Origin of the sequence: Arthrobacter sp. ISL-28 (assembly GCF_018613875.1) — a bacterium.
GTDB lineage: Bacteria > Actinomycetota > Actinomycetes > Actinomycetales > Micrococcaceae > Arthrobacter.
The window spans coordinates 1-44,672 of record NZ_JAGGPJ010000043.1 but is presented as its reverse complement, the minus strand read 5'-3'; the positions used below and the strand labels follow the sequence as shown (position 1 = coordinate 44,672).

General features: G+C 64.5%; 42 protein-coding genes, 1 tRNA gene and 1 pseudogene. 30 read left to right on the top strand and 14 right to left on the bottom strand.

All coding sequences use genetic code 11. The annotated features are described in order from the left end of the window. Positions 1-184: pseudogene (locus J7E80_RS22075) on the top strand (D-alanyl-D-alanine carboxypeptidase); the annotation flags it as partial. Between the two features lie 57 nt (positions 185-241). Here the strand turns inward: J7E80_RS22075 and J7E80_RS22070 are convergent. From J7E80_RS22070 to J7E80_RS22050, 5 genes are read right to left on the bottom strand one after another with little or no spacing between them, the layout of a single operon-like run. Continuing rightward, positions 242-1,285: an ABC transporter ATP-binding protein gene (locus J7E80_RS22070; protein WP_215054354.1), complete on the bottom strand. Its 1,044-nt coding sequence runs from the start codon at positions 1,283-1,285 to the stop codon at positions 242-244. Then, the gene (locus tag J7E80_RS22065) at positions 1,278-2,405 is read right to left on the bottom strand and encodes an ABC transporter ATP-binding protein (RefSeq protein WP_215054353.1); all 1,128 of its coding nucleotides are present in this window, start codon (positions 2,403-2,405) and stop codon (positions 1,278-1,280) included. Before J7E80_RS22065 ends, J7E80_RS22070 begins: the two co-directional genes overlap by 8 nt. After that, positions 2,402-3,394 (bottom strand): ABC transporter permease, encoded by a 993-nt coding sequence (locus J7E80_RS22060; RefSeq protein WP_215054352.1) that lies wholly within the window; start codon positions 3,392-3,394, stop codon positions 2,402-2,404. The genes J7E80_RS22065 and J7E80_RS22060 overlap by 4 nt, the downstream gene beginning before the upstream one ends. An 8-nt stretch (positions 3,395-3,402) precedes the next feature. Continuing rightward, positions 3,403-4,332: an ABC transporter permease gene (locus J7E80_RS22055; RefSeq protein ID WP_215054351.1), complete on the bottom strand. Its 930-nt coding sequence runs from the start codon at positions 4,330-4,332 to the stop codon at positions 3,403-3,405. A gap of 30 nt (positions 4,333-4,362) precedes the next feature. Continuing rightward, positions 4,363-5,922: an ABC transporter substrate-binding protein gene (locus tag J7E80_RS22050; protein ID WP_215054350.1), complete on the bottom strand. Its 1,560-nt coding sequence runs from the start codon at positions 5,920-5,922 to the stop codon at positions 4,363-4,365. 297 nt (positions 5,923-6,219) lie between these two features. Between J7E80_RS22050 and J7E80_RS22045 the strand changes: the two genes are divergently transcribed. After that, complete coding sequence (locus J7E80_RS22045) at positions 6,220-7,170, top strand: 2-hydroxyacid dehydrogenase (protein WP_215054349.1); 951 nt, start codon at positions 6,220-6,222, stop codon at positions 7,168-7,170. 112 nt (positions 7,171-7,282) lie between these two features. Here J7E80_RS22045 and J7E80_RS22040 read toward each other — a convergent pair. Then, a tRNA-Leu gene (locus tag J7E80_RS22040) sits at positions 7,283-7,365 on the bottom strand. Positions 7,366-7,763: 398 nt separating this feature from the next. Here J7E80_RS22040 and J7E80_RS22035 point away from each other — a divergent pair. The 7 genes from J7E80_RS22035 to pknB all read left to right on the top strand — a co-directional run bounded on the left by J7E80_RS22035 (position 7,764) and on the right by pknB (position 17,493). Continuing rightward, positions 7,764-8,507 carry a DUF3662 and FHA domain-containing protein gene (locus tag J7E80_RS22035; protein WP_215054348.1) on the top strand — a complete coding sequence of 248 codons (744 nt, stop codon included), beginning with the start codon at positions 7,764-7,766 and terminating at the stop codon, positions 8,505-8,507. Then, positions 8,504-8,986 (top strand): FHA domain-containing protein, encoded by a 483-nt coding sequence (locus J7E80_RS22030; protein WP_215054347.1) that lies wholly within the window; start codon positions 8,504-8,506, stop codon positions 8,984-8,986. The genes J7E80_RS22035 and J7E80_RS22030 overlap by 4 nt, the downstream gene beginning before the upstream one ends. A gap of 2 nt (positions 8,987-8,988) precedes the next feature. Beyond that, a complete protein-coding gene (locus J7E80_RS22025) occupies positions 8,989-10,791 on the top strand; it encodes a PP2C family serine/threonine-protein phosphatase (RefSeq protein WP_215054346.1) in 1,803 nt (600 codons plus the stop codon). Next, positions 10,788-12,245 carry an FtsW/RodA/SpoVE family cell cycle protein gene (locus tag J7E80_RS22020; RefSeq protein WP_215054345.1) on the top strand — a complete coding sequence of 486 codons (1,458 nt, stop codon included), beginning with the start codon at positions 10,788-10,790 and terminating at the stop codon, positions 12,243-12,245. The genes J7E80_RS22025 and J7E80_RS22020 overlap by 4 nt, the downstream gene beginning before the upstream one ends. After that, positions 12,242-13,699: a penicillin-binding protein 2 gene (locus tag J7E80_RS22015; RefSeq protein ID WP_215054344.1), complete on the top strand. Its 1,458-nt coding sequence runs from the start codon at positions 12,242-12,244 to the stop codon at positions 13,697-13,699. Before J7E80_RS22020 ends, J7E80_RS22015 begins: the two co-directional genes overlap by 4 nt. Next, positions 13,696-15,534 carry a protein kinase domain-containing protein gene (locus J7E80_RS22010; RefSeq protein ID WP_215054343.1) on the top strand — a complete coding sequence of 613 codons (1,839 nt, stop codon included), beginning with the start codon at positions 13,696-13,698 and terminating at the stop codon, positions 15,532-15,534. Before J7E80_RS22015 ends, J7E80_RS22010 begins: the two co-directional genes overlap by 4 nt. Before the next feature lie 66 nt (positions 15,535-15,600). Next, complete coding sequence (gene pknB, locus J7E80_RS22005) at positions 15,601-17,493, top strand: Stk1 family PASTA domain-containing Ser/Thr kinase (protein WP_215054357.1); 1,893 nt, start codon at positions 15,601-15,603, stop codon at positions 17,491-17,493. Positions 17,494-17,558: 65 nt separating this feature from the next. On the opposite strand, the gene J7E80_RS22000 is transcribed toward pknB, so the two are convergent. After that, positions 17,559-18,200 carry an aminodeoxychorismate/anthranilate synthase component II gene (locus J7E80_RS22000; protein WP_215054342.1) on the bottom strand — a complete coding sequence of 214 codons (642 nt, stop codon included), beginning with the start codon at positions 18,198-18,200 and terminating at the stop codon, positions 17,559-17,561. A gap of 170 nt (positions 18,201-18,370) precedes the next feature. Beyond that, positions 18,371-19,168 (bottom strand): class E sortase, encoded by a 798-nt coding sequence (locus J7E80_RS21995; protein WP_215054341.1) that lies wholly within the window; start codon positions 19,166-19,168, stop codon positions 18,371-18,373. Positions 19,169-19,343: 175 nt separating this feature from the next. Here J7E80_RS21995 and J7E80_RS21990 point away from each other — a divergent pair, with 175 nt between their 5' ends. Genes J7E80_RS21990 through J7E80_RS21980 form a run of 3 tightly spaced genes read left to right on the top strand, consistent with a single transcriptional unit; the run spans position 19,344 to position 20,717 of the window. Continuing rightward, positions 19,344-19,598 carry a cell division protein CrgA gene (locus J7E80_RS21990; protein WP_215054340.1) on the top strand — a complete coding sequence of 85 codons (255 nt, stop codon included), beginning with the start codon at positions 19,344-19,346 and terminating at the stop codon, positions 19,596-19,598. Positions 19,599-19,628: 30 nt separating this feature from the next. After that, a complete protein-coding gene (locus tag J7E80_RS21985) occupies positions 19,629-20,225 on the top strand; it encodes a DNA-3-methyladenine glycosylase I (protein WP_215054339.1) in 597 nt (198 codons plus the stop codon). Positions 20,226-20,240: 15 nt separating this feature from the next. Continuing rightward, positions 20,241-20,717, top strand: a complete 477-nt coding sequence (locus tag J7E80_RS21980) for an NUDIX domain-containing protein (protein ID WP_215054338.1) — start codon at positions 20,241-20,243, stop codon at positions 20,715-20,717. Positions 20,718-20,732: 15 nt separating this feature from the next. Here J7E80_RS21980 and J7E80_RS21975 read toward each other — a convergent pair whose 3' ends face one another. The 4 genes from J7E80_RS21975 to J7E80_RS21960 form a co-directional block, all read right to left on the bottom strand. After that, a complete protein-coding gene (locus J7E80_RS21975; protein WP_215054337.1) occupies positions 20,733-21,128 on the bottom strand; it encodes a hypothetical protein in 396 nt (131 codons plus the stop codon). 79 nt (positions 21,129-21,207) lie between these two features. Further along, positions 21,208-22,545, bottom strand: coding sequence for an LLM class flavin-dependent oxidoreductase (locus J7E80_RS21970; protein ID WP_215054336.1), 1,338 nt, complete (start codon positions 22,543-22,545; stop codon positions 21,208-21,210). 66 nt (positions 22,546-22,611) lie between these two features. Further along, positions 22,612-23,523 (bottom strand): ABC transporter permease, encoded by a 912-nt coding sequence (locus J7E80_RS21965; protein WP_396020832.1) that lies wholly within the window; start codon positions 23,521-23,523, stop codon positions 22,612-22,614. Next, entirely contained in the window at positions 23,523-24,410 is an 888-nt protein-coding gene (locus tag J7E80_RS21960; RefSeq protein WP_215054335.1) for an ABC transporter ATP-binding protein, read from the bottom strand. The genes J7E80_RS21965 and J7E80_RS21960 overlap by 1 nt, the downstream gene beginning before the upstream one ends. Before the next feature lie 682 nt (positions 24,411-25,092). Between J7E80_RS21960 and J7E80_RS21955 the strand changes: the two genes are divergently transcribed. Further along, complete coding sequence (locus J7E80_RS21955; protein ID WP_251037230.1) at positions 25,093-25,719, top strand: GntR family transcriptional regulator; 627 nt, start codon at positions 25,093-25,095, stop codon at positions 25,717-25,719. Beyond that, the gene (locus J7E80_RS21950; protein ID WP_215054333.1) at positions 25,716-26,309 is read left to right on the top strand and encodes a short chain dehydrogenase; all 594 of its coding nucleotides are present in this window, start codon (positions 25,716-25,718) and stop codon (positions 26,307-26,309) included. The genes J7E80_RS21955 and J7E80_RS21950 overlap by 4 nt, the downstream gene beginning before the upstream one ends. Before the next feature lie 132 nt (positions 26,310-26,441). Here J7E80_RS21950 and J7E80_RS21945 read toward each other — a convergent pair whose 3' ends face one another. Further along, entirely contained in the window at positions 26,442-27,770 is a 1,329-nt protein-coding gene (locus J7E80_RS21945) for an aspartate aminotransferase family protein (protein ID WP_215054332.1), read from the bottom strand. A gap of 127 nt (positions 27,771-27,897) precedes the next feature. On the opposite strand from J7E80_RS21945, the gene J7E80_RS21940 reads away from it, so the two are divergent. Beyond that, positions 27,898-29,463: a PucR family transcriptional regulator gene (locus tag J7E80_RS21940; protein ID WP_215054331.1), complete on the top strand. Its 1,566-nt coding sequence runs from the start codon at positions 27,898-27,900 to the stop codon at positions 29,461-29,463. 31 nt (positions 29,464-29,494) lie between these two features. On the opposite strand, the gene J7E80_RS21935 is transcribed toward J7E80_RS21940, so the two are convergent. After that, the gene (locus J7E80_RS21935) at positions 29,495-31,039 is read right to left on the bottom strand and encodes a CoA-acylating methylmalonate-semialdehyde dehydrogenase (protein WP_285291901.1); all 1,545 of its coding nucleotides are present in this window, start codon (positions 31,037-31,039) and stop codon (positions 29,495-29,497) included. Between the two features lie 153 nt (positions 31,040-31,192). Between J7E80_RS21935 and J7E80_RS21930 the strand changes: the two genes are divergently transcribed. The 15 genes from J7E80_RS21930 (at position 31,193) to dctA (ending at position 44,386) form a co-directional block, all read left to right on the top strand. Further along, on the top strand, positions 31,193-31,444 hold the full coding sequence (locus tag J7E80_RS21930; protein ID WP_215054330.1) for a hypothetical protein: 252 nt from the start codon (positions 31,193-31,195) through the stop codon (positions 31,442-31,444). Positions 31,445-31,704: 260 nt separating this feature from the next. Next, positions 31,705-32,553 carry an ABC transporter substrate-binding protein gene (locus J7E80_RS21925; protein ID WP_215054329.1) on the top strand — a complete coding sequence of 283 codons (849 nt, stop codon included), beginning with the start codon at positions 31,705-31,707 and terminating at the stop codon, positions 32,551-32,553. An 18-nt stretch (positions 32,554-32,571) separates the two neighbouring features. Beyond that, positions 32,572-33,324 (top strand): amino acid ABC transporter permease, encoded by a 753-nt coding sequence (locus J7E80_RS21920; protein ID WP_215054328.1) that lies wholly within the window; start codon positions 32,572-32,574, stop codon positions 33,322-33,324. Next, a complete protein-coding gene (locus J7E80_RS21915; RefSeq protein WP_215054327.1) occupies positions 33,321-34,169 on the top strand; it encodes an amino acid ABC transporter ATP-binding protein in 849 nt (282 codons plus the stop codon). The genes J7E80_RS21920 and J7E80_RS21915 overlap by 4 nt, the downstream gene beginning before the upstream one ends. A 43-nt stretch (positions 34,170-34,212) precedes the next feature. Then, positions 34,213-35,478, top strand: a complete 1,266-nt coding sequence (locus J7E80_RS21910) for an FAD-dependent oxidoreductase (RefSeq protein WP_215054326.1) — start codon at positions 34,213-34,215, stop codon at positions 35,476-35,478. 38 nt (positions 35,479-35,516) lie between these two features. Further along, the gene (locus J7E80_RS21905; RefSeq protein WP_215054325.1) at positions 35,517-36,431 is read left to right on the top strand and encodes a dihydrodipicolinate synthase family protein; all 915 of its coding nucleotides are present in this window, start codon (positions 35,517-35,519) and stop codon (positions 36,429-36,431) included. After that, complete coding sequence (locus J7E80_RS21900; protein WP_215054324.1) at positions 36,428-37,492, top strand: proline racemase family protein; 1,065 nt, start codon at positions 36,428-36,430, stop codon at positions 37,490-37,492. Before J7E80_RS21905 ends, J7E80_RS21900 begins: the two co-directional genes overlap by 4 nt. A gap of 30 nt (positions 37,493-37,522) precedes the next feature. Continuing rightward, positions 37,523-38,998 (top strand): gamma-aminobutyraldehyde dehydrogenase, encoded by a 1,476-nt coding sequence (locus tag J7E80_RS21895; protein WP_215054323.1) that lies wholly within the window; start codon positions 37,523-37,525, stop codon positions 38,996-38,998. Next, positions 38,998-39,372: an SDR family NAD(P)-dependent oxidoreductase gene (locus J7E80_RS21890; RefSeq protein ID WP_215054322.1), complete on the top strand. Its 375-nt coding sequence runs from the start codon at positions 38,998-39,000 to the stop codon at positions 39,370-39,372. Before J7E80_RS21895 ends, J7E80_RS21890 begins: the two co-directional genes overlap by 1 nt. Beyond that, complete coding sequence (locus J7E80_RS21885; RefSeq protein WP_215054321.1) at positions 39,323-39,700, top strand: SDR family NAD(P)-dependent oxidoreductase; 378 nt, start codon at positions 39,323-39,325, stop codon at positions 39,698-39,700. The genes J7E80_RS21890 and J7E80_RS21885 overlap by 50 nt, the downstream gene beginning before the upstream one ends. 69 nt (positions 39,701-39,769) lie before the next feature. Continuing rightward, positions 39,770-40,030 (top strand): hypothetical protein, encoded by a 261-nt coding sequence (locus tag J7E80_RS21880; RefSeq protein WP_215054320.1) that lies wholly within the window; start codon positions 39,770-39,772, stop codon positions 40,028-40,030. A 285-nt stretch (positions 40,031-40,315) separates the two neighbouring features. Continuing rightward, positions 40,316-40,564, top strand: coding sequence for a hypothetical protein (locus tag J7E80_RS21875; RefSeq protein WP_215054319.1), 249 nt, complete (start codon positions 40,316-40,318; stop codon positions 40,562-40,564). A 132-nt stretch (positions 40,565-40,696) separates the two neighbouring features. After that, the gene (locus J7E80_RS21870; protein WP_215054318.1) at positions 40,697-41,584 is read left to right on the top strand and encodes a LysR family transcriptional regulator; all 888 of its coding nucleotides are present in this window, start codon (positions 40,697-40,699) and stop codon (positions 41,582-41,584) included. Positions 41,585-41,684: 100 nt separating this feature from the next. Then, complete coding sequence (locus J7E80_RS21865) at positions 41,685-42,782, top strand: tartrate dehydrogenase (protein WP_215054317.1); 1,098 nt, start codon at positions 41,685-41,687, stop codon at positions 42,780-42,782. 170 nt (positions 42,783-42,952) lie between these two features. After that, complete coding sequence (dctA, locus tag J7E80_RS21860; RefSeq protein WP_215054316.1) at positions 42,953-44,386, top strand: C4-dicarboxylate transporter DctA; 1,434 nt, start codon at positions 42,953-42,955, stop codon at positions 44,384-44,386. Positions 44,387-44,672 lie beyond the last annotated feature (286 nt).

Sequence of the window (44,672 nt, the reverse complement as noted above, 5' to 3'; positions counted from 1 at the left end):
GGTGGGCACCGGCTGGACCATCGTCAACAGCATCACCAGCGTGGCCGGATTCACGGCAGGAAGCTCCGGGCTCATGAGCCGGCTCAGCGACGGCCGGCTGGCCCACTACCCCTTCAGCAAGGGCATTTGGGGTACCCGGACCATCGTCGGCACAGGCTGGAGCCCCTACAACATCTTCCGCTAGAACCGGCCAGGGCGGGGACAAACCACACGCCGGCGGTGACCGCACACTCCGGACCCGTCACCCGGCTGTGGCTGTTGCGGCTGTGGTCGCAGCGGCGCCGGCAAGGCCCCTAATGGTTTCAAGCGGAAAGTGGCATTCCGCCAAGTGCAGCGCCCCATCGGCGGCAGCGGTCACCCGCCGATGGGGCGCTGCCTCGGCGCAGATGTCCTTTGCTTTCCAGCACCTGGTACGGAAACGGCAGCCCGACGGCGGATCCAGCGGAGAGGGCAGCTCACCTTTCAGGACAATGCGGTCCCGCTTCGCCCCCGTGACATCGAGCTTCGGCGAGGCCGACATCAGTGCCGCCGTGTACGGGTGCCGTGGATGGTCGAAAACCTCCTCGGTGTCCCCCGTTTCGATGATTCTGCCCAGGTACATCACGGCCACGCGGTCGGCGACATGCCGCACCACGGTCAGGTCATGGGAAATGAAGATATAGGAAACGCCGAGCTCCTGCTGGAGGTCATTCAGCAGGTTGAGGACCTGCGCCTGGACGGAAAGATCCAGCGCCGAGACCGGTTCATCCAGGATGATGACATCCGGGTTGAGGGCCAGCGCACGGGCAATGCCGATGCGCTGCCTCTGGCCGCCCGAAAACTCCTGCGGCGACTTACGGGCGTCCGACGGGCGCAGCCCCACCATCTGAAGCAGTTCGCCCATGCGGGCCTGGCGCTCTCGCGACGAGGGGTAGAGGCTCCTGTGGGTGGCCCAGGGTTCGGAGATGATGTCGCCGGCACTCATGCGGGCATTCAGGGAGGCGAACGGGTCCTGGAACACCATCTGGACCCTCCGCCGCCAGCTCATCAGCTCCTTGCCGCGGAGACCGAAAGGGTTCGTTCCCTCAAAGGTCACGGTCCCCTCATCGGGCGTCTCGAGCATCATGAGGGTCCGGGCCAGCGTGGATTTTCCGCAGCCCGACTCGCCTACGAGGCCAAGGGTTTCCCCGCGGCCGACCGTCAGGCTAATCCCATCCAAGGCTTTGAGGCGGGTGTTGCCGCTGGCGCTCTTGGCCACGTGGAACGTCTTGCACAAACCATCGATCTGCAGAAGCGGCTCAGACATTGTTTAACTCCTTGCTGAAGTGGCAGGCTGCGACCCGGCCCGGCAGCGGCGGCCGGGCGTCGGAGTCGTTGTTGGCGCTGAGGGCGCTGCCAGCGTCGTCGTCGACGCTCGTCCGCGCATCGGCGGCGTGTTCATTCACTGGCAGCAGCCGGGGGCGCTCGGCCCTGCAGATTTCCTGCACGAGCGGGCAGCGGGACTGGTAGACGCAGCCGGTGGGGATGTCATGGAGATCCGGGGGGCTCCCGGCAATGGACTTCAGGTGGGCGCCGCGTTCCAGATGAACCGGCACGGACTCGAGCAGCCCCTTGGTATAGGGATGCCGCGGGTCGCTGAACACTTGGGAAACCGGTCCGCTCTCCACCACATTTCCCGCGTACATCACCGCCACTGAATCCGCTTCCTCGGCAACAACCGCAAGGTCGTGGGTGATCAGCACTACGGCCATCTGCCCCTCTTCCCGGAGCTTCCGCAGGAGCTGCATGATCTGCGCCTGGACTGTCACGTCTAACGCTGTGGTCGGTTCGTCGGCTATCAGCAGGCGCGGGTTCAGAGCCACGGCCATCGCGATCAGGATGCGCTGGCGCATGCCGCCGGAGAACTGGTGGGGATACGAATTGACCCGGGATTCGGGTTCGGGAATTCCCACCCGTTTCATCAAATCGATTGCCTGCATCTTGGCGTCCTTGGCGCTGAGCCCCTCATGGATCCTGAAAGCCTCGGCGAGCTGTGTTCCGACGGTATAGACGGGGTTGAGGGCCGCCAGCGCGTCCTGGAAGACGATCCCAAGCTCCGGGCCGGCAAACTTGAGCCGTTCCTTGGGTGTCAGGGCTGCCAGGTCTGTTCCATTGAGGATGATTTCCCCGCCGGCCAGGTCACAGACCGGGTCCATGATTCCGGCGAGGGCTTTTGCCGTCATGGATTTTCCGCAACCGGATTCTCCAAGCAGCGCCAGGGTCTCCCCTGCGCGGGCCTCAAAGCCCACGCCGTTGACGGCCCGGACAGTTCCCCGGTAGGTCCGGATGTCCACGGCCAGGTCCCTGACACTTAGAACGACATCTTGCACCCGGGACTTTTCGACCCGGGACTTTTCCGGGAGCACGGTTTGGGCAGCGGTTTTCACGGCTTTGCCTCCTTGACTGGAATGCGGGCAATCAGGCGCCTGCGGGGAAGAGCGAGCCGCCAGCGCTGGGCCGGGTCAGTGGCGATGCGCAACCAGGCAGCGAGGACGTTGGCGGCGATGGTGGTGAGCACAATTGCTACACCGGGAAAGATCGACAGCCACCATGCTGTCTGCAGGTACTGCCTGCCCTGCGAAACCATGAGGCCCCAGCTGACGTCCGGCGGCTGGATGCCGATGCCGAGGAAGCTCAGGGACGACTCGGCCAGCATGACGTAGCAGAATTCGAGCGTGGCCAGCGTGAGGAGGGTCGGCAAGACCACGGGGATGACATGGCGGCCGATAATGGCGTTCGGTTTGGCGCCGAACGTCCGGGCAGCGTCCACAAAAGTCCTGCTTTGAAGCTCCGCCGATTCGGCCCGCGCCGTGCGCAGGTAGATGGGGATTCGGGTGAGCGCCAGGATCAGCACTATGTTTCCGGCGCTGGGGCTGAAGACATACAGCACGACGACGGCGAGCAGCAGGGACGGGAAGCTCATGATGACGTCGGCGATGCGCATCGAGACGTTTTCACGCCAGCCGCGGTGGTAGCCCGCCCAGACACCCCACAGGGAACCGATGACGAGGGCCACGGCCACGGCGGGCAGCGCCACGGAGAACGTGGTGCGGCTGGCAACGACGAGGCGTGCGAGCATGCTTCGCCCCAAGGAATCGCTGCCCAGGAAGTACTCCCAGCCATAGGCCAGAGAGAAGGGCGCCTTATTGGCGAAAAGGAGGTTCTGCTTCGTTGCCAGGTCGCCTACCAGGGCAGGGCCGATGAGGGCGGTCAGCCCGATGATGACCAGGAGCAGCCCGGACACGGTGGCAAAGCGGTCCTTCAGCAGGAGGCGAAGGAGGCTGAGGTTCCCGTCCTTCCTATCCTTTAGGGGTTGCAGTTGCCCGACAGCCGGCAGCTGGTCCCCCGCCGCCGCCTCACTCAATGAAGTCTTCATGGCTACTCCTAAGCCTTTACCGTGACAGGGCGGACACGTGCATCAAGCAGCGCGTAGCCCATGTCAATCAGGATGTTCAACGCAAAGATCGCCACTGCCGTAAGCAGGACTGCGGAATGCAGCACGGCGAAGTCCCGCTGCAGGATGGAATCGATCATGAGCTTCCCGATCCCGGGCCAGCCGAAGATCGTTTCCACCACCACGGCACCGTTCACCAGGCCCACTGTCAGGTCGCCCGCCACGGTAAGAGCGGGAGCCGCGGCGTTGCGCAGGGCGTGATGGGTGACCACCCGCAGTTCGCCCGCGCCACGGCTGCGGGCCAGTTTGATGTAGGGCTCCGACAGCGCGGAGACCATGGATCCCCGGACGATCTGGACCAGGACACCGAAGGGCCTGAGCAGCAGGGTTGCGATCGGCAGAACCCAGGCACCGGCCCCCGACACTCCGGAGGTCGGGAGCCAGCCCAGGGTTATGGCGAAGACCCAGATGCCCACGATCGCGAGCCAGAAATCAGGAATCGAAGCTGCAGCCATGGACACGAAACTTGAAATGCGGTCGGCAACGCCATTCGGCTTCAGCGCCGCCCAACAGCCCACCATCAGTGCCAGCAACACGGCCAGCACCATGGTGGTGGCCGCCAGCTGCAAGGTTGCCGGGAATGCACGCAGCGCCATGTCGGCGGCGTCCTGCCCTGTCCGGAGGGACTGGCCGAAGTCGAGCCTCAGCACCCCGCCGAAGTAGTCCGCCATCTGCACCAGCAGAGGCTTGTCCAGGCCGTTGCGTGCGGTGAAATCATCGCGCATCTGCTGGGTCGCGTTCAGAGGCAGATACAGGCTGGCCGGATTTCCGGTCATCCGTGCGAGCGCGAAAACTCCGACAATAACCACCACCAGCGGCAGTGCGCTGGAGATTATCCGCTTTCTCAAGTAGATCAGCATGGCTGTCCTTCTTTTTCCTGGCGACCCGGGCTAGCTTGCCGGGGTCATTTCCGAGACGCGGAGCTCGTCGCCGCTGGAAGAGTTCGGCGTGTAGTTCACGGACTTGGACTTGCCGATGATGCCCGTCTGGTGGGAGATGTGGGCAAACTGAACAACCTTGTCGTTCTGGTAGGCGAAGATGTCCTCGAAGGCCTTCTTGCGGTCGTCGCCCGACGCCGCATCCGCCTTCTTGATCATGGCGTCAAACGCCGGGGTGCCGAAGTAGCTCTGCGCTCCGGTCGACAGCATGTACTGGTCAACGGTGAAGGCAGCGTCTCCGGCCTGGTTGCCGTGCTGCGTCATCAGGGCTACTGCGCCTTCGTCGTCAGGGAACGGGCGGACCTGGTACGTCAGGTGCTGGCTGGTTTCCAGCATCTTCAGCTTCACGTTCAGCCCGGCCTGGCTCAACTGCTCCTGAAGTACCTGCGCCAGTTCGGTGATCTTGGGGAACTGGGCGCTGCGGACCACCAGGGAGATTTGCGCGGAGGTGTCCACGCCGTCGGCCTTTGCCTCGGCAACGAGGGACTTGGCCTTGTCCAGATCGAAGGCCCACCCCTTCAGCTCCGGGTTGTGCCCTACGATGCCCTCAGGCACCAGCTGGGCGGCCACTTTGTGCTTGCCCTGGTAGAGGGAGTTGACGATTCCCTCCTTGTCGATGGCGTAGTTAATGGCCTGGCGGACGCGGATGTCATTCAGCGGTGCCTTGGTGGCCTCGAGCCGGAGGGCGACCGTCTCGTTGTTGGGGTAGTCGATGCCAAGCTCGCCCATGTTGTCGTCAGGGCTCAGGCCCAGGGCCACATCGGCTTCGCCGCTGGTGATCATGGCCGCCCGCACGGAACTCTCGGACCGCCACTGGTACTCGGCCTTGGCATAGGCGGGCTTATCGCCCCAGTAGCCATCCCAGCTGCTCAGCGTAATTTTCTGGCCGGCGTCCCATGCCTCGATTTTGTAGGGGCCGGTGCCGACCGGTTCGCGGACCTTGGCGGTGGTGCTCGTCGACGTCGGCACCACCTCAAGGAAGGACAGCCGCAGCGGGAGGATGGGGTCTGGCTCCGGGGTGGTGACCGTGAGGGTTGTGTCGTCCACGGCCTTTACCTTGAGATCAGCGTCTCCGAACACGTAGCCTTCCACGTTGCAGCCGAGCTTGGAGTTGACGGCCCTATCAATGGTGAACGCCGCAGCTTCCGCATTGAACGGCGTGCCGTCCTGGAACTTCACGCCTTCGCGCAGCTTGAAAGTCCATTCCGTGTCTGATGTGGCCTTCCATTCAGTGGCGAGCAGCGGTTCAAGTTCGCCGGTCTGGGGATTCCGTTCGACCAGCGGCTCGGTCACGTTTGAGCGCACCACCACACCGGTGGACGTGAGATTCGATTCGCAGGCTTCCAGGGTCGGTGGCTCCTGGCCCAGGACCACGCGAAGTGTGCTTCCAGACGCGGGCGCAGCGTCGGAGTTGGCCACAGAGCAGCCGCTCAGTGCAAGCAGCGCTCCGGCTGCGAGGGCCGGCCATTTGACCGCCGATACGGCGAATAGGGGTGTTGAAGAAGACGTCATTGGATCCTCCGGATGAGTGAAGCGCGGCAGGCTGCAGCTTTGTGAAGGTGGAGATAAGGGAGCTGGGGCCGCGCTGGACTCAAGCTAGTGGAGCTTCCAAAAGCCCCACAAGGGGAGGGCCACCCCCAGGGCCGTGCGTCGGGTCCACAGTGACCCGGCCGCGTGCTGTGACGGGCGCCACGCGGCCCCGTCCGCCGCGGAATTCCGCGAAAGTAGCCCTACCGATACACATCGGGAATCGATCAATGCTAATTGCATGTTGGACGCACATGGATGCCCGAACCTACTGTGCAGCGTATGAACAACAACGTCGCTGTCCTGCAGGTAGGACCACTTATGCAAACTGTCCAGGACACGGTGGCCGAGGTGTACGGCGGTGTCCGGCTGCCCGATTCCGCAGCGGGCCAGGCCAAGTTCCTTGCACGTCACGGCCACACTTTTGACGTCGCTGTCACGTCAGGGCGCTTCGGTGTGAAAACTGAATTGATGCGTGCCCTCCCTAATCTCCGGGCGGTCGTGAACTTCGGCGTTGGCTACGACACCACGGACACGAGGCAGGCGGCAGAACGCGGAATCGCCGTCAGCAATACGCCGGATGTCCTCAATGACTGCGTGGCGGATACTGCCATCGCCCTTTACGTGGACGTGTTGCGCCGCACCAGCGCCGCAGACCGCTATGTTCGCCGGGGTGACTGGGTCCGAAAGGGAAACTTTCCCCTGGCCACCAAGGCGAGCGGCAAGCGGGTGGGGATCCTGGGCCTTGGCCGGATCGGAAAAGTGATTGCCCGCAGGCTCGAGGGCTTCGACTGCACCATCAGCTACCACAACCGCAACAAGGCGGCCGGGGTGACGTATGACTACGCGTCCTCGCCGCTGGAGCTGGCCAGGAAGTCGGATGTACTGATCGTGGCAGCGGCAGGCGGCCCCGAGTCTGTGCACGTGGTTGACCGTGAGGTCATCGAGGCACTCGGTCCGGGCGGTTACCTCGTCAACATCGCCAGGGGCTCGGTTGTCGACGAGCAGGCTCTCGTGGCGGCGCTGCTGGCCGGACATCTGGGTGGAGCCGGCCTTGATGTCTTCGCCGATGAGCCGAAGGTCCCGCAGGATCTGCTGTCCCTGGACAACGTGGTCCTGCTGCCGCACCTTGGCAGCGGAACAAGCGAGACCCGCGCCGCGATGGCAGAGCTCACCCTCGCGAACCTTGCACAGTTCGCAGCTGACCGAACCCTGGTGACGCCGGTCCCCTGACACACCCGGGATTTACACACGTTTTGTCCTATAACCCCATAACGCCGTCTACACCCCCACATCAGGGCAAAGAAAAACACCCCGGTCCGAAGACCGGGGTGTTTTTGATGCGTGCGCGAGGGGGGATTTGAACCCCCACGCCCTTTCGGACACTGGCACCTGAAGCCAGCGCGTCTGCCGTTCCGCCACTCGCGCGCAACTTCTTCCACTCAGTTCCAGCCCCGGACTCCGGAGTTGCAACCTCGTAAAAGCAGCGAGATCAAGCATAACGGACAATTACGGCAAAACGCCAATCGGCCGATTTGGGGGTCCGTCAAACCGATTGGCCGGCGAATGCAGGGGCCGACCCGGGATCCCCTGCGCTCGTCGGCCAAGGCCCTGCAGCCCATGTGATCACCGTTACACGGGGAAGCCCGGAATGAACGAATCGAGACTCCGGCACGTTGTGGATTAAGGTCATTCACCGGGGTGGCAAGTAGTATCGGATGTATAGGCGCCCGTTGCCGGCGGGCTCGCGCTCTGTCGCGACGTGCGTTGCGGGTTATGTTCCACGAGGGGCACTGCACTGCAGCTGCAAAGAAAGGAGAAGGACCATGGGTTTGCTGGACAAAGTCGAGCGCGGCATTGAGAAGGCCGTCCGCGGCGTCTTCTCCACCGGTTCCAAGGCTCAGGTTGAACCCGTGGAAATCGCCAGCCGACTGCGCCGCGAAGTGGACCATAAGGCCATCACCATCGCTGCCGGACGGACCTTGGCACCCAACGTCTTTGACGTGCTGCTCAGCGACGACGACTTCCAGCGGGCCCAGGAATGGGGAACCCCTCTGGCCGAGGAACTCTGCGATGTGGTGATCAACCACGTCCGCAGCCAGGGCTACACGCTGCAGGGACCGGTCCGCATTTCGTTCCGGCGGGACGAGGCCCACCGTCCCGGTGACTTCGAAATCACCTCCAAGACGGAAAAGGCTTCCGGCCCGGCCGCAGCGCCGGCGCCGCGTGCCAACGTTCCCGCAGCGCCAAGCCGGCAGCCCACCCGCCTGCAGCCCGTCCTGGACATTGACGGCCAGCGGTATTCACTCAATGCCCCTTCAATAGTTCTGGGCCGTTCATCGGAAGCTGACATTCTCGTGGATGACACGGGAGTTTCGCGCCGCCATCTGGAAATCCAGACTGCCGGTGGCACCACAACGGCCGTGGACCTGGGGTCCACGAACGGCAGCTACGTCAACGGACACAAAGTTGCCGGCAGCATGGAGCTTACGGACGGCTCCACCATCACGATGGGACGGACCAAAATCATCTTCCGCCTCCTGCCCGCCAACACTGGCGGCCGCCCATGAGCGAATTGACCATCACCGCCCTGCGCTTTGGATTCCTCCTGCTTCTCTGGGTCCTGATCTTCAGCATTGTCTCCGCCATGCGCCGCGACCTCATGATTGGCCGAAAAGCGGCCACGGGCGTCCCCACAGCGCGGCAGGTGCGCAAAAACCCCGAACTGGCCGAGCAGGCTCCACCGCCGGTCAAGCAGCAGGCCCGCCAGCTGGTGGTGACCGAGGGCCCGCTCAAGGGCCGGACTATTCCGCTGGCTGCCAGCCCCATCCTCCTCGGCAGGGCCCAGGAGGCCACCCTGGTACTGGAGGACGACTATGCCTCCGGCAGGCACGCAAGACTCTTCCCGCAGGGGAGCCGCTGGTTCATTGAAGACCTCGGCTCCACCAACGGCACCTACCTGGCCGATCAGCAGCTCACCCGGGCCCTCCCTGTGGACCTCGGCGTACCCGTGAGAATCGGCAAGACGGTCATTGAATTGAGGCCATAGCCATGGCCGATCCGGACATTCCCGCGGAGCAGGCGCCAGCCTCTCCGCGTCCCCTGATTATGCGCTATGCCGCCCGCTCCGACGTCGGCCGCATCCGCGCCAAAAACGATGACTCGGCCTATGTCGGACGGCACCTCGCCGTCGTGGCTGACGGCATGGGCGGGCATGCAGGCGGTGACGTAGCCTCCGCCGCCACGGTTCTGGACATGATCCACCTGGACACGGACGAGTACGACGGCGACGCCGAGACCGTCCTCGCTGACGAAATCCAGACGGCCAACTCCCTGCTGTCCGAACTCGTCCACATCAACCCCAAACTTGCCGGGATGGGCACCACGGTAACGGCCCTGCTCCTGGTAGAGGGCAAGCTGCACTTCGCCCACATCGGCGATTCACGTGCCTACCGGCTCCGCAATGACGAGTTCGAACAGATCAGCGTGGACCACACCTTCGTCCAGCGCCTGATTGATGAAGGCCGCCTCCGGCCGGAGGAAGCCGAAACCCACCCGCACAAGAACGTCCTCATGCGCGTCCTCGGGGATGTCGACGCCAGCCCCGAACTGGACCTGGCAACGCTGGACGTGCAGCCCGGGGAACGCTGGCTGCTGTGCTCCGACGGCCTGAACTACGTCGCCGGGCACGTCGTCGAGCGGACCGTCCGCGAAACCAAGGACATCCGCGAATGCGTGGAAACGCTCGTGGACCTCACGCTGGAAGCCGGCGCCCCGGACAACGTCACCGTTGTCATGGTGGAAATTGCCGAAGAGACGGTCGACGACGTCAGGACGGCCGCCGTCGACATCGTGCCTCCGGCGGAACTGACGGCAGAAAAACCCGCTCCTCCTGCCCCCGCTCCGGCCGCAGCCATTTCCGCGGAAAAAACTGACAAGTCAGCTCCGGCCCCTATCTCTATCCCAGCGCCGGGCTCCACCCGAGCCCCTAGGGAGGCTGCTACCGACAACAACGGTGCGGCCAATGGCACTAGCAGCGGCGGCGGTGCACCGGACTCGAACTCGGACTCCGGGCAGGATTCCGGCAAGGAGCCGACAATATCCACAGACCCCCATCTGGGCGAGCACCTGTCGGCCGAGGTACTGCGGCAGGAGCTGTCCTCACGGCCCCACCTCCTCGTGGGCGCAGCAGTCACCGCGGCCGAAACCGGCTCCATCCCCACCATCGCAGGGCGCACCGTGGCGCGCCGGGCAGCCACCCTCCTGACTCACAAGGCAGAGCCGGCACGTGACGAAGCCGAGGAATTCGGCCAGGAACGGCGCCCCCGCCGCTGGGTCACCATGGGCATCGCCGCCGCTGCCCTCGTAATCCTCGCCGTCGGTCTCTGGCTGGGCTATGCCTGGACGCAAACGCGCTATTACATTGGCGAATTCGACCAGCGGGTGGCGATTTTCAACGGCGTTTCGCAGCGCCTCGGACCCATCCAACTGTCCACGCTGGAGGCCGTCACGGATATCCGGATGGATACCCTCCCCCAGTTCTCGCAGCAGCGCGTGCGTCAGACTGTGCCTGCCCGGGATCTCTACGATGCCCAGCGCATCGTCAAGAACCTTGAGCGCACGGGGACCACGGCCCCCTCGGACGAGTGCCTCACGCCCTCCCCGACCGCTACAGCGTCCCCGACTCCGAGCCCCACTACGGCCAAGCCCACTGCCAAACCTGTGGCGTCCGGCGCCGCGGCTGCCAAACGGCCTGCCGCCACGGCAAGCCCCAGGCCGACCGCGCTGCCGGCAACCGCCGCCGGTGCGTCCGCCACACCTTCCCCGACCGCAACCTGTGAGGGGGGCAAATGACCCACGCCGACACAATGCCGAAGCCCCGGCGGAACGTGGAGCTGGCGCTGCTCCTGCTGGCACTCTCGGTGAGCATCGGCGCCAACGCGCTGATCAGCATCGACGAACAGAGCTCCTTCGATACCGATTTCTGGTTCCAGTCCAGCCTTCTTGCGGTTGCGTCCCTGGTTTTCCATATCGTCCTCCGGATCCGCGCCAAATATGCCGATCCGGTAATGCTTCCGCTGGTCGTTACCCTCAACGGTCTCGGCCTGGCCATGATCCACCGCTTGGATGCCCCCGGCGAGGACACCGGCAACAATCAGTTGCGCTGGACGCTGATTGCCATGGCGGTCGCTATTGTCGTCATCTGGTTCCTCAAGGACCACCGGATCCTGCGCCGCTTCACGTACATCTCGCTGGCCGTCAGCGCACTGCTCCTGATCCTGCCGCTGATCCCTGGCGTCTCGGCGGGCGAAATCCTGGGCGCCCGGGTCTGGATCAAGCTGGGCCCCATGACGTTCCAACCGGGCGAGGTCGCCAAGATCACGCTCGCCATATTCTTTGCCGGTTATCTTTCCTCAAACCGCGACCTGATTATGCTTGCGGGGCGTAAGATCGGCCCCCTGCAGTTCCCGCGGTTCAAGGACATGGGACCGATGATCACAGCGTGGCTTGTGAGCATCGGCGTGCTGATTTTCCAGCGCGACCTCGGTTCCTCCGTGCTGTTCTTCGGCCTGTTCATCGTGATGATCTACGTGGCCACGAGCCGCATCAGCTGGGTCGTCATCGGCTTGGCGCTGATCCTCGGCGGCGGCTTTGCTGCCTCCCGGGTCTTCTCCCACGTTGCCCTCCGCATCGACTCCTGGCTCAATGCCTTCACGGAGGAAGTCTTTGGCCGGTCCCCCGGCGGCAGCGGCCAGATCGTCGAAGGCCTGTTCGGCATGGCCAACGGCGGGCTGGTGGGCACCGGACTCGGCCAAGGCCGCCCCAACCTGGTCCCCTTCGCCAACAGCGACATGATCATCGCGTCCTTCGGTGAAGAGCTGGGCCTGATCGGGCTGTTCGCCATCGTCATGATGTACCTGCTGCTGTTCACCCGCGGCTTCCGGGCGGCGCTCGGTACGAGGGACGCCTTCGGCAAGCTGCTGGCATGCGGCCTGTCCTTCGCGGTGGCCCTGCAGTGCTTTGTGGTCATCGGCGGCGTCACGCGGCTCATCCCGCTGACGGGCCTGACCACGCCGTTCCTGGCCGCCGGAGGATCCTCGCTCCTGGCCAACTGGATCATCGTGGGCCTGCTCCTGATGATCTCGCACACGGCCCGCGGACCGGTGGACACGACACCCATGCAGCCGGGCCGGACCCCCGAGGCACAGACAACGGCCCAGCAGCCTGTTCCCGCTCCGGGCAGGCCCGGCAAAAACTCCACCCAGACCCTTCCCGATGCTCCCACCGAGGCGGTGAAACAACTGTGAACCAGGCAATTCGACACTCGTGGGTTGCCGCGATCGCCATGTTCGCCCTGATCTTCGGTGCCCTCAGCTATGTGCAGGTAGTTGGCGCAGACGAACTCAAGGCCAATGCGTGGAACAAGCGGGCCATTCTTCAAAACTACTGCAACGACCGCGGCGCCATCCTCGTGGGCGGCACAGCCATTGCCGAATCGGTGAAGGGCTCCGAAACCTGCAAGTTCCAGCGCACGTACACGCAGCCTGAGCTCTATGCCGGCATCACGGGGTACTTCTCGAAGAACTACGGCGTCACCGGGCTTGAGCGCGCCATGGACGAGCAGCTTGCGGGCAGCTCGGACCAGCTGTTCCTTGACCGCATCGGGCAGCTGTTCCTGGGCAACCAGCCCAAGGGCGCATCCGTCGAACTGACCATCGATCCCAAAATACAGAAGCTGGCGTACGACCTCATCCCGGACGGCCAACGCGGATCGATCGTCGTTACGAATCCCAAGACCGGCGACATCCTGGCGATGGTCAGCAAGCCGTCCTACGACCCCAACCTCATCGCCACCCAGGATGCCACCAAGGAACAGGCCAACTACAACGAGATCATCAAGATCCCCGGGGTCAACCTCAACCCGTCGGTCAGCGGCCCCACAGGATCCCTGCTGGCCCCTGGTTCGGTCTTCAAACTGGTGGACACCGCGGCAGCGCTGAGCTCCGGCGAATACAACGCGGACAGCCGCCTGCCCAACCCGGCAGAAATGACCTTCCCGGGCATCCAGTACCGGCTGCCCAACTACGCGGGCGGCAACTGCTACACGCGGAACACCGCCGACTTCGCGTTCGCCCTCCAGCAGTCTTGCAACACCCCGTTTGCGAGCATCGCCCAGAAGCTCGGCGAGGAGGCAATCGTCGACCAAGCCGCCAAATTCGGTTGGGGTCAGGAACTTGGGGACCAGCTCAAGCTCGACTATGCCAAGAGCATCTTCCCGCGGGACCTGGACGCAGCCGGACTCGCCCAGTCCGCCATCGGCCAGCGCGACGTCCGCGCCACGCCGCTGCAGATCGCGCTGATGACCTCGGCTATCGCCAACGGTGGTGTGCAGATGTCCCCCAACCTGATCAAGGCCGTGCGGTCCCCGGACCTCCGTGTCCTCGAAGAACCGGCGCCGGTTCCGTTGCGGACCTCCACCACGCCGGAGATTGCCAGCCAGATCACCAAATGGATGACCAGTGTGGTGAGCGAAGGCATCGGTGCCGGTGCGGCAGTCCCGGGAGTAGAAGTTGCCGGCAAGACAGGAACCGCCGAGCTGGGAACCGAGGGCCTGAACAACTCCTGGTTCACCGGATTCGCTCCGGCGAATGACCCGCAGGTGTCCGTCACCATCGTCATGCAAGGCGTGGACATCACCACCGGCGCACAGCTAACCAGTCCGAACGCAAAGAAGATTTTTGAGGCGGTGTTGAATAAGTGAGGCCTACATCGGGAATCACCCTCGGCGGCAGATTCCAGTTGACCACGCGTATTGCGATCGGCGGCATGGGCGAAGTCTGGAAGGCCAAGGACCTTATCCTCGGCCGCATCGTGGCTATCAAGGTGCTCAAAGAGGAGTACACGGGCGATCCTGGCTTCCTCCAGAGATTCCGCGCGGAGGCGCGCCACACAGCACTTCTGAACCACGTGGGCATCGCCAACGTCTTTGACTACGGTGAGGAGGAGGGTTCCGCCTACCTCGTCATGGAGCTGGTTCCGGGCCAGCCGCTGAGCAGCATCATCGAACACGAGCAGGTCCTTTCTCCGGACCGCACGCTGTCCATCATCGCCCAGACCGCCCGCGCGTTGTCGGTGGCCCACGCCCAGGGGCTGGTACACCGTGACATCAAGCCAGGCAACCTGCTGATCATGCCGGACGGACGGGTCAAGGTGACCGACTTCGGCATCGCCCGCCTCGCGGACCAGGTACCGCTGACCCAGACGGGCCAGGTCATGGGAACCGCGCAGTACCTCGCTCCGGAACAGGCAACCGGGCAGACAGCCACCGGCGCTTCGGACATCTACTCGCTCGGCGTCATCGGCTACGAGTGCCTCACCGGGCACCGGCCGTTCTCCGGCGAATCCCAGATCGCCATCGCCCTGGCGCAGGTGAACGATGCCCCGCCGCCGCTTCCGGAAACGCTTCCGAAACCGGTCCGGGCCCTCCTGATGTCCATGCTTGCCAAGGACCCGAAGAACCGGCCGGCCAACGCGATCAAGCTTTCCGAAGCCGCCGAGGCCATCCGAAACGGCGACATTTCGGCCGCCCACGCCGCTGTTCCCGGCATGCTGCTCTATGAGGGTGCCACCGGACCCATCACGGCCCCGGTCAGGACGCACACGGCACCCACCGGGGTTATCGGGTCCGAGAAAAGCTCGACGGCGACCTCCGCCCTGCCGGTGCTCGGCGCCGCTGCGGGTGCTGCGGCAGCCGGCGCCGCTGGAGCGGCCGCCTCGGAAGGAACCTCCACGAGGGCAGGCAGCACATTGTCGCGGGCTGACGCACTCGCCGCGGAGCGCACCTGGGTTCAGGAAGAGGAGCAGTACGACCAGGAACCGGTGGATGAGCCGGAACGGCGCGGACGCAGTCCGTGGACCTGGCCACTGATCGCCCTGATCCTGCTGGTGCTTTTCGCCCTCATTGGCTTCCTCCTGACCCAGGCAGGCATCCTGTTCCCGCCGCAGTCACCTGCAGGCACGACGACGAGTGCGCCCAGCCGGGTGACCACAACGAGTGCCAGCCCCTCGCCTACCACGACGTCGGCAAGTCCCTCCCCCACCACACCCTCGCCCACTGCGACCACGCCGGAGTCGATCAACATCATTCCCGATGCCTATCTGGGGCGGCCCTTCGCAGAGGTACGCAGTGAGCTGATAGGGCTCGGACTCCAGGTGGACGGAGTACAGGCGTTCGACCCGGCACCCCCCGGCACGGTCACTGACATCAACCCCTCCGGTCCGGTGCAGCCTGGTGAGACGATCAAGGTCACCTATTCCAAGGGCCCGGAGCAGGTCACCGTACCGGATATCAGCGTGGGCAGCACCGAAGCCGAGGTGCGGGCCGCGATCGAAAAGGCCGGCCTGCGCTGGGTCAAGGGCGAAGATGTGGCCGGGCAACCGGGACAGGAAGCTGGAACATTCGTGAGGTCCGAACCGGGCGCCGGCAGCAAGGTTGAGGACGGCTCCGTGGTGACCTACCACCTCGCCCGAGCCCTGATTACCCCGCCGGGGACCAGCCCCAGCATCTCTCCGAGCCCCACCGCGGGCCAAGGGTAAGCCGTGACCACACCGCCAAGATCGCCGTCGCACCGGGAGGACCGCCTCCCGGTGACTGCCCAGCGCATGCTCAGCGGACGCTATGAGCTCGGTGAGCTCATAGGCAGGGGAGGCATGGCCGATGTGCACCGCGGAATTGACACCCGCCTGGGCCGGACTGTGGCTATCAAACTGCTCCGTCCGGACCTGGCGCGGGACCCGCAGTTCCAGGCCCGGTTCAAACGCGAGGCGCAGGCTGTTGCAGCCCTGAACCATCCGTCCATCGTGGCCATTTACGATACGGGCGACCACGCTGTCCCCGGCGACGCGCACGACCAGATCCGGGTCCCCTACATCGTGATGGAATTCGTGGCGGGGCAAACCCTCAGGGACCTCATCCGGGCCAAGGACATCACCATCGACCAGGCCATCAGCTTCACGCTCGGTGTCCTGTCCGCGCTGGAGTACAGCCACAAGGCCGGCATCGTCCACCGGGACATCAAGCCGGCAAATGTGATGTTCTGCGAGAACTCCGACATGGTCAAGGTCATGGACTTCGGCATCGCGCGGGCCATGGCCGATTCCGCCGCCACCATGACCCAGACGCAGGCCGTGGTGGGCACCGCCCAGTACCTCTCTCCGGAGCAGGCGCGCGGCGAAACCGTGGATGCCCGCAGCGATCTTTATTCAGCTGCCTGCCTGCTCTACGAAATGCTGGCCGGACGCCCGCCGTTCATTGGTGAGAGCCCAGTCTCCGTGGCCTACCAGCATGTGCGCGAGATCCCGGAGCCCCCAAGCAGCTTCAACCCCGAAGTTTCCGAAGCCCTGGACAGCGTGCTGGCGAAAGCGCTCCAGAAGAACCGCGCCGACCGCTTCCAGGATGCGGCGGCCTTCATGCGCGCCCTCCGTGCCGCGAAGAACGGTGTCCCGGTGCCCGCAGCCTCGGCAAGCGAGGCGCCGACCGATCCCAGCGACCACGTTCCGGAGCCCCAGTACTCCCCTCCGACTGCCGTCTTTTCCATGACCGGCGCCAGCTTCCTGGACGATGCCCCCGGCGGGAGGATCCGGCAGGCCCAGGAGCCGGCTGACCAGGAGGCCGTGCTGCCTGCGGAGGCCACCTCGCTCTATGAGACCGCGGAGCAGGACGATCTTCCCCTGGGGCTCCCCCGCGAGAGGGAACGCACGCGCGTACAGAAGTCCCGCCGTCGGGCGTGGATCGCCACCTTTGTCATCTTCACCGTCCTGGTGCTGGCCGGCGGCGGGCTGTGGCTGTACAACGCGATGAACCAGCCGCCGCCGGAGCCGGTCAAGGTGGCCGTCCCGTCCGTGGAGTCACGCACCGAGTCTGAAGCCCTGCAGGTGCTATACGATGCCAGGCTCCGGCCGCAGATCAAACGCGTGCAGCACGAGACGATCGCTGAGGGCACCGCCATTGGCACGGTGCCCGTGACCGGATCAATGCTGGAGCCGGAGTCGGAGGTGACCCTCAACATTTCGGCTGGCCCCAGCGCCGTCAAAATTCCGGAGGCGCTGCCCGGACGGACCGAAGCCGCGGCGCGCGACATCCTCAGACAGGCCGGATTAGTGGGCGCGCCCTCCACTACCATGGCCAACAGCGCCACGGTTCCCGCAGGCCTGGTGATCACCACCAAGCCGGCTCCAGGCCAGCGGGTCGCCGTGGGGAGCACCGTGGAGATTGTCGTTTCCACGGGGAAGGTCGCCATGCCCGAACTCCGGGGAATGACGCGCGCCGAGGCGGAGGCCGCGCTGAAGGCACTCGGACTGCCGGCCGTGATCACGGAAGTGGAGAACTCCCAGGTGGCTCCCGGCAAGGTCACGGGCCAGAGCGAGCCCCTCAATTCACTCGTGGATCAGGGCACGCCGATCACTGTCACGATCGCCAAGGCTCCGGAGCCGAAGCCCACTCCCACAAAAACATCCAGCCCGTCGCCCAGCCCCAGTGCAAGCGGGAAGCCCTAGCGGCACGGCTGGCGGGGCCAGGAACAGCGCTAAAGGGAACGGCGCTAAGCACCGGCGCCGAAGTTCTAGTGCTGGATGAGCGGGCTGAGCTTCGCCGCGCGTTCGGCTGCGCCTGCCATGCCCAGTGACTCGAGCCAGTTGCCCAGCATCTGGTAGCCGCCCTCGGTGAGGACTGATTCCGGGTGGAACTGCACACCGCACAGCGGGGCGGTGCGGTGCTGCAGCCCCATCACCACGCCACTCGCGGTCTCCGCGGTGATTTCGAGGATGTCCGGAATGGACTCGCGGACAGCGGCCAGCGAGTGGTAGCGCGTTGCCGTGACCGGGGAGGGCAGGCCGGTGAAGACGCTGGAACCTTCGTGCTGGACCAGGGACGTCTTGCCGTGCATCAGCTCCGGCGCGTGCGTCACGATGCCGCCGTAGGCCTCGGCAAGGGCCTGGTGGCCGAGGCAGACGCCGAACATGGGTTTGCTGCTGTCCCCGCACCACCTGATCAGCTCGATGCAGACCCCGGCCTCGGACGGCGAGCCCGGTCCGGGCGAGATGAGTACGCCGTCGCGCGTTTCCGCCATTTCAATCGCCTCGGCGAGCGTGACGTCATCGTTGCGGACCACGGTGGTCTCGGCGCCCAGCTCCTGGAGGTAGCCCACCAGGGTGTAGACGAAGCTGTCGTAATTGTCCACGACGAGGATCTTGGTTTTACTCATGGTTTAGCTGTAGCACCAATCGTTGAGTCGGTGAATTGTGTGAACTGTGACATCCAGGGGAAGAGGAACTCGACCATCAGGAACAGGGCGCCGGCGATCAGTGCCACGGACGTGAGGATGCGGAGCCAAAGCGGGCCCGGCAGGTGTCGGAATATCCAACCGTACAAGTCTCAGCCCTCCCCTCGTGCGCGCGCCACCTGGGCGGCGATTTCCGACGGCGGCCCCGCCGACGTGGGCTGCCAGTGGTCCAGCACCGAGTAGGCAATGATCCGCTCCTCTGAACCGAAGCGCGGGTTGCAGCTGGTCATGGTCAGGAATCTTTCGGTGGGCCTGGCGCCGGGCCGCGAGGGCACCGGAAGCAGGACATCGGCGTTGGACGGGATGACGATGCGGTTGTTGCGGAAAACGTAGACGTAGTAGCCGTCCCGTGTCTGCACATAGATTTTGTCACCGGGGACGAGGGTGTGGATATTGTCCAGCACGGCACCGTGCGTCTGGCGGTGCCCGGCCACCGCGAAGTTCCCCACGGCGCCCGGCATGGACGTGCTGCCGTAGTGCCCCAGGCCCAGCGTATCCAGCACATCAGCGGTGGTGCCCTCGACGATGGGGCGGGCATAGTTCGGACCGAACCGGGGAATGTACATGATCCCGATGGTGCCGCCATGGGCAGGAGCCGCGGCGACCACCGGCGCGCCGTAATCCGCCGCCCCGGGGGCTGCCCCCGAGCCCGGGGTTGGCGGCTGTTTGGGGGTGGCGGGGCCACCGAGGCCCCGCGCAAAGTCCTTGACCACTTCGCTTTGCTTGGCGTCCGAGGCAACGTTCGTCCACCACAGCTGCCAGCCGACAAAGAGGAGGAGGACAATGCCGGCCGTGATCAGCAGCTCACCGATAATCTGCACGGCCTTGCGCAGGATCACGATGCCGGCTGCTGGCGCGGCAGGGGATGTCACCTTCTCCTGCAGTACCACGCGTTCTCCTCCAAGGCGGTTGCGGTGAGCGTTGGTGTGGCCTGAAGTACAGCTAGTATTGGCTGCTAGTAAGCTTCAGACTTGACCAGGAGCGCGCAGACCGCCGGCAATATTCCTTTCAGCAGGATATCAAGCCACAGTCTCCGTTCTTGATTCAGCCCGCCAAGGAGGACATGTGCCCGAGTCAAAGCCACGTAAGAAGACCGCCCGCGCAGCCGAGCCGGTCTCCTCGACGCAGGCCTACAAGCCAAACCCTGTCTGGTTCAAACCTGTCATGTTCGGGCTCATGATCATTGGTCTGCTCTGGATCATCACGTTCTACATCAGCGAGGGAACGCTCCCCGTCGGCACCTGGGGCTCCTGGAACATCGTGGCCGGATTCGGCATCGCGATCATGGGCTTCCTGATGACCACGCGCTGGCGTTCCTGACCCTCCCGCAGCCATGACCCTCACGCTGCCATGACCGCCGACGGCGTCATTATCGGCGAGGACGGCCTCGCACGTCCGGCGTGGGCCGCCGTCGACCCGCTGATGCGTGAGTACTACGACACCGAATGGGGCCTGCCCGTCCGGGATGAACAGGGCCTCTACGAACGCATCAGCCTGGAGGCGTTTCAGGCCGGCCTGTCCTGGGCCACGATCCTGCGCAAAAGGCCCGCTTTCCGTGCCGCCTTCGCAGACTTCCATCCCGACACGGTAGCCGCCTACACCGAGGCCGACGTTGAGCGCCTCCTGCAGGATCCGGGGATTGTGCGGAACAGGCTCAAGATCCGTGCCGCCATTACCAACGCCCGGGCCACCATTGCCCTGCGCAGCGAGGGCGGACTCGTGGACTTCGTCTGGGGCTTTCAGCCCGCCTCCGCGTTGGCGCCGTCGACATACGCGGATGTGCCCACCCAGTCGCCGGAATCCATTGCCCTGTCCAAGGCACTGAGAAAAAAGGGGTTCGCCTTCGTCGGGCCCACCACGATGTTCGCCCTCATGGAAGCCATCGGGATGGTGGACACGCATCTCGTTGACAGCCACCGCCGGGGATCGTCCGGGGTGTGGGCGTAGGAATGCGGAGGGCACATGAAGGTTTTGAGCGCAGGCATTCTGCTGTACCGGCAGCGGGCCGCAGCGGACCTTGAGGTCTGGATAGCCCATATGGGCGGGCCGTTCTGGGCACATAAGAACGATCGCGCCTGGTCCATTCCCAAAGGGGAATACCTCCAGGACGAGGACCCGCTGGTGGCTGCGAAGCGTGAGTTCGCCGAGGAGATGGGCGTGCCTGCACCGGCCGTCGACTACGCGGAACTGGGCTCCTTCCGTCAACCGTCGGGCAAGGTCATCACGGTTTACACGGCCGAGTCCGACTTCGACCCCGAACGCATCGTGAGCAACACTTTTTCACTGGAATGGCCGAAGGGATCGGGCACCGTCCAAAGCTTCCCTGAGATCGACGATGCCATTTGGGCCACCGAGCCAGAAGCCCGCACCAAGCTGGTAAAGGGCCAACAGCCGATCCTCGATGCGCTCATCCAGCATCTCCGCACCAAGAGCTCTTGATGGGCCGGCTGGGTCTTAGTTGTGCGGCAGGTTGTCGGGGTCGAGGCGTCCGAGCGGTTGCACCGACGCTGGTTCCGGGGTTTCGCCGCCGGACTCCGCCCTGAGGCGGGCCACCTGTTCACGGGCTTCCTGCTGGATCCGGCTGAAGTCAATGACGCCCTGGGTTTCGTAGGCGATCAGCTGTGTCAGGGAGCTGACGATCAGTTGACCCTCGAGCTCGTCGTCGACATAGCAGAGTGTCACAGGAATGACGTGCCCGATGTCCGCTATGACTTCGCCTTGATCCGGCGTGGCAAAATCCGGCCGGCCGGTCTTCTCCGTCAGAAAGATCCTTTCTCCCGGACTGAGATAAGCCACCCTGTTAATCCGAGAGACGTTGAGAGCTTCGGTGGCTGTCTGGAGTACGTGCATGGTTCAGACCTTCCTGGTAGCCAGCATGATACTCCGATGCGGGGTTCCCGGCACGTGTTGGGAAAGACGTCCCAGGGCCTTAGGCGAAGCTGGGCAGATGGAAGGAGTTGACCGGTCGCGGCAGCCCGTAATGATCGCGCAGCGTCCGCCCTGAGTACTCGTGCCGGAAGATTCCGCGCTCACGCAGGATCGGTATGACATGGCCCACGAAGGCATCCAGGCCGGACGGAAGCACAGGCGGCATGATGTTAAACCCGTCCGCTGCCCCGGCTTCGAACCACTGCTGGATTGCGTCTGCAACCTGCTCAGGCGTGCCGGAGAATGTCCGGTGGCCGCGGCCGCCCCCGAGCCTGCCGATGAGCTGCCGCACTGTTAGCCGCTCCCGCCTGGCAAGGTCCACGATCAGGGTGTATCTGCTCTTGGCACCCTCGATCACGTCCTCGGACGGAAGGTCCTCGGGCAGCTGGGCATCCAGCGGCAGGGATTCCGGTGAGACCCCCAGGACTCCGGCGAGCTGTTTCCGCGCATGCTCGGGATGGATGAGCTCATCGAGCTGCCGTTCCAGCCGCCGCGCGTCCTGCTCCGTGGAGCCGATGACCGGGACGATGCCCGGAAGGATCTTGATGCTTTCCGGGTCGCGGCCTGCGGCGGCCGTCTTCCGCTTCAGGTCGGAGTAGAACCGCTGGGCCTCCGCCAGGGTCTGGTGCGCCGTGAATACTGCCTCGGCATAGCGGGCGGCGAAGTCCTTGCCGTCCTCGGACGAACCGGCCTGCACGATCACCGGATGCCCTTGGGGCGGACGCGGCACATCCAAAGGCCCCTGGATCCGGAAGTAGCGGCCGGTGTGGTTTACGGCATGGACGCGGGAATTGTCCGCCCAGACTCCGGCCGCCTTGTCCCCCACAGGAGCGTCGTCTTCCCAGCTGTCCCACAGCTTCCTGGAAGCAGCGAGGAATTCGGCCGCCCGCTCATAGCGGCGCCAGTGCGCCGGCTGGTCCGGCAGGGAGAAGTTCCGCGCCGCGGCCTCGCCGGCGGTCGTCACCACATTCCAGCCGGCCCGGCCGCCGCTGATGTGGTCCAGCGAGGCGAACCGCCGTGCCAGGTTGTAGGGGTCGTTGTACGTGGTGGAGGCAGTGGCGATCAGCCCGATCCGCTTGGTCACGGCGGCGATGGCGCTGAGCAGCACGGTCGGCTCGAGTGTCCCGTACGGGCGCTGCCGCACGTCGCCGTGCAGCACCGGCGAGTCGGCGAAGAATATGGAATCAAACTTTCCACGTTCCGCTGTCCGGGCCAGCTGCTGGAAATGCGCAATGTCCGTCCCGGCGAAGCTGTCGCTTTCCGGCAGCCGCCAGGAAGCCTCATGGTGCCCGGTGCTCATGAGGAACGCGTTCAGGTGCAGCTGCCGCTCCCCGCTCATTTCCGCCCCCGGGCCTGAAGTTTGGTTTCTGTGGTCAGTGACATGGTTGTTCCTTTGGGTGATGGTTTAGCTGGACTGGGATCCGACGGCGGTGCGCCAGCGGGAGAAATGGCGTTCGACGGCGACCAGCAGGTAGTTGACCAGCAAGCCCAGCAAGGACACCGTGAGGATTCCGGCGTACATGTCCGGGATGAGGAAACTCATTTGGGAATTGACGATCAGGTAGCCGAGGCCGGCTTTGGCGCCCACCATCTCAGCTGCAATGAGCACAAGGATGGATGAGGTTCCGGCCATCCTGATCCCTGTGAAGATGGTGGGTACCGCCGAGGGAAGGATCACTTTCTGAAACAGCTCCAGATTGGATAAGCCAAGTGATCGGGCGGCCCGGACCAGCAACGGGTCCACGGTTCGGACGCCGGCGATGGTGTTGAGCAGCACGGGGAAGAACGCGGCGTAGGCCACGATGCTGATCTTGGAGACCTCGCCAATTCCCAGCAGCAAGGTGAAAACCGGCAGCAGCGCCAGCGCGGCAGTGTTCCGGAAGACTTCGAGCAGCGGGTTCAGGAACTGGTCAAGGGACCGGTACCAGGCGACCAGAAGGCCAAGCGCCACTGCGGCCACGACGGCAATCCCGAAGCCGCTTGCTGACCTGGTGAGGCTGGCCGACAGATGGCTCTGCAGCTGGCCGTTCGCGATGAGCGCCCCCAAAGCCTGCAGCACCTCATGCAGCGGGGGAAGGAAGACGCGTGCTGAGTCCGTGGCGAGGTAGGTCGGGCCGAGCTCCCAAAGGAGCAGGAACAGCAGGATCGCTCCCGAACTCCACACGGCCCGCCGCACAGTCAGGATTCCGGTACGCAGCCGGGATGCGCGGATCCGGGACGGAGCCAACGTAGCTGTCCGGCCGCCGTCGGCGTTTGAGTCTGCAGAAGTTGGTCCGGCAACGGCGTCCGGGGTGTTGGTGAGTGTCGGCGCTGTCATCAGGCTGCCTTTCCGTTGCTTGATGGGCGTTTCTCGTCAGGGGCGGAGCCGTCCGGGAGGATCTTCGCGTGTCCTGCTTCCCGGGCTTTCAGGACCTCCCCGTGCAGCAGCGACCACACCCTGTGCCTTTGCTCAACGAAGGCTTTATTCGCGCGGACATCGCCGGTTCCGGCCCGTTCGCCGAGATCGATGTCCACGATCTGCTTGAGCCTGCCGGGGCGCGAGCTCAGGACCGCAACACGTTGGCCCAGGTAGACCGCTTCCTCGATGCTGTGGGTGATGAAGAGGATGGTCTTGCCTGTGGACCGCCAGATGCGGAGCAGTTCCTCCTGCAGCTGCTCGCGGGTCTGGGCGTCCAGCGCGGCGAACGGCTCGTCCATGAGCAGGATGTCTGGTTCATAGGCGAGGCTGCGGGCAATCGCGACGCGCTGCTTCATGCCGCCGGAGAGCTCGTGCGGGTAGCGATCCTCGAAGCCGGACAAGCCCACCAGGTCCAGGTACTCCCGGGCTTTGCTCGTCCGTTCCCTGCGGCTGCGTTTGACCCCGTCGTTTCCGGTGCCCTCCAGGCCGAAGGCCACGTTGGATGCTGCCGTGCGCCAGGGGAACAGGGCGTACTGCTGGAATACCACGGCGCGGTCCCGGCCGGGCCCGGTCACCTCCCTGCCGTCCACCAGCACCCGGCCCGTGTCCGGCCGGGTCAGGCCCGCCAGGAGGTCCAGCAAGGTGGTTTTCCCGGAGCCGCTGGGCCCGACGAGAGTGATGAATTCCCCGGCCGCGACGTCAAGGGAGATGCCGTCCAAGGCCGCGAGGATGGAGCCCTGCGGGTTGGCCTTGGTTGGCCGGACAACGAACTGTTTACCGATATTTCGCAGGCTGATCTTAGGCATGGGGCGCGCATTCACTGTCACGGTGTTGTTTCCTTCAGCAGGTCGGTTCTTCCCGAATTCGATGTAGTGGACTGGATTCGATCTAGTGGACTGGGCCTGTCGGCTTGTGTCCACCACTAGAACAGAGACGAATCGGTGCCAAAAGGGCAGCGGTCATGCAAGGAAACGGGGCGTAACCGCCTACTGAGGCGCCCTCGCTGGCGGGGACTGACTCAGGGGGAAACACCGAGCAAACCGGAAGTAACATGCCGACACCTGGGACAGATCCACCGAAGAAATCCGGGCGCTCCGTGCCGCCACGCGACGGAAACGCTACGTTCGGATACCGCAGATGACGGGCCCCTGGGGCAGCGCCGAGGTGCCGCGCCAGGACCACATTTTGGCGGGGCCGGTGAATTATTACGGCTAACCCGATGAGCTGTCCCGGTGCTTCCATCTCTAGGGTCAGTTGAGGAGCCATAAAGCTGCGGTTGATCCGCTGTCGCTTATTGTCCTTACTCGGGCTATTCTTTACTGTAACTTCGTCTGACAATCAGCGAGGGCTTGGATAGCGATACCGGATATAAGGCGGAGCAAAATGAAAGATGCAATTCCATCCGTGAGCCTGGGTTCTCCACTATCTCCCTCGGGCGGGGTCGGCGGGCTCTCCCCCGTGGCGTCAGTGTCCCGACGGGACGCTGTCATGAATGAAATTCGCCGCGGAATCGTGTCGGGGTCCATTAAGCCCGGCGATAAGCTCACCGAGGTCAAGCTGTCGGCGATGTTGAACGTGAGCCGGCCGACCATCCGAGAGGCTTTGACCCAGCTTGCCCAAGAGGGTCTTCTGGTGCAGGAGCCCTACCGCGGGCTGCGGGTCGCGACCCTTCATGCCGCCGAAATCCTCGATATCGCAAGGACCCGGATGGCGCTCGACATGCTCGCTGTGGCGTCCATTCTTGAAGACACTTCCGGCCGGCGCATGAAGTTCGTCGAGGCGAGCTGGGAAGAGTATGACAGGGTCGCCTTCCATCCGGACCCTGTGGTGCTGCACGAGTCCCACATCGCGTTCCACCGAAGCATCTGGGCCGCTTCGGAAAATGCCCTGTTGCTGCGCCTCTGGCCGGTCACTGAGGCGCACCTGACCATTGCGCTGGCGCAGGACCAGGCCACCCGGGCCGACCCTGTGCGTGCCCACGAAGTCCACGAACAACTTGTCAGGACGATGAGGACCGGAGACATGGACGCCATCGAAGCCGCGTTCACGGTCCACACCATTGACAGCGCCAAGGAATTCATCGCGCTGCTGAACAACGAGGAGCAAACTGCATGAAAGTTCTGGTTATCGGTGCGAGCGGGCGTCTGGGTGCTGCGGCTGCCGAAGCGCTGGCGGACCGGCATGAGGTCCTCGAGGCCTCCCGTTCCGGAGAGCTCAGGGTTGATCTGACGGAAGCTGGCTCGATGGAGAACCTGCTGCAGCAGGTCGGGAAGCTGGACGCGATTGTCGCCTGCACCGGCGCCGTGCCGTTCAAGCCTCTGGCCGACCTGTCTGAGGAGGACTTCAAGGCAGGCTTCATGGACAAGGTCCTTGGCCAGGTCAATCTGGTCCGCCTTGCCACCCCGTACCTGAACGACGGCGGTTCCTTCACTCTGACCACCGGCGTCCTCGCCCGCGAACCCATCAACACCGGCGTCGTGGCATCGCTGGCCAACGGTGCCCTCGAATCATTCGTCATGGCTGCGGCCGCCGAGCTTCCCCGGGGCCTGCGCATCAACGCGGTCAGCCCCTCGGTTCTGGAAGAAGCAACCAACTACCACGACTACTTTCCCGGATTCACCAAGGTGCCCGCCGAGGCTGTCGGACAGGCCTACCTGAAGTCCGTTGAAGGCATCCAGACCGGCAAAGTCTTTTCGCTGGGCTAGATCCCGCTGCCCTACCCCAGCAATAATCACGACGCCGGCCGGTCACCTCGCAAGGTGACCGGCCGGCGTCGTACGTTCCTGCCCTTGGGGACAGCGCTGGTTAGTTCACGGCATGGTCAGTTCACCGTGTGGTCAGTTCACCGCGGCGAGTGCCTCGTCGTAGATCTCCAGGGCCCGGCGGATTTCCTCGGGCGTGACCACGGCCGGCGGGACGACATGGATGCGGTTGTCCGCGATGAACGGCAGCAGCCCGCGGTCCAGGAGCTCCGCCTTGATCCGGCCCATGAAGGCCGGCGTGACGGGCTGCCGCGTCTGCGGATCCTGCACGAGTTCCAGGGCCCAGAAAACGCCGCGTCCGCGGACCTCGCCGATGACCGGGTGCCGGGCAGCGAGTGCGGCCAGGCCGGGTGCGAGATGGTCACGGCCGATGCGCTCGGCGTTCTCGACGATGTGGTCTTCCTCGAAGGCCTCGATGGAGGCGACGATGGACGCAGCAGCCAGCGGGTGCCCGGAATAGGTGAGGCCGCCCGGGAACACACGCTCATCGAAGGTCGCGGCGATCTCCTCGGAGATGATGACGCCGCCGACCGGGACGTAGCCCGAGTTGACGCCCTTGGCGAAGGTGATGAGGTCCGGCCTGACGTTGTACGCGTCGAGGGCGAACCAGTTGCCCGTGCGCCCGAAGCCGCACATGACCTCGTCGAGGATCATGACGATTCCGTGCTGGTCGCACAGCTCGCGCACGCCCTCGAGGTATCCGGGCGGCGGGAGCAGAATCCCGGCGGTGCCGGGAACGGTTTCCAGCAGCACTGCCGCCACGGACTGCGGCCCTTCGGCCTCAATGGTGCGGCGCAGGTGCTGCAGGGCGCGCTCCGACTCCTGCTCAGGCGTTTCAGCCCAAAACTCCGAACGGTACAGGTAGGGCCCGAAAACGTGGACGTGGCCGCGGGAGTACTCGTTCGGGATCCGGCGCCAGTCACCCGTCGCGACAATCGCTGCACCTGTGTTGCCGTGGTAGGAGCGGTACCGGGAGATCACCTTGTCCCGGCCTGTGTGCAGCCGTGCCATGCGGATGGCGTTTTCGTTGGCGTCGGCGCCCCCGTTGGTGAAGAAGACCTTGTCCATGTTGTCCGGGGCGTGGGCGAGGATCTTTTCGGCGGCAAGCCCACGGGTGTGGTTGGCATGCGCCGGGGCGACGGTGACCAGGGATTCGGCCTGCTGCTTGATTGCCTCGATGACCCGCGGGTGCTGGTGCCCGATGTTGGTGTTGACCAGCTGACTCGAGAAATCCAGATAGGTGCGGCCGTCATGGTCCCATACGGTGCTACCTGAACCACCGGCGATGACCAGCGGGTTCAGGGTTTTCTGCGCCGACCATGAGTGGAAGACGTTCGCGCGGTCAAGGGCGACCACGTCCGCGTTGGTGACTGCTGGAGCCAAGGCGGTCTGGGAATGGGTCATGGGAAGTTCCTCTCAGGGGAAGAGCGGTGGGATCCCTTTTATGATCGGCCCCGAGACACTCCCGAGTCCTTAGACATTTGTATACTCGGGTCTATGAGGATCGACCGTTTGTCAGAGGATAGGTAAAGTGCCGCCGACCATCAACACGTTGCTGCACAACCCTGGCTTGAACCTGCGGCTTGTTGTTCCCGAGCGGGACAGCAAAGCACTCGATACGACTGTTTCCTGGGTGCACAGCTCGGACCTGGACGACCCCACCCCGTTCCTGGATCCGGGGCAGCTGCTGCTGACTGACGGGACACAGTTTCCGATCAGCGATGGGGGCGGCGATGTGTACCGGGACTACGTGCGCCGTTTAGTGGACCATGGGATTTCCGGTCTGGGCTTCGCCACGCAGGTCATCCACGGAGCCCTGCCCGGAGGACTTGAATCCGCCTGCAGCGAACAGGGCCTGCCGCTCCTCGAAGTGCCGGACAGGACCCCGTTCATCGCGGTCATCCGGTTCGTGGCGGACTGGCTGGCCAGGGAGCAAAACGCCAGGGCTGAATGGTCGCTGCAGGCTCAACGGTCGATAGCGCGCGCCGCCCTGCGCCCGGACGGACTCCGTTCGATTCTTGCGGAACTGGAACGCCAGCTTCAAGGCTGGGTTGCCCTGTTCGACGCCGCGGGCAACCACATCCTAATGCCGAATAACCGGCCGGTGCCCTCTGACCTGATGCCGTCTGTGGAAGGGGCGGTCCGGCGGGCTCTGGATCAGGGCGCCCGATCCGTTGCGCAGTTGACAGTTGAGGGCCAGCAGATCACCCTGCAGACTTTGGGGCGGCGCCACAACCTCCGCGGCGTGCTGGTTCTTGGGGCAATTGAGCCGCTGGATCCTGCCAGAACAGACATCATCAACAGTGTGATCGCCCTGGCCAGCCTGGCCCTGGAACAGACCCGGACGCTCGATACTGCGCGCCGGCACCTGCGCTCGGGGGTGTTTGAGCAGCTGCTCTCCGGAAGCACTGACGTGGCTGCCCGGACGGCACGGCAGGTGTGGGGCCGCCTGCCGGCTGAACCCCTGATTGTGACAGCAGCCCGGCCTCCCCGCCAGGGGCAGAACCTGCTGGAGGCCCTTGAATTGCTCTCCGATGACCACCGCGGCGCGGTCTTTTATGCCCAGCGGAATGAGAACGTGGTGATCCTGGCCAATCCGGTCCATCAGCAGAAGGTTGCGGCCCTGCTGGGCCGATACGGAGCCACGGCCGGAACCTCGGCACCCACGGACTTCCCGGGGCTGGCGCAGGCATTGAAAGAGGGCGAGCGCGCCCTGCAGAGGGCAGGCGAGCTGTCCCGGCCGCTGCTGGACTTCTCGGAAGTGGCCGACGGCGGGATGCTCGGTTTGCTGCGGCGGGAGGAAGCCGAATCCGTGGCCCGGCGGCTGCTGGAGCCGCTGGCCAGGCACGACGAAGCGGAACAGACCCAGCTGCTGCCGACCGTCGCGGCCTGGCTGACGAACAACTGCGTGTGGGACCACACCGCCCGGCAGCTGGGGGTGCACCGGCATACGCTGCGGAACCGCATTGACGCCGCCGGCAACATCCTCGGACTCAATCTGGACGGACTGCGGGACCGGCTTGAACTGTTCGCGGCACTGCAGTTTTTGGACATGGCTGCAGTTCCTGGAGACGACAGAGGGCGGCCGGAGCGCTGAACGCTCCGGCCGCCCCTGACAGCATCCTTGATTAGTTCTGGGGGAAGCCCAGGTTGATTCCGCCGTGGCTCGGGTCAAGCCAACGGGACGTGATGGCCTTCTCGCGGGTGAAGAACTGGAAGCCCTGCAGTCCGTAGGCCTTGGAGCTGCCGAAGATGGAGTCCTTGAAGCCGCCGAAGGAGTAGTAGGCCACGGGGACCGGAATGGGCACGTTGATGCCGACCATGCCCACCTCCACCTCGCTCTGGAAGCGGCGGGCTGCGCCGCCGTCGTTGGTGAAGATCGCGGTGCCGTTGCCGAAGGCGCCGGAGTTGATCAGGTGCAGGCCTTCTTCATAGCTGCGGACGCGGACCACGGCCAGCACGGGGCCGAAGATCTCTTCCTGGTACACGCGTGAGGTGACGGGGACGTCGTCGATCAGGGTCGGGCCGAGCCAGAAGCCGTTCTCGTCGCCGTCCACGCTGATGTTCCGGCCGTCGACGACGATCTTGGCGCCGTCGGTCTCTGCGAGCTCGATGTACGAGGCGACCTTGTCCCGGTGCTGCTTGGTGACCAGCGGGCCCATGTCGCAGTTGCGGCGGCCGTCGCCGATGCGCAGCGTCGACATGCGCGAGGTGATCTTTTCGATGAGCTCGTCGGCAACGGGTTCGACGGCGACGACCACACTGATGGCCATGCAGCGCTCACCGGCGGAACCGAAGCCGGCGTTGATGGCGGCGTCGGCAGTCAGGTCGAGGTCGGCGTCGGGCAGGACCAGCATGTGGTTCTTGGCACCGCCCAGGGCTTGGACCCGCTTGCCGTTCCGGGCTGCGGTTTCATAGATGTACTGCGCGATCGGGGTGGAGCCGACGAAGGAGATTGCCTTCACGTCGGGGTGTTCCAGCAGGCCGTCGACGGCCTCCTTGTCGCCGTGGAGGACGTTGAAGACGCCGTCCGGCAGGCCGGCCTCGGTGAACAGCGCTGCGAGCCAGTTGGCCGCCGTCGGGTCTTTTTCGCTGGGCTTCAGGACAACAGTGTTGCCTGCGGCGATGGCGATCGGAAGGAACCACAGCGGAACCATCGCCGGAAAGTTGAAGGGGCTGATGATTCCAACAACGCCGAGCGGGGACTTGGTGGAGTACACGTCCACGCCGCTGGAGACGTTTTCAGAGTGCTCACCCTTGATCAGGTGGGGGAAACCGGTGGCGAGTTCCACCACCTCCTGGCCGCGGGTGATTTCGCCCAGGGCATCAGAAAGCACCTTGCCGTGCTCGGCGGTGATGATCTCGGCCAGTTCGCCCTTGCGCTCGTTGAGCAGCTCCCGGAACCGGAAAATGATCTGCTGGCGCTTGGTGATCGAAAGGTCCCGCCATGCCGGAAACGCCTTGGAGGCGGAGGAGATTGCCGTCTCGATGTCCTCGGCGGAACCAAGGCCGACAAGCTTCGTTTCCTTGCCGAGGGCCGGGTCAAAGACCGGCGCGGTGCGGTCGCCGGAGGAAGGTACTTCCTGGCCGCCGATCCAGTGCGGGACAACCTGCAGTTCGGTGTTATCAGACACAGTCTTCTCTTTCTTGGGTGCTGGGGCGATGGAAATCATCTGGAAGCCAGCGTACGGCGGGAGGGGGACCTTTGCCGTTCTACATATGTCGGTTCTTTGATCCAGTTTCCAACAAATGGCCATCACTGCCAGCCTCCCCGCCGGTCCTAGCTTGAGTTACCGCGAGCACCGCACACCTTCCCAAGGAGAATCATGAAACGCAGATCGCCGCTGCCCCGCTCCATCCACCGAAACGCCGCAGCCGCCACCAGCACCGGGGAACACTGCCCCGCAACGGGTTGGTGGATTCCCCAGGGCAGCCCGGAGCCCTGGCGGTATCTCAGCGAGGGAAGCCTGATGCCGGCCCTCAATGGCCAACCGACCGTGTGGCTGCGGGCCGCCACCGACAAAATGCCGGAAGATTCTGCGCGCCAGGCATCAAGCCGAAGCCTCTCCCCCGCCTGAACGACGACCGTCGGGGCTTTATGACGCTCGAGATCCTGCGGGGACTAGACGTGGGGCAGCTCACAGTAGTAGCGTTGCTTGCAGACAAATTGCCTGACAATAAAACAACGAGGTTCACACCAGGCAATCGACCCTCCAGAGGCGTAAGCCCCGACCCTGACGACATCGCAAGATTCCCAGAACCATTCGCAAGTTCTTCCGGACGGTTCCCGGCGTAAGCGCCGAGCAGCCCGGGAACCGAAACTCAAAGAGAGCGCATCATGACCAAGACAAGCAAAGTAGTCCTAGCGATCCTCGCCGTGATTCTTGTTTCCATCGCCGGCGGATACATTGGCTCGGGCTTCCGGACAAACTCCGCCAGCGCCTCGACAAGCGCGGCGCAAGGCACCTTCATTGACGAGATCAAGAAGCGCGGTGAGCTTCGCGTTGGTGTGGCCATCGCTCCGCCGATGACTGTGCAGGAGGCTGACGGCACGCTGGGTGGCCCGAACCTCATTCCGCTTCGGGAGCTGGCGAAGCAGCTCGGCGTCAAGCTCGTTCCGGTCCCCGCGGAGTGGAAGAACATCGTGGCCGGTCTTCAGGCCAACCGCTACGATTTCGCGGCGAACCTGGATTACACGGTGGAACGCTCCCTGGCCATCGGCTTCACGGACCCCGTGTACCAGTACCAGGGCGTGTTCGTGGTGAAGGACACCTCGCCGTTCAAGACCGCGGAGGAGATCATCAAGAACGGTGGTCAGGTCACCGCCGCGCAGGGTTCGGCCCCGGAAAAGGCACTGCAGGGCCACACCTCGAAGATCATGTCCGTGGACAACTACGCAAATGCCATCTCTTCCGTCAACGCTGGACGGGCCATCGCTGAATTCACCGATCTGCCCACCGCGGAGTCGCAGGCGCAGGCGGACAAGTCCCTGAAGATCGTGGTGCCCACCCCTGACATCTACTCCGCTTCCGCTGCCTACGGTGTGCCGGCCACCATTGACCCCCGGTCTCTGCAGATCGTGAACATCGCGATTGAACGCGCGCAGAAGAGCGGAGAGCTGGCACAGGCATACGCCAAGGTCAACTACGTCGAAATCGACAACCTCGGCGACCTTCGGAAGAACTAGCTCCGTTAGGAGAACGTCATGAATGGATACATCTTTGATTGGGACGTAGTCGGCCGGGCCTTGCCCAGCATGATCCAGGGTTTGGGAGTGACGCTCCAGATCACCGTCATCACGATCGTGATCAGCATGATCCTGGCCATCCCGGTCGCGGTTGGCCGGATGTCCAAGATCGAGGTGATCCGCTGGACCGCCCAGGGCTACATCGAAATTTTCCGGTGCACCCCGCTGCTGGTGCAGCTGTTCTGGATCTTTTACGCCCTGCCCGCGCTGACGGGTGTGACCCTGCCCGGATACGCTTCAGCCGTGATCGCTTTGACGGCGAACCTCACGGCGTTCATGGCCGAGACCTACCGCAGCGGCTTCCAGTCGGTGCCGGTTGAGCAGGTCGAAGCGGGCCGCATGCTGCAGCTCAGCCGCTTCCAGCAGCTTCGCTACATCATCGTCCCCCAGGCCATGCGCCAGCAGCTTCCCGTCATCCTGTCCCTGAACATCTCCCTGTTCAAGGACACTGCGCTGGTCTCCACTATCGCGGTAGCCGACCTGATGTTCATCTCCAACACCATCTCTGCCCAGAACTACCGCGCTCTGGAAATCTTCACCCTCGCCGCGTTCATCTACTTCGCTATCGCCTTCCCGGTCTCCCTGATCACCAGCGCGATTGAGCGGCGCATGCAGAACACGTCCGGCCCGGGCTTCAAGCCCGGCCCGAGCCTGCTGGCCCGCATGATGCCCGGCACCAAGGTGGCCGCCACCAAGGTGGCTGCGTCATGAGCCGGCACAGCACCCCCGCTCCCGCCCGCTCCACCGATCTCCAGCAGAAAGGGACCCAGATGACCACACCGGTCCACGCCCCGGTTTCCACCGGTACTGGCCAGGTCCTCGTGTCCGCACGCGGCCTGCAGAAGAGCTTCCACGACCGCGCCATCCTCAAGAACGTCGATTTCGACATGCGCATCGGCGACATCACCGTCATCATCGGCAAGAGCGGGTCGGGAAAGTCCACCCTGCTGCGCGCCCTGGCAGGGCTCACGGATCCCGACGACGGCGTCATCACCTTTGACGGCAAGACCGTGTTCGCTGACAAGAAGCGGACGAAGGACTGGGGCGCCGTCAGCTCCGAGGTCGGCATGGTGTTTCAGGCCTACACCCTGTGGCCGCACATGAATGTTCTTGACAACATGACGCTTGCCCCCCGCAAGACCAGGGGCATGGCCGCCTCCGAGGCACGCGACCGCGCAGAAGCTGCTCTGGATGAAGTCGGCATGAAGCACCACATCCTCAGCCGCTCCACGCAGCTCTCCGGCGGTGAAAGGCAGCGCGTCGCCATCGCCCGCGCACTGATGATGAAGCCCAAGCTGATCCTGTGCGACGAGATCACCTCAGCCCTCGACCCGCCCGTGGCAGCAGAAGTGCTGGACGTGCTGCGCCGCCTCAAGGAAGAAGACGGCATCGCCGTGGCCCTCGTTACCCACGACATGGCCTTCGCCTCCAAGGCAGCCGACCGGGTCGTGTTCTTCCATAACGGTGAAATCGCCGTCAACACCACCCCTGAAATGGCCTTCGAAAACTGCGACAACCCGGACCTGCAGAAGTTCGTTGACGCCGTCCGCTTCTGAACCGGCATCACCGGGCAGAGAATTACCCTAGAAAGGATCATTTGTGCACACCGTAGTAATCGGAGGCGGGGTGATCGGGTTAACCCAGGCCTACCACCTCGCCCGGGAGGGCGCGGAGGTGACAGTCGTTGATGCCAGGGGAACAGGCCTGGGCGCCTCGAAGGTCAACGCCGGATGGATTTGTCCGGCGGAATCGGCACCCGTGCCGGGACCCGGCGTCGTACTCAAATCCATGAAGTGGATGCTCCGGCCGGACAGCCCGCTCTACATCCGCCCTTCCCTCGATCCGTCGTTCGTGCGGTTCATGCTCGGCATGTGGCGCAAGTCCAACTCGCGTGACCAGCGCGCAGGATTCGAGGGCCATCTCCGCCTCGCCGCCGACACGCTCCAGATCTTCGATGAGTACCGGGCAGACGGCATGGACTTCGAGATGCACACGGACGGTCTGCTGATGGCGTTCATGGAGCAGGACAACTTCGACCACCACATCGACAACCTGGACCTGGCGTCGCAGTACGGACGCCAGCCGCGCGTGCTCAACCGGGATGCTGTGCACGAGCAGGAGCCACTGCTCACCGACGGAGTCCTTGGCGGAATCTACTTCCCGCAAGAGCGGCACGTCGATCCGGGAGCCATGACAGCGGCACTGCACCGCAGGCTGGTCGCGATGGGCGTCCGGATCGTCGAGAACTCGCCGATCGACGCAGTTGAGCTGAACGGCAACCGGGTCACCACCGTGCACAGCGGCGGCAACCGCTACACCGCTGACAGCTTCATCCTTGCTGCTGGCGCCTGGAGCGGGAACCTGTCGAAGCAATTCGGCGTGCCCCTTCCCGTGCGCCCCGGCAAGGGCTACAGCGTTGAAGTTCCCGCGCTCCGCCTGCGCAGCGCGGTCAATCTCTGGGACGCTAAAGTTGCAGTCACCCCCTTCAACGACCGCCTCCGCCTTGCCGGCACCATGGAATTCGGCGGACTGGACGAGAAGGTCAACCAGGTTCGGGTCGATGCCATCATGCGCGCCCCAGGCAAATACTTCCGCGGCTGGGAACCGCCCGCCACGAAGCCAACGCCGATGGCCGGCATGCGGCCCATGACTCCGGACGGTTTGCCGGTCATAGGTCACCTCGGACACCTGCAGAACGCTTACGTCTCCACCGGCCACGGAATGATGGGCGTCACGCTGGCGCCCGGCACTGCGGCCGCACTGACAGACCTGGTCCTGCACGGCAAGCAGTCCCCCGTCCTGGCCCCCTTCACTTCTGCCCGGTTCCGGGGCGGAGCGCGGCCCACGCCGCAGCCCGTCGCCTGACCCCTTAGACATCCACAAAAATCTCGAAAGGAAACACCATGTCCACACACACCAAGGTCGAGCTCCGCGGAATCCTCGCCGCCGTCACCACCCCTTTCACCAGCGACGCATCCGCCATTGACGAACCGACCCTGCGCGCCCAAGTCGACCGGCTCGTCGCAGCAGGCATCCACGGCCTGGTACCCACCGGCACCACCGGTGAATTCACCACTCTTTCCCCCGAAGAGTACCGCCGGGTCATCGAGCTCTACGTCGAGAGCGCCGCAGGCCGGGTGCCGGTCATCGCAGGCATTGGCGCACTGTCCACCCAGGGCGCGATCGATCTGGCCCAGCACGCCGAAAAGGTCGGGGCCGACGCGATCATGCTGGTGCCGCCGTTCTACGACCCGCTGGACTTCACCACCCTGAAGGCATTCCTGAGCGCCGTTGCCGGGTCCATCTCCATCCCCGTGGTGTACTACAACGTCCCCGGCGCCACCGGCATCAGGCTCACCGCCGCCGAGCTGGCAGAACTGGGCGAAATCGAGGGCATCAACTACATCAAGAACACCTCCGATGACGCCATCGGCCTGGCAGAGCTGCTCGCCTCCCGCACCGACAGCATCAAGGCGTTCAACGGCTGGGACACCCTGACCTTCTTCGGCATCGCCAGCGGCGCCGAGGCATCGGTCTGGGGAACGGCCGGCGTCGTGCCCGAACTCGCCGTCGAGTTCTGGGAAACCCTCGCCGAAAAGGGTGACCTCGCCCGTGCCCGTGAACAGTGGAAGCACCTGTGGGCGATCAGCGACTTCCTGGAGTCCGTCAACTATGTCGCCGGCATCAAGGCCGGCCTCGAGCTCACCGGCCACCCGGTTGGTCCGGCCCGCTTCCCCATCCAGCCGCTGGCCCAGGCCGACCGCGACCGCTTCGCCCACATCCTGCGCAAAGCCGGAGTGATCCCGGCGTCGGCATGACCAACAAGCTGTGGCTTGACGCCATCGAGGTACACGCCGAGGGCGAGCCCGGACGGATCCTGACATCCGCCGCCGGGCTCGTCCTGGGCGACACCATGGCCGAGCGGCTGGCCTACTGCAGGGACAACCTCGACTGGCTGCGGCGCCTGATGCTTCACGAGCCACGCGGCTATCCCGGGCTGTGCTCAGTGCTCATCCTGCCGCCGGTCAACCCCGGTTCCGACTTCGGGATCGTCGTCCTCGAACAGGGCGGCTTCACCCCGATGTCAGGCTCAAACACCATCTGTGCGGTCACCGCCGCCTTGGAAACCGGGCTGGTCCCGATCACCGGACCCGAAGTGCAGGTCACCATCGACACGGCCGTCGGCACCGTCAAGGCGGTGGCCAACGTCGAGGGAAGCAAAGTCCTCTCCGTCACGGTGGTCAACGTGCCCGCGTATGTTGTGGAGCTCGATTTTCCCCTGGAGGTGCCCGAGCTCGGCACCATCCCGGTGGACATCGTCTTCGGCGGCCAGTTCTTCGCCCAGGCAAGGGTCGCCGACTGCGGCCTCGAGCTGGACCCGGACAAGGGACGCGAGCTCGCCCGGGCGGGGGCACTGATCAAGATGGCCGCGCTTGAGCAAGTCAAGGTGGAGCATCCACTCAACTCCGACATCAACGGCATCAACCTCGTCATGCTGCACACCGGCGACCGGGTCCCCGGACGCCAGGACCGCAACACCGTGGTGCTGAACAACGGCCGGCTCCTGCCGGAGGATCCGTCAACGTGGACCGGAGCGCTGGACCGGTCGCCGTGCGGCACCGGAACGAGCGCACGCATGGCCGCGCTGCACGCCCGCGGGCAGCTCGGCCTGAACGAGGACTTCGTCCACCGCAGCATCATCGGCAGCGAATTCGTTGGCCGCCTTACCGGCACCACCACGGTGGCGGATCACGCTGCAGTGCTGCCAACCATCACCGGCCGTGCCTGGATCACCGGGCACACCCAGTGGGTCCTCGACGAGAACGACCCCTTCCAGACCGGATACACCCTCGGCGACATCTGGGCACCCCAGTCCTAGTAGCCGGCAACTCCACGAAAGCAGGATCTTGTGAGCCAGTTCATCAACGGCATCCTTCGCGACAGCGTCTCCGGACAGACCTCCGACGTCATTGACCCCTCCAACGGGTCGACCGTCGCCACCGTAACATTGGCGGGCAGCGACGACGTGAAGCTTGCTGTGCAGGCAGCCCGAGACACCTTCCCGTCCTGGTCACGCGCCACACCCGGCGAGCGCTCAAGCTTGCTGACGAAGTTCGCGGCCGTGCTCGAAAGCCGCGCCGAAGAAATCGCACAGCTGGAAAGCCGCCAAGCAGGAAAGCCCATCCGCCTCACCCGGGAGTTCGACGTCCCGGGAACCATCGACAATGTCGCCTTCTTCGCGGGAGCCGCCCGCAACCTCGAGGGCAAGGCCACCGCCGAGTACTCCCCGGACCACACCTCCTCCATCCGCCGCGAGCCGATCGGCGTCATCGGTTCCATCTCCCCCTGGAACTACCCGCTGCAAATGGCCGCCTGGAAGATCCTGCCCGCCATCGCGGCAGGGAACACCATCGTGCTCAAACCCGCCGAGATCACCCCCCTGACGAGCATCCTCTTCGCCGAGGCCGCCACCGAGGCCGGGATCCCCGACGGCGTCATCAACGTCATCACCGGCCGCGGCTCCACCGCGGGAGCAGAACTGATGCGCCATCCCGACGTCGACATGCTCTCCTTCACCGGCTCCACCCCCGTCGGACGCCTCGTCATGGAAGCCGCCGCCACCACGGCCAAGCGGGTCCACCTGGAACTCGGCGGCAAAGCCCCCTTCCTCGTGTTCGACGATGCCGACCTCGACGCCGCCATCCAGGGTGCCGTCGCCGGGAGCCTGATCAACAGCGGCCAGGACTGCACCGCCGCGACCCGCGCCATCGTGCACCGCTCCCTGTACAAGGACTTCGTGGACGGCGTCGCCGAGCTCTACACCAAGGTCCGGCTCGGCCCGACCCAGGACCCGGACACGGACCTTGGCCCCCTGATCTCCATGGACCACCGCGACAAGGTCGCCGGCATGGTCGACCGTGCCCGCGGCTACGCGCGCGTCCTAGGCGGCGGGATCCCCGACGGCGACCTCGCCACCGGCTCCTACTACGCGCCGACCCTCGTCGCCGACGCCTCCCCGGACAGCGAGATCGTCCGGGACGAGGTCTTCGGACCCGTCCTCGCCGCCATGCCTTTCGACGGCGACGACGAAGGCATCCGCCTGGCCAACGACACCCCCTACGGGCTCGCAGCCTCCGCCTGGACCAAAGACGTCTACCGTGCCCTCCGCGCCACCAGCGAGATCCGCTCCGGCTGCGTCTGGGTCAACGATCACATCCCGATCATCAGCGAAATGCCCCACGGCGGAATGAAGGAATCCGGCTTCGGCAAGGACATGTCGACCTACTCAATGGACGAATACACCGTAGTCAAGCACGTCATGTATGACCGCACCGGCGCAGCCGAGAAGGACTGGCACCGCACCATCTTCACCGCCACCCGGTGATGAACATCCCGCAGCCGTCGGCGCGCCGGTTCGAGGGCAAGACCGCCCTCGTCACCGGCGCCGCCGGAGGCATCGGATCTGCCATCAGTGCCCGGCTCGCAGCCGAAGGCGCCTACGTGGTCGTGTGCGATGTCAATGCTGATGCCGCGAACCGTTTCGTCTCTGACCTTCAGGCAGCAGGGAACAGTGCCGAAGCGAAAGCCTTTGACCTGGCCGACTCCGCCGCCTGCAGGACCATCGTTGACGAGGTTATGGAGAGCCGCGGCCGCATCGACGTGCTCGCCAACAACGCCGGCATCAACCGCCGCGGCGATCTGCTCTCGCTTGGAAGCGATCCTCCACTACCAGCGGCACGACGGCGGCATCATTGTTAACGTCGCCAGCCGCTCCTCTCACCGCGGAGACGATGCAGAACATCTGGCGTACGGCGCCGCCAAAGGCGGGCTGCTCGCCCTGACCAAGGGCATAGCCCGGGGGTTCGGCCGGAACAAAATCCTGGCCTACGCCTTCGCCCCGAGCTGGGTGGGTACAGGGATCGCTTCACATCTCACACACGATTCAGAACGGCTCCGTGGTCTGCCTCTGGGGGAGATTACGCCGCCGCAGGACGTCGCGGAAGTCATCACCTTCCTCGCGTCCGGCCGATCACGCCATACCACTGGCGCCACCATCGACATCACTGGTGCCGACTACGTGCGCTGAACACCTGAAAAACACAATCCGACTGAAAACACAGTCCAACCCATCCACGCCAAAGGAAGATCTCATCCCATGGACCTCAGGCGCATCAACGACTGGACCCTCCTGGTCGGAGCCAGCATCGAGATCCGGCAACACGGGCTCCCCCTCTCCACCGGCCACGTGGATGCCGTCACCGACGACGGCGCCATTCTCTGGCTACAGCCTCCGGCGCAGAACCGGAGGCTGTACGAAAAGGCAGAGTTCTACGAGGCGTGGGCAACAGAAGACCGCACAGGCTTCCACTACCGCGTGACGGCACAGCAGGAACCTCTTGCCCGGACACCTGGATGATGTTATAAAAATTCCACATCGGCAGGTGCAGCAGCGTCACCGCGACGAGAATCGACGAAGGGGGCCAGTCGGGATCACGAGCAGCATTCCACGGCTAACCCAATCCGGACAGGATCAGCGCACCTCACGCGCATTGCAAAGGACCCCATACCCAAACGTGCGCCTGCAGCGAGGTGGATCGTGTCCACATCGTGGCCCGGCAAACAAGACAGGCCACACCACCCACAGCTGCAACGGGGAGACCGCAGCAGGCGCCGGAGCCTACCCGGCCGTTCAGGGAACCCAATGGACCAGTCAACCCTCGTCACCTATGCCCTTGCGTATTTAGCGACAATGGGCGCCGTTCTTCTCATGTTTTTGCCCACTCTCATCATCATGGCACTGCTCCTGCTCCTCGGAGGCGCCATCCAAGTGGTGATTTTCGTCCTCAAACTCGCGGCGGTTGGGCTGTTCGGAAGCCTCAGCACCCTGTTCCGGAGTTTGATGGAAAAACTCCACCGGCACGGAACCACCCGACACCTGGCGCCGCACTGACCATGCTCGTCGATGCTGCGACGGGCCTGATAGGCGTAGGCTATCTGTGCTTCGGCGCAGCATGCTTGGTTCTTTCCTGGCTGACACCTGCCCGCGCGGGAGCCCGAGGATCGGACCGGTGAAGGAACTGGCATGGATACGCGAAAGCTCAAGTACTTTCTGGCGGTAGTTGACCACGACGGATTCAGCAGGGCGGCGGAACATTTGCTCATCGCCCAGCCCTCGCTCTCACAGACCATCGCCAGCCTGGAAAAGGACCTGGGCCTGCCGCTCTTCCACCGCATTGGCCGCCGGGCTGTCCTCAGCGAAGCCGGCAAGGAACTCGTCGGCCCTGCCCGGCTGGTGATGCGCGACCTTGATGCGGCGCAGTCCGCAGTCCAGGCCCTCCGCGGCGTGCACAGCGGCCGGCTGGATATCATCACCATGCCCTCGCCCGGCATCGAGCCGCTGACCGCAATGATCGCCGGCTTCACTCGGCTGCACCCCTCGGTCCGCCTGAATGTCGGCGCTGCCTTCACCCCCGAGGAAGTCATCGAATCCGTCCGAACGGGCAGCACTGAGATCGGGCTGGCGGGCTCTCCCACGCCCATCCGGGTGCCGGGCGTCCAGGTCTTGGACCTCGAACGCCAACCGCTGATCCTCATCGTCAACCCCCAGGCCGATACCTTCGGTCCCGGCCAGTCCATTCAGCGGGAAGACCTGGGCGGTCACCGACTGATCGCCAGCCAGCGCGGATCCCTGATGCGCTGGCTGGTCGATGACGCGTTGGCGCACGGCGTCAACACCGAAATCATCGTCGAAGCGGCGCACCGGACCTCTATCCTGCCGCTGGTGCTGGCAGGTGTCGGACACGCGGTGATGCCGTCGTCCTGGGCACCGCTGGCGCACAAGTCAGGGCTCCGTACCCTGCTCATCGAGCCCGTCTCCCACCTGAACGTTGCGATCCTGAGCCGTAAGGAAGACCTGACACCTGCGGCCCGGGCCTTCTTGGAAGTGGCCGCTGGACATACCGAAAGCTAACGCGTCGAGTGCTCCAATAACGCCCTTTTGGGCGCTCAAAAGGGCGTTATTGGAGCAATCGATGGAGGATATAGAACACACTCAACGAGGAGATCGGCACATGAGCGCCACCCAGAAATTCAGCATTGCTTCAATCCCCGCAGACGGGGTTGGCAAGGAAGTCGTCTCCGCGGGCCGCCGCGTCCTGGATGCCCTGGCCGAGAACTCCGGCGGCAAGTTCGTCTTTGACTGGACCGAGTTTCCGTGGGGCTGCGGCTACTACGAAAAGACGGGCCAGATGATGGACCCCAACGGCCTGGAGACCCTGAAGGATTTCGATGCCATCTACTTCGGCGCCGTCGGCTGGGAAAACGTCCCGGACCACATCAGCCTCTGGGGCCTGCGCCTAAACATCACCCAGAACTTCGACCAGTGGGCCAACATTCGCCCGGTGAAGTTCCTCCCCGGCATCCAGTCACCGCTGCGTAAGGCAGACAACACCGAGCTTGACTGGGTCGTTGTCCGCGAAAACAGCGAAGGCGAGTACGCCGGCCTGGGCGGACGGAACCTCAGCGGCCGCGGACCGGGCAACGAGGTGGCCCTGCAGACCGCGCTGTTCACCGAAAAGGGCTGCGAGCGGATCATGCGCTTCGCGTTCGATCTGGCCCGGACGCGCACCGTGAAGAAGGTTTCCTCGGTGACCAAGTCCAACGCGCAGCAGTACGGCATGGTCCTGTGGGACGAAGTCTTCAACCGCGTCGCCCTGGACTACCCGGACGTGCAGACCGAAAGCGTCCTGGTGGACGCGATGAGCGCGAAGTTCATCCTGCACCCCGAAGACCTCTCCGTCGTCGTCGCCTCGAACCTGAACGCTGACATCCTTTCGGATCTGGGCTCGGCACTGGCCGGCAGCCTTGGACTTGCCGCCAGCGCAAACCTGAACCCCGAGCGGCGCTTCCCGTCCATGTTCGAACCGGTCCACGGCTCCGCGCCGGACATCGCCGGCAAGGGCATCAGCAACCCGATCGGCGCGATCGCCAGTGCGGCGCTGATGCTTGACCACTTCGGCCTGCACGCCGAAGCCCGTCAGGTCGAAGCTGCCATTGAGCAGACTACCGCGGCCGGGTACCTGACCCGCGACGTCGGCGGCGAAGCCAACACCGATGACGTCACCGACGCGATCATCGAGGCCCTGAGCCACACCCTGGCGCCCGTCTAACCAGAACGCCCCCTAGCCAGATCGCAGACAGCCGGCCCCTCGGCGTCAACAGACGACCCGGACTGGACGGCGGTGCAGAATACCGCCGCGGTCCACTCCGTCATGCTCCCATTCAGTCATGCCTTTTCATCAAGCACCTTCCAGCGACATTCCACAACGAGGTAGGAATCATGGATCACATCACCACCGCCGGCGCGGCTGCCCCAGCCAAGACGCAGTTAGCTAAGAAAGCGGCCCCGAAGACGCGTTGGTACAGGCAACTGTACTTCTGGGTGCTGACCGCCATTCTCCTGGGCATTCTGGTTGGCTGGCTCGCACCGACCGCCGGCATCGCCATGGAACCCATCGGCACCACCTTCGTCAACTCAATGAAGATGCTCATCGGGCCGATCGTGTTCCTGACGATTGTGGGCGGCATCGCCAGTGTCGCGGACCTGAAAAAGGTCGGCATGACCGGGCTGAAGGCGCTGACCTACTTCCAGATCGGCACGATCTTTGCCATGATCTTCGGCCTGGTCGCCATCAACGTCTTCCGCCTCGGCGACGGCGTCAACGCCGACGCCGATTCGATCGAAACCTCCGAATCGGCGGCCAAGCTCATCGACGCCGGCGCGAACCAGGAATGGTGGCAGTTCCTCACCCATATCATCCCCAACAGCATCGTCGGCCCCTTCGTCGAAGGCGACATCCTCCAGATCATATTCATCGCCGTCGTCTTCGGCATCGCCCTGAACGCGATGGGCAAAGTCGGTGCCCCCGTACTGGACGGCGTGCAGCGCCTGACCGGGGTCATGTTCAAGATCCTGAGCTTCATCATGAAGGCCGCCCCGCTCGGCGCCTTCGGCGCGATGGCCTTCGCGGTCGGCAAGTACGGCGTCTCCTCCCTTACCAGCATGGGCGGGCTGATCGCACTCTTCTACATCACCTCCATCCTCTTCGTCGTGGTCGTGCTCGGATCCATCACGGCCTTCCTGAAGCTGAACATCTTCAAGATGATCCGCCACCTCAAAGAGGAGTACATGCTCATCCTGGGCACGTCGACGGCCGAACCGGCCCTGCCCGGGCTGATGCGCAAGCTCGAGCACGCCGGCGTGAAGAAGGAAACCGTCGGCCTCGTCGTCCCGACCGGCTACAGCTTCAACCTCGACGGCGCCGCCATCTACCTCTCGCTGGCCGCCCTCTATATCGCCCAGGCCACCAACACGGACCTGACCATCGGCCAGCAGCTGGGCCTGCTCGCGGTCATGCTGCTGACCTCCAAGGGCGCAGCGGGCGTCGCCGGCGGTGGCTTCATTGCCCTGACGGCCACCCTGACCACGATCGGGACCATCCCGGCCCCCGGCATCATGCTCATCTTCGGCATCGACAAGTTCATGTCCGAGTGCCGGGCCCTGGTGAACTTCACCGGCAACGCCGTTGCCACCCTCTTTATTGCCTGGTGGGACCGTACCCTGGACGCCGACCGTGTCCGCCGCGTCTTCGCCGGGGAGCCCGTGGAGCCCGTGGAGCCCATGCCATCCGAGGACCCGGCACCCGAGGACGCCGCCGACGTCGCCCCCTCCACGTCCGCTGACCGCCGTCCCGCCTACTCGGAAACCGTCTGACATGCACAACGCAACAGGCAAAGACAGTGGAACAGACCTGCTGTAGCGGATTGACATCCGCAGCAGGAAACAGAACCGTCCGCCCGGGGTCACCCCGGGCGGACGTTTTTAGTTCAGCTCGCCAACGTCTGGGCTGTGCTCACAGCTTGGTCGAGTCGCCGGCCCCTATGGATGCCCTCGGCGGCGATAGCCGGGAAATCTGGGAATGCCAGGTCAGCATCGGTGACCTGCATGCAATTTCCTTTACCGAGTGCCTGGAGACTGTCGCCGAAGACTTCGTCGGGGT

What these genes read in the sequence shown, in the direction of transcription:
- J7E80_RS21925 (WP_215054329.1), top strand. Translation starts at nt 31,705, where the DNA reads ATGACCAAGACAAGCAAAGTAGTCCTAGCGATCCTCGCCGTGATTCTT.
- J7E80_RS21880 (WP_215054320.1), top strand. Translation starts at nt 39,770, where the DNA reads ATGGACCTCAGGCGCATCAACGACTGGACCCTCCTGGTCGGAGCCAGC.
- J7E80_RS21865 (WP_215054317.1), top strand. Translation starts at nt 41,685, where the DNA reads ATGAGCGCCACCCAGAAATTCAGCATTGCTTCAATCCCCGCAGACGGG.
- J7E80_RS21960 (WP_215054335.1), bottom strand. Translation starts at nt 24,410, where the DNA reads ATGCCTAAGATCAGCCTGCGAAATATCGGTAAACAGTTCGTTGTCCGG.
- J7E80_RS21955 (WP_251037230.1), top strand. Translation starts at nt 25,093, where the DNA reads ATGAATGAAATTCGCCGCGGAATCGTGTCGGGGTCCATTAAGCCCGGC.
- J7E80_RS21905 (WP_215054325.1), top strand. Translation starts at nt 35,517, where the DNA reads ATGTCCACACACACCAAGGTCGAGCTCCGCGGAATCCTCGCCGCCGTC.
- J7E80_RS22020 (WP_215054345.1), top strand. Translation starts at nt 10,788, where the DNA reads ATGACCCACGCCGACACAATGCCGAAGCCCCGGCGGAACGTGGAGCTG.
- J7E80_RS21915 (WP_215054327.1), top strand. Translation starts at nt 33,321, where the DNA reads ATGAGCCGGCACAGCACCCCCGCTCCCGCCCGCTCCACCGATCTCCAG.
- J7E80_RS22070 (WP_215054354.1), bottom strand. Translation starts at nt 1,285, where the DNA reads ATGTCTGAGCCGCTTCTGCAGATCGATGGTTTGTGCAAGACGTTCCAC.
- J7E80_RS22000 (WP_215054342.1), bottom strand. Translation starts at nt 18,200, where the DNA reads ATGAGTAAAACCAAGATCCTCGTCGTGGACAATTACGACAGCTTCGTC.
- J7E80_RS21945 (WP_215054332.1), bottom strand. Translation starts at nt 27,770, where the DNA reads ATGACCCATTCCCAGACCGCCTTGGCTCCAGCAGTCACCAACGCGGAC.
- J7E80_RS21975 (WP_215054337.1), bottom strand. Translation starts at nt 21,128, where the DNA reads ATGCACGTACTCCAGACAGCCACCGAAGCTCTCAACGTCTCTCGGATT.
- J7E80_RS21930 (WP_215054330.1), top strand. Translation starts at nt 31,193, where the DNA reads ATGAAACGCAGATCGCCGCTGCCCCGCTCCATCCACCGAAACGCCGCA.
- J7E80_RS22060 (WP_215054352.1), bottom strand. Translation starts at nt 3,394, where the DNA reads ATGAAGACTTCATTGAGTGAGGCGGCGGCGGGGGACCAGCTGCCGGCT.
- J7E80_RS22035 (WP_215054348.1), top strand. Translation starts at nt 7,764, where the DNA reads ATGGGTTTGCTGGACAAAGTCGAGCGCGGCATTGAGAAGGCCGTCCGC.
- J7E80_RS21950 (WP_215054333.1), top strand. Translation starts at nt 25,716, where the DNA reads ATGAAAGTTCTGGTTATCGGTGCGAGCGGGCGTCTGGGTGCTGCGGCT.
- J7E80_RS21980 (WP_215054338.1), top strand. Translation starts at nt 20,241, where the DNA reads ATGAAGGTTTTGAGCGCAGGCATTCTGCTGTACCGGCAGCGGGCCGCA.
- J7E80_RS21900 (WP_215054324.1), top strand. Translation starts at nt 36,428, where the DNA reads ATGACCAACAAGCTGTGGCTTGACGCCATCGAGGTACACGCCGAGGGC.
- J7E80_RS21965 (WP_396020832.1), bottom strand. Translation starts at nt 23,523, where the DNA reads ATGACAGCGCCGACACTCACCAACACCCCGGACGCCGTTGCCGGACCA.
- J7E80_RS22050 (WP_215054350.1), bottom strand. Translation starts at nt 5,922, where the DNA reads ATGACGTCTTCTTCAACACCCCTATTCGCCGTATCGGCGGTCAAATGG.
- J7E80_RS21970 (WP_215054336.1), bottom strand. Translation starts at nt 22,545, where the DNA reads ATGAGCGGGGAGCGGCAGCTGCACCTGAACGCGTTCCTCATGAGCACC.
- J7E80_RS21920 (WP_215054328.1), top strand. Translation starts at nt 32,572, where the DNA reads ATGAATGGATACATCTTTGATTGGGACGTAGTCGGCCGGGCCTTGCCC.
- dctA (WP_215054316.1), top strand. Translation starts at nt 42,953, where the DNA reads ATGGATCACATCACCACCGCCGGCGCGGCTGCCCCAGCCAAGACGCAG.
- J7E80_RS21890 (WP_215054322.1), top strand. Translation starts at nt 38,998, where the DNA reads ATGAACATCCCGCAGCCGTCGGCGCGCCGGTTCGAGGGCAAGACCGCC.
- J7E80_RS22055 (WP_215054351.1), bottom strand. Translation starts at nt 4,332, where the DNA reads ATGCTGATCTACTTGAGAAAGCGGATAATCTCCAGCGCACTGCCGCTG.
- J7E80_RS21935 (WP_285291901.1), bottom strand. Translation starts at nt 31,039, where the DNA reads ATGATTTCCATCGCCCCAGCACCCAAGAAAGAGAAGACTGTGTCTGAT.
- J7E80_RS21875 (WP_215054319.1), top strand. Translation starts at nt 40,316, where the DNA reads ATGGACCAGTCAACCCTCGTCACCTATGCCCTTGCGTATTTAGCGACA.
- pknB (WP_215054357.1), top strand. Translation starts at nt 15,601, where the DNA reads ATGCTCAGCGGACGCTATGAGCTCGGTGAGCTCATAGGCAGGGGAGGC.
- J7E80_RS21985 (WP_215054339.1), top strand. Translation starts at nt 19,629, where the DNA reads ATGACCGCCGACGGCGTCATTATCGGCGAGGACGGCCTCGCACGTCCG.
- J7E80_RS22025 (WP_215054346.1), top strand. Translation starts at nt 8,989, where the DNA reads ATGGCCGATCCGGACATTCCCGCGGAGCAGGCGCCAGCCTCTCCGCGT.
- J7E80_RS22045 (WP_215054349.1), top strand. Translation starts at nt 6,220, where the DNA reads ATGAACAACAACGTCGCTGTCCTGCAGGTAGGACCACTTATGCAAACT.
- J7E80_RS22030 (WP_215054347.1), top strand. Translation starts at nt 8,504, where the DNA reads ATGAGCGAATTGACCATCACCGCCCTGCGCTTTGGATTCCTCCTGCTT.
- J7E80_RS21870 (WP_215054318.1), top strand. Translation starts at nt 40,697, where the DNA reads ATGGATACGCGAAAGCTCAAGTACTTTCTGGCGGTAGTTGACCACGAC.